General features: G+C 40.1%; 50 protein-coding genes (2 of these 50 only partly in view). 34 read left to right on the forward strand and 16 right to left on the reverse strand.

Annotation, left to right across the window (positions count from 1 at the left end; all coding sequences use genetic code 11):
- Nucleotides 1-152, forward strand: the 3' end of a protein-coding gene (locus tag PTET_RS03245; RefSeq protein ID WP_028834352.1) for a Crp/Fnr family transcriptional regulator. 415 nt of this gene lie to the left of the window's left edge; the window shows 152 of its 567 coding nt (coding positions 416-567); the start codon falls outside the window, past its left edge; the stop codon is at nucleotides 150-152.
- 62 nt (nucleotides 153-214) lie between these two features.
- Nucleotides 215-721 carry a YgjV family protein gene (locus tag PTET_RS03250; RefSeq protein WP_024601536.1) on the forward strand — a complete coding sequence of 169 codons (507 nt, stop codon included), beginning with the start codon at nucleotides 215-217 and terminating at the stop codon, nucleotides 719-721.
- Nucleotides 722-749: 28 nt separating this feature from the next.
- Here PTET_RS03250 and PTET_RS03255 read toward each other — a convergent pair whose 3' ends face one another.
- Nucleotides 750-1,265, reverse strand: a complete 516-nt coding sequence (locus PTET_RS03255) for an NUDIX hydrolase (protein WP_024601537.1) — start codon at nucleotides 1,263-1,265, stop codon at nucleotides 750-752.
- Between the two features lie 227 nt (nucleotides 1,266-1,492).
- Between PTET_RS03255 and PTET_RS03260 the strand changes: the two genes are divergently transcribed.
- Genes PTET_RS03260 through PTET_RS03280 form a run of 5 tightly spaced genes read left to right on the forward strand, consistent with a single transcriptional unit; the run spans nucleotide 1,493 to nucleotide 7,013 of the window.
- Nucleotides 1,493-2,833 (forward strand): sigma-54-dependent transcriptional regulator, encoded by a 1,341-nt coding sequence (locus tag PTET_RS03260; protein ID WP_096038183.1) that lies wholly within the window; start codon nucleotides 1,493-1,495, stop codon nucleotides 2,831-2,833.
- Between the two features lie 17 nt (nucleotides 2,834-2,850).
- Nucleotides 2,851-3,060 (forward strand): hypothetical protein, encoded by a 210-nt coding sequence (locus tag PTET_RS03265; RefSeq protein ID WP_028834349.1) that lies wholly within the window; start codon nucleotides 2,851-2,853, stop codon nucleotides 3,058-3,060.
- Nucleotides 3,061-3,078: 18 nt separating this feature from the next.
- Nucleotides 3,079-4,563 carry a sensor histidine kinase gene (locus PTET_RS03270; protein ID WP_096038184.1) on the forward strand — a complete coding sequence of 495 codons (1,485 nt, stop codon included), beginning with the start codon at nucleotides 3,079-3,081 and terminating at the stop codon, nucleotides 4,561-4,563.
- A gap of 1 nt (nucleotide 4,564) precedes the next feature.
- On the forward strand, nucleotides 4,565-5,026 hold the full coding sequence (locus PTET_RS03275; protein WP_028834347.1) for a response regulator: 462 nt from the start codon (nucleotides 4,565-4,567) through the stop codon (nucleotides 5,024-5,026).
- A gap of 25 nt (nucleotides 5,027-5,051) precedes the next feature.
- Entirely contained in the window at nucleotides 5,052-7,013 is a 1,962-nt protein-coding gene (locus PTET_RS03280; protein WP_096038185.1) for a response regulator, read from the forward strand.
- 32 nt (nucleotides 7,014-7,045) lie between these two features.
- Here the strand turns inward: PTET_RS03280 and PTET_RS03285 are convergent, their stop codons facing one another.
- The 3 genes from PTET_RS03285 to PTET_RS03295 are packed head-to-tail and all read right to left on the reverse strand — an operon-like array spanning nucleotide 7,046 to nucleotide 10,737.
- On the reverse strand, nucleotides 7,046-8,047 hold the full coding sequence (locus PTET_RS03285) for a LacI family DNA-binding transcriptional regulator (RefSeq protein WP_096038186.1): 1,002 nt from the start codon (nucleotides 8,045-8,047) through the stop codon (nucleotides 7,046-7,048).
- A gap of 11 nt (nucleotides 8,048-8,058) precedes the next feature.
- Nucleotides 8,059-9,387, reverse strand: coding sequence for a glycoside-pentoside-hexuronide (GPH):cation symporter (locus PTET_RS03290; RefSeq protein WP_096038187.1), 1,329 nt, complete (start codon nucleotides 9,385-9,387; stop codon nucleotides 8,059-8,061).
- A 15-nt stretch (nucleotides 9,388-9,402) separates the two neighbouring features.
- Nucleotides 9,403-10,737: a GH1 family beta-glucosidase gene (locus PTET_RS03295; protein WP_096038188.1), complete on the reverse strand. Its 1,335-nt coding sequence runs from the start codon at nucleotides 10,735-10,737 to the stop codon at nucleotides 9,403-9,405.
- Between the two features lie 251 nt (nucleotides 10,738-10,988).
- On the opposite strand from PTET_RS03295, the gene PTET_RS03300 reads away from it, so the two are divergent.
- The 3 genes from PTET_RS03300 to PTET_RS03310 all read left to right on the forward strand — a co-directional run bounded on the left by PTET_RS03300 (nucleotide 10,989) and on the right by PTET_RS03310 (nucleotide 15,650).
- A complete protein-coding gene (locus tag PTET_RS03300; protein WP_028834342.1) occupies nucleotides 10,989-12,254 on the forward strand; it encodes a sugar MFS transporter in 1,266 nt (421 codons plus the stop codon).
- 16 nt (nucleotides 12,255-12,270) lie between these two features.
- A complete protein-coding gene (locus PTET_RS03305) occupies nucleotides 12,271-14,787 on the forward strand; it encodes a glycoside hydrolase family 3 protein (protein WP_096038189.1) in 2,517 nt (838 codons plus the stop codon).
- A 242-nt stretch (nucleotides 14,788-15,029) separates the two neighbouring features.
- On the forward strand, nucleotides 15,030-15,650 hold the full coding sequence (locus PTET_RS03310; protein ID WP_096038190.1) for a fumarylacetoacetate hydrolase family protein: 621 nt from the start codon (nucleotides 15,030-15,032) through the stop codon (nucleotides 15,648-15,650).
- Here the strand turns inward: PTET_RS03310 and PTET_RS03315 are convergent.
- The 3 genes from PTET_RS03315 to PTET_RS03325 all read right to left on the reverse strand — a co-directional run bounded on the left by PTET_RS03315 (nucleotide 15,583) and on the right by PTET_RS03325 (nucleotide 18,135).
- Nucleotides 15,583-16,515 carry an ABC transporter substrate-binding protein gene (locus PTET_RS03315; RefSeq protein ID WP_096038191.1) on the reverse strand — a complete coding sequence of 311 codons (933 nt, stop codon included), beginning with the start codon at nucleotides 16,513-16,515 and terminating at the stop codon, nucleotides 15,583-15,585. The two genes, PTET_RS03310 and PTET_RS03315, sit on opposite strands and share 68 nt — an antisense overlap.
- 123 nt (nucleotides 16,516-16,638) lie before the next feature.
- Entirely contained in the window at nucleotides 16,639-17,691 is a 1,053-nt protein-coding gene (locus PTET_RS03320) for an aldo/keto reductase (protein ID WP_028834339.1), read from the reverse strand.
- A 12-nt stretch (nucleotides 17,692-17,703) separates the two neighbouring features.
- Nucleotides 17,704-18,135, reverse strand: coding sequence for an acyl-CoA thioesterase (locus PTET_RS03325; RefSeq protein ID WP_096038192.1), 432 nt, complete (start codon nucleotides 18,133-18,135; stop codon nucleotides 17,704-17,706).
- Nucleotides 18,136-18,451: 316 nt separating this feature from the next.
- Here PTET_RS03325 and PTET_RS19020 point away from each other — a divergent pair, with 316 nt between their 5' ends.
- From PTET_RS19020 to PTET_RS03335, 3 genes are all read left to right on the forward strand, one after another.
- Nucleotides 18,452-18,628 carry a hypothetical protein gene (locus PTET_RS19020; RefSeq protein WP_013464196.1) on the forward strand — a complete coding sequence of 59 codons (177 nt, stop codon included), beginning with the start codon at nucleotides 18,452-18,454 and terminating at the stop codon, nucleotides 18,626-18,628.
- Nucleotides 18,629-18,700: 72 nt separating this feature from the next.
- Nucleotides 18,701-19,756, forward strand: coding sequence for a DNA polymerase IV (gene dinB, locus PTET_RS03330; RefSeq protein WP_033102619.1), 1,056 nt, complete (start codon nucleotides 18,701-18,703; stop codon nucleotides 19,754-19,756).
- Between the two features lie 110 nt (nucleotides 19,757-19,866).
- A complete protein-coding gene (locus PTET_RS03335) occupies nucleotides 19,867-21,402 on the forward strand; it encodes a M17 family metallopeptidase (RefSeq protein ID WP_096038193.1) in 1,536 nt (511 codons plus the stop codon).
- Between the two features lie 80 nt (nucleotides 21,403-21,482).
- Here the strand turns inward: PTET_RS03335 and PTET_RS03340 are convergent, their stop codons facing one another.
- Nucleotides 21,483-23,120, reverse strand: coding sequence for a methyl-accepting chemotaxis protein (locus tag PTET_RS03340; RefSeq protein WP_096038904.1), 1,638 nt, complete (start codon nucleotides 23,118-23,120; stop codon nucleotides 21,483-21,485).
- A gap of 273 nt (nucleotides 23,121-23,393) precedes the next feature.
- Nucleotides 23,394-25,619 (reverse strand): S9 family peptidase, encoded by a 2,226-nt coding sequence (locus PTET_RS03345; RefSeq protein WP_096038194.1) that lies wholly within the window; start codon nucleotides 25,617-25,619, stop codon nucleotides 23,394-23,396.
- Nucleotides 25,620-25,726: 107 nt separating this feature from the next.
- Between PTET_RS03345 and PTET_RS03350 the strand changes: the two genes are divergently transcribed.
- Both PTET_RS03350 and PTET_RS03355 read left to right on the forward strand, forming a co-directional pair.
- Entirely contained in the window at nucleotides 25,727-26,125 is a 399-nt protein-coding gene (locus PTET_RS03350) for an HIT domain-containing protein (RefSeq protein ID WP_096038195.1), read from the forward strand.
- Nucleotides 26,126-26,156: 31 nt separating this feature from the next.
- Nucleotides 26,157-26,687, forward strand: coding sequence for a phosphatase domain-containing putative toxin (locus tag PTET_RS03355; protein ID WP_096038196.1), 531 nt, complete (start codon nucleotides 26,157-26,159; stop codon nucleotides 26,685-26,687).
- Between the two features lie 63 nt (nucleotides 26,688-26,750).
- On the opposite strand, the gene PTET_RS03360 is transcribed toward PTET_RS03355, so the two are convergent.
- Nucleotides 26,751-28,451 carry a dipeptidyl-peptidase 3 family protein gene (locus PTET_RS03360; RefSeq protein ID WP_090494557.1) on the reverse strand — a complete coding sequence of 567 codons (1,701 nt, stop codon included), beginning with the start codon at nucleotides 28,449-28,451 and terminating at the stop codon, nucleotides 26,751-26,753.
- 280 nt (nucleotides 28,452-28,731) lie between these two features.
- Between PTET_RS03360 and PTET_RS03365 the strand changes: the two genes are divergently transcribed.
- On the forward strand, nucleotides 28,732-29,571 hold the full coding sequence (locus PTET_RS03365; RefSeq protein WP_024601554.1) for an HDOD domain-containing protein: 840 nt from the start codon (nucleotides 28,732-28,734) through the stop codon (nucleotides 29,569-29,571).
- 232 nt (nucleotides 29,572-29,803) lie between these two features.
- Here the strand turns inward: PTET_RS03365 and rdgC are convergent, their stop codons facing one another.
- Both rdgC and PTET_RS03375 read right to left on the reverse strand, forming a co-directional pair.
- Nucleotides 29,804-30,715, reverse strand: a complete 912-nt coding sequence (gene rdgC, locus PTET_RS03370) for a recombination-associated protein RdgC (protein ID WP_008111993.1) — start codon at nucleotides 30,713-30,715, stop codon at nucleotides 29,804-29,806.
- Between the two features lie 73 nt (nucleotides 30,716-30,788).
- Nucleotides 30,789-32,555 carry an ATP-binding protein gene (locus PTET_RS03375; RefSeq protein ID WP_013464224.1) on the reverse strand — a complete coding sequence of 589 codons (1,767 nt, stop codon included), beginning with the start codon at nucleotides 32,553-32,555 and terminating at the stop codon, nucleotides 30,789-30,791.
- 376 nt (nucleotides 32,556-32,931) lie between these two features.
- Between PTET_RS03375 and PTET_RS03380 the strand changes: the two genes are divergently transcribed.
- The 14 genes from PTET_RS03380 to PTET_RS03445 all read left to right on the forward strand — a co-directional run bounded on the left by PTET_RS03380 (nucleotide 32,932) and on the right by PTET_RS03445 (nucleotide 48,865).
- Complete coding sequence (locus PTET_RS03380; protein ID WP_024601555.1) at nucleotides 32,932-33,300, forward strand: response regulator; 369 nt, start codon at nucleotides 32,932-32,934, stop codon at nucleotides 33,298-33,300.
- A 230-nt stretch (nucleotides 33,301-33,530) separates the two neighbouring features.
- Entirely contained in the window at nucleotides 33,531-35,948 is a 2,418-nt protein-coding gene (gene thrA / locus PTET_RS03385) for a bifunctional aspartate kinase/homoserine dehydrogenase I (protein ID WP_096038197.1), read from the forward strand.
- A 9-nt stretch (nucleotides 35,949-35,957) separates the two neighbouring features.
- Entirely contained in the window at nucleotides 35,958-36,893 is a 936-nt protein-coding gene (gene thrB, locus PTET_RS03390; RefSeq protein WP_096038198.1) for a homoserine kinase, read from the forward strand.
- Nucleotides 36,894-36,904: 11 nt separating this feature from the next.
- On the forward strand, nucleotides 36,905-38,188 hold the full coding sequence (gene thrC / locus PTET_RS03395; RefSeq protein ID WP_096038199.1) for a threonine synthase: 1,284 nt from the start codon (nucleotides 36,905-36,907) through the stop codon (nucleotides 38,186-38,188).
- A 268-nt stretch (nucleotides 38,189-38,456) separates the two neighbouring features.
- Nucleotides 38,457-39,713, forward strand: a complete 1,257-nt coding sequence (gene glyA, locus PTET_RS03400) for a serine hydroxymethyltransferase (protein ID WP_013464229.1) — start codon at nucleotides 38,457-38,459, stop codon at nucleotides 39,711-39,713.
- 107 nt (nucleotides 39,714-39,820) lie between these two features.
- The gene (gene nrdR, locus PTET_RS03405; protein ID WP_010390928.1) at nucleotides 39,821-40,270 is read left to right on the forward strand and encodes a transcriptional regulator NrdR; all 450 of its coding nucleotides are present in this window, start codon (nucleotides 39,821-39,823) and stop codon (nucleotides 40,268-40,270) included.
- Between the two features lie 2 nt (nucleotides 40,271-40,272).
- The gene (ribD, locus tag PTET_RS03410) at nucleotides 40,273-41,400 is read left to right on the forward strand and encodes a bifunctional diaminohydroxyphosphoribosylaminopyrimidine deaminase/5-amino-6-(5-phosphoribosylamino)uracil reductase RibD (protein ID WP_096038200.1); all 1,128 of its coding nucleotides are present in this window, start codon (nucleotides 40,273-40,275) and stop codon (nucleotides 41,398-41,400) included.
- Between the two features lie 24 nt (nucleotides 41,401-41,424).
- Nucleotides 41,425-42,078, forward strand: coding sequence for a riboflavin synthase (locus tag PTET_RS03415; protein ID WP_008110218.1), 654 nt, complete (start codon nucleotides 41,425-41,427; stop codon nucleotides 42,076-42,078).
- Nucleotides 42,079-42,106: 28 nt separating this feature from the next.
- Complete coding sequence (gene ribBA, locus PTET_RS03420) at nucleotides 42,107-43,219, forward strand: bifunctional 3,4-dihydroxy-2-butanone-4-phosphate synthase/GTP cyclohydrolase II (RefSeq protein WP_013464232.1); 1,113 nt, start codon at nucleotides 42,107-42,109, stop codon at nucleotides 43,217-43,219.
- Between the two features lie 93 nt (nucleotides 43,220-43,312).
- Nucleotides 43,313-43,777, forward strand: coding sequence for a 6,7-dimethyl-8-ribityllumazine synthase (gene ribH / locus PTET_RS03425; RefSeq protein WP_008110216.1), 465 nt, complete (start codon nucleotides 43,313-43,315; stop codon nucleotides 43,775-43,777).
- 15 nt (nucleotides 43,778-43,792) lie between these two features.
- Nucleotides 43,793-44,206 (forward strand): transcription antitermination factor NusB, encoded by a 414-nt coding sequence (nusB, locus tag PTET_RS03430; protein ID WP_008110215.1) that lies wholly within the window; start codon nucleotides 43,793-43,795, stop codon nucleotides 44,204-44,206.
- An 84-nt stretch (nucleotides 44,207-44,290) separates the two neighbouring features.
- Nucleotides 44,291-45,265 carry a thiamine-phosphate kinase gene (gene thiL, locus PTET_RS03435; RefSeq protein ID WP_008110214.1) on the forward strand — a complete coding sequence of 325 codons (975 nt, stop codon included), beginning with the start codon at nucleotides 44,291-44,293 and terminating at the stop codon, nucleotides 45,263-45,265.
- Entirely contained in the window at nucleotides 45,262-45,747 is a 486-nt protein-coding gene (locus PTET_RS03440) for a phosphatidylglycerophosphatase A family protein (protein ID WP_008110211.1), read from the forward strand. Before thiL ends, PTET_RS03440 begins: the two co-directional genes overlap by 4 nt.
- 31 nt (nucleotides 45,748-45,778) lie before the next feature.
- On the forward strand, nucleotides 45,779-48,865 hold the full coding sequence (locus PTET_RS03445) for a ligand-binding sensor domain-containing diguanylate cyclase (protein ID WP_024600857.1): 3,087 nt from the start codon (nucleotides 45,779-45,781) through the stop codon (nucleotides 48,863-48,865).
- A gap of 62 nt (nucleotides 48,866-48,927) precedes the next feature.
- Here the strand turns inward: PTET_RS03445 and dxs are convergent, their stop codons facing one another.
- The 3 genes from dxs to xseB all read right to left on the reverse strand — a co-directional run bounded on the left by dxs (nucleotide 48,928) and on the right by xseB (nucleotide 52,038).
- Nucleotides 48,928-50,790: a 1-deoxy-D-xylulose-5-phosphate synthase gene (dxs, locus tag PTET_RS03450; RefSeq protein ID WP_096038201.1), complete on the reverse strand. Its 1,863-nt coding sequence runs from the start codon at nucleotides 50,788-50,790 to the stop codon at nucleotides 48,928-48,930.
- 115 nt (nucleotides 50,791-50,905) lie between these two features.
- Nucleotides 50,906-51,793: a (2E,6E)-farnesyl diphosphate synthase gene (ispA, locus tag PTET_RS03455; protein WP_013464235.1), complete on the reverse strand. Its 888-nt coding sequence runs from the start codon at nucleotides 51,791-51,793 to the stop codon at nucleotides 50,906-50,908.
- A gap of 2 nt (nucleotides 51,794-51,795) precedes the next feature.
- Nucleotides 51,796-52,038, reverse strand: coding sequence for an exodeoxyribonuclease VII small subunit (gene xseB / locus PTET_RS03460; protein ID WP_008110204.1), 243 nt, complete (start codon nucleotides 52,036-52,038; stop codon nucleotides 51,796-51,798).
- A 303-nt stretch (nucleotides 52,039-52,341) separates the two neighbouring features.
- On the opposite strand from xseB, the gene pomA reads away from it, so the two are divergent.
- The 4 genes from pomA (at nucleotide 52,342) to PTET_RS03480 (ending at nucleotide 56,681) form a co-directional block, all read left to right on the forward strand.
- Entirely contained in the window at nucleotides 52,342-53,109 is a 768-nt protein-coding gene (gene pomA, locus PTET_RS03465; protein ID WP_016900636.1) for a flagellar motor protein PomA, read from the forward strand.
- Between the two features lie 2 nt (nucleotides 53,110-53,111).
- Nucleotides 53,112-54,032 carry a flagellar motor protein MotB gene (locus tag PTET_RS03470; RefSeq protein WP_028834921.1) on the forward strand — a complete coding sequence of 307 codons (921 nt, stop codon included), beginning with the start codon at nucleotides 53,112-53,114 and terminating at the stop codon, nucleotides 54,030-54,032.
- A gap of 147 nt (nucleotides 54,033-54,179) precedes the next feature.
- Complete coding sequence (locus tag PTET_RS03475; RefSeq protein ID WP_013464238.1) at nucleotides 54,180-54,665, forward strand: hypothetical protein; 486 nt, start codon at nucleotides 54,180-54,182, stop codon at nucleotides 54,663-54,665.
- A 75-nt stretch (nucleotides 54,666-54,740) separates the two neighbouring features.
- Entirely contained in the window at nucleotides 54,741-56,681 is a 1,941-nt protein-coding gene (locus tag PTET_RS03480) for a DNA topoisomerase III (protein ID WP_058154259.1), read from the forward strand.
- Nucleotides 56,682-56,709: 28 nt separating this feature from the next.
- On the opposite strand, the gene PTET_RS03485 is transcribed toward PTET_RS03480, so the two are convergent.
- Nucleotides 56,710-57,671, reverse strand: the 3' portion of a protein-coding gene (locus PTET_RS03485) for a M20 metallopeptidase family protein (RefSeq protein WP_096038202.1). The gene runs 349 nt beyond the window's last position; the window shows 962 of its 1,311 coding nt (coding positions 350-1,311); its start codon lies off the right edge, out of view; its stop codon occupies nucleotides 56,710-56,712.

Consider the following 57,671-nt stretch of genomic DNA (forward strand, 5'->3'; position numbering starts at 1 on the left):
TATTACTCAACAGCCCCGAGCAGCGATACTGTTACTTGCTTAAACATAAACCGCATTGGTTGGCGCAGTTAAGCTTAAGCCAAGTGGCTATGTATATAGGTATTTCGGCCATTTCGTTATCTCGAATTCGTAAGCGACTTAACTTAAGTTAAGTGCTGTTTATATAAAGCACTATACACTCCTCATTTTTACGCCTTTAGTGCCTTGGAGTGTTATGTTTTTAATTGCCCAATCATTGGTTGCCGTCGCGACTTTACTCGACTTAGCTTCATTTCAGTTTAAGTCCCGACGCATTATTTTATGTTGTTTATTTACCTCTGTGTTATTAACCTCAGTCCACTTTTTTATTTTGGGTTATAACAGTGCTGGCTGCTTAATGCTTATTGCCGCGTTACGTTATTTTTACTGCATATACTTTAAGCATACTTGGGCCATGTTTGGATTTATGGCAGTGAGTTGTTTAGCCGTTTATTTAACATGGCAAGATTGGTTTAGTGGCTTTGCGCTGGTGGCGACATTAATACAAACCATTGCTTCATTTCAAAATAGAGACTTGCACTTGAGGTTATGTATGGTGGTGGGAACCTCTTTTTGGATAACGCATAATATTTTTGCTGGCTCCCCTGTGGCAATAATTATGGAAAGCCTATTTTTAAGTAGTAACTTATTTGGTTTATATCGATTTTATATTAGTAAAAAAGTCTTGCTGAACCTCAAGTAGGAACGTAAAATGCAGCAATGTAAACTTATTAAAAGAACTGTTTGGCAATTTCTTTTAATAAAAAGGTTTCTCGAATAATCGACAATCCTTGTTTATCGCTATTAGCTAATGTGCGTTCGTTGTGAGCTATCGCCTCAAAAATATTTACCCATTTAGCTTGCATACCATTTTGTTGCTCATAGTGCTCAAGCTGTGCTTGGCCGAGTTGTTCGTTAATTTCGCATACATAACAGTATGACTTTATATGAATAATATCAAAGTCATCTTTGTACCAAGGACGATATTCTTCATAGAGGCCAAACTCACTGCAGATTTTTATATTTTGCGCGCCAGTTTCTTCATTAAGCTCTCTGATAAGTCCTTGTTCAATGCTTTCGTGTAAGTCTACGCCACCACCGGGTAAACTAAAATCGTCATAGCGCTGAGTGTACATTAATAAAATGTACTGCTGTTTAAATACAATTGCGCGAGCAGTAGGGCGAGTAAACTGACGACCATGAGTAATATTAATAGTGGGGTGAATAGTGGTTTTTAATAGGCGCATAACGACTCCAGCAATAAAGGTAAATTATATCAGTTGGTTGTATTAATTACTTCATTGTTAAAAAGTAATTAACTGAAAAGATTGTTAATTTAAGCGTTTATACATATATCTGTAGTTATAATGGCGAACTATTAAAAAATAAAATGTCATTGTTTTAGTCCTGCTCTGAATACCTTTCATTTGTTTAAAGGGGTGAGTAGAATAATAAAAAAGCATAGGGATTAATCATGTTAAATATACTTTTAGTTGATGACGACATCGAATTTAGTGATGTTATTTGTCATATTGTTGAGTTTCTTGGGCATAATATTCAAACTGCAACCAGTTTAGAAGAAGCGCATCAGTGGTTTGAGAATAATTCCTTTGATCATGTATTACTGGATTTCATGTTACCCGATGGTAGCGGCTTGCACTTATTAGACCATTTAAAAATGATTGGTCAATCTCCTAAAGTCACTCTTATTTCAGGGCACCCATCGGTTAAGGGGATTTTAGCCGATATGTGTGAGCCCAATGTAACGCATTTACTAAAGCCGCTGCAGCGAGAAGATTTAGAACTGGTTTTAAATGGTCCTAAAAAAACTGTTAAAAAAGCTAAGAAAAACGCTATCACCCATCATTTTGATACCTTAATTGGTGAATCTGAGGCAATGCAAAAGCTCTATACTATGATAGAACGTGTTGCTAAAACACAGGCTAACGTAATGTTAGTAGGTGAAAGTGGTGCCGGTAAAGAAGTGGTTGCACAAGCGATTCATAATGCCAGTCAATGCGAAGGACCTTTAGTTGCTAGCAACTGTGGCGCCCTTTCAAAAGAGCTTATTGGCAGTGAATTATTTGGTCATGAAAAAGGTGCCTTTACAGGGGCGATAGCCCGCAAAGAGGGCGTGTTTGAACAGGCAAATGATGGCACCTTATTTTTAGATGAAGTCACTGAAATGCCCATTGGCATGCAGCCTAATTTATTGCGCGTATTAGAAACAAAAAAAGTAACAAGGGTAGGTGGCAACCGAGAAATTCCAACTAACTGCCGTGTTATTTCAGCGACTAATCGCTCCCTTACCGATTTAGCGCAGAATAATATTTTACGTGAAGATATTTACTTTAGGCTTGCCGTATTTCCTATTGATATACCGCCATTACGTGAACGAAAAGACGATATTCCATTATTGGCAAAAGTCTTTTTAGAGCAGTTAAATGACGAAAATGGCACTGCTTTTAGCTGGACGAACGAGCAACTTAAAGAGCTGCAAACGTACGACTGGCCAGGTAATGTACGTGAACTTCGTCATGCAATTCATCGCGCTTTTATTATGAGCGATCCACAAACAAGCGATGTGGCACTGCCTGATAACCTAGAGTCACCTTTTTCACGAGTAAATAATCAAGCTCAGGAAAATCAGGTTTCTGCAGGACAAACCATTGAAGAAGTTGAAAAAGAGCTTATTCATGCAACACTCGATAAAGTACAAGGTAATAAAACATTGGCTGCACAAATGTTAGGTATAAGTACTAAAACGCTTTATAACCGCCTTAACGCATATGGTGGCATTGGCGAATATAAATAAAACAACATGAGGATAGTATGGCATTAACTAAACAAATAAAGCCTTTAAACGAATTAGTACATGATGCGCGGGCACCGTTAAATCGTATTTCAATGAATGCTGAGCTTATCAAGCTAGTACTTGAAAACGATATGCCCGTCGAAAAAGCACTCGAGGCACTCGATAAAATAATTGTTAATTGCCAAGCATGTAGTGACAGTTTACAGCTTATTTCAGACTCAAAATAATAAAAACCAGGACGATAAATGATTAAACGCAAACAGCAAGGCAAAGCAAATGTAGTATGGGCGTTATTTATCTCCATAATACTATGCATTATTGTAGGTAATGCATTTTTAGCGGTTAATACCATACAAGGCTTAACGCGTACTCAGCAAAGTTTAGATAACACTAATATGTTAAGCACGGCGATAGAGCAATTGCACCTTTCGGTAGTGCAAGCTGAGTCGGGGCAGCGTGGGTATTTATTAACTCAAACGGATGATTATTTAGTGCCTTACTACGATGCTATCGCACAAATAAAGTCTCAAACGAACCATGTGAGCGCCTTACATTCTGAAATTGACGGGCAGGCTGAGCGTATTGCACAGCTGTTACTCTTGGTTGAAGCTAAAATAGCTGAGCTTAAAAAAACGGTTAAATTAGCATTAAATGATAAAGAAAAACGCGCTTTAGTAATACTGAACTCACATGAAGGGCGAGACCTATATAGAGAGATCCGTCAGCGAGTTAATGATATACAAGAACGTGAATTGCTGTTTAAAGTCAGTCACTTTTCGAAATTAGCACAAATTAAGAAAGAAGCTAAAATCACTTTTGGTATTACTGCAGTGACCAGCGCATTATTGATTTTGGGTATGTTTTTATTGGCTAGACTTAATTTAAAAAATGCGGCCGAGTATCGTGCTGAGCTTGAAATGCAAAACGAAACCTTAGCCAGTAAAGTGACCGAACGTACCCAAGAACTTACGTTATATTCTGATGAGTTAAGTCGCAGTAACCGAGAGTTAGAAGAGTTTGCTTTTGTTGCCAGTCATGACTTGCAAGAGCCGCTAAGAAAAATCCAAGCATTTAGTGATCGGCTTGAAAGCATGTTTAAAGACGAGTTGGGTGAAAAGGGAACTGACTACATTGCCCGCATGAAAAATGCCGCACAGCGCATGTCTAATTTAATTAATGATTTATTAGAGTTCTCTCGAGTAACAACTCGAGGTAAAGATTTTACCGACACCAATCTAAATAGCATACTTAATGATATTTTAAGCGATTTAGAAATAGCCATTAATGAGTCTAATGCGCAAGTGATAACGGTTGATATGCCAATCATTCAGGCTGATCCGAGTCAAATGCATCAGCTGTTTTTAAACTTAATTTCAAATGCAGTGAAGTTTAGAGCGCCTAACGTAAATCCTGTTATTGATATTAGCTTTGAACGAATTAGCGAGTTTAGTGAAGACCATAATAGTAAAGTAAGTTGGCATGTTATTACTGTAAAAGATAATGGTATCGGCTTTTCAGCTGAGTATGCAGATAAAATATTTGTGCCATTTCAGCGTTTACATGGACGTTCTCAATATAAAGGAACCGGCATTGGATTATCTGTGTGTCGCAGAATTGTAGAGCGACATGGCGGAACTATTACAGCAATAAGCACCCCTAATGAAGGCGCAACCTTCATTATTAAACTACCTGTGGATGCAGAGTTATTCACATTACAAGGAGAGGCATAATATGCCATTAACAAACGTAAAACCCATTACCATTTTAATGGCAGACGATGATGAAGATGATCGTTTATTAACCCAAGATGCCCTCGCTGAAAGTCGCGTTTTAAATGAATTACACTTTGTTGAAGACGGTGTAGAGCTTTTAGAGTATTTAGAGCGTAAAGGGAAGTTTGAAGATAAAACCCTGTCACCAAGACCTGGCTTGATTTTACTCGACTTAAACATGCCGAGAATGGATGGACGTGAAGCACTTCAAGCGATCAAAGCCAACCCTAATTTAAAAGGTATTCCCGTTGTTATTTTAACTACTTCAAAGCAAGAAGAGGATATGGTTAAAGGTTACGATTTAGGTGCGGCGTCATATATTACCAAGCCAGTAACTTTTGATGGTTTAGTTGAGTTGATGAAAACGTTAGGTAAATACTGGGTTGAATTTGTAGAGCTACCAAGCACGTTTAACGATTAAGCATATAATTAAAATAGGAGACGCTATGTTAGCAAAGGCAACGAAACTGCTATTGGTTGAAGATGATGAAGATGATTACATTCTTACTCGTGACTATTTAGAGCAGCTCAGTTCCCATGTGTTTGACATAGACTGGATAAGCTCTCCTGAGCAGGCAATACATGTACTAAGTAAAAATGAGCATGATATTTGCCTGCTTGATTATCGCTTAGGTGCCTCAGATGGCTTAAGTGTTTTAAAGCAAGCGATTAAGAATGGCTTTTGTGGGCCTATTATCATGTTAACGGGGCAATCTAACGATGCGCTAGATTCGGCTGCGCTTGATGCTGGTGCGGTTGATTACTTAGTTAAAAGTGAAATGAGTGGTAGCCGGTTTGCCCGTTCTATTCGTTATGCATTAGCGCGCCGCGATGTAGAAGATGAGCGAGTTGAGCGTTTAAAAGCAGAGGCCGAAAACCGTTCAAAAGACCGCTTTTTAGCGCATTTAAGCCACGAACTGCGAACTCCCTTGTCGTCTATTTTAGGCTATACCGAACTACTTATGCTCAGTGATTTTAGCAAGCAAGCTGAAAATGAGTTGGGCGTTATTTATCGTAATGGCAAACATTTATTGAGCTTACTGAATGATGTTTTAGATTTATCTAAAATTGCAGTCGATAAGCTTGAGCTAAGCTTGGGGGATGTTAATCTTGATAGCCTAATGGCCGACGTGTTTACGCTAATGCGTGTATCAGCCCTTGATAAAGGTTTATCATTAAAATTTGAATCACTGGAGCCTTTGCCATTAGTTATTCGTGTAGATGCTACTCGGGTACGACAAATTCTCATTAACCTGATAAATAATGCGATAAAATTTACCGAGCAAGGCGAAATTATCGTTAACGCATGGACAGAGACGGTGGCTGAACGTGAAATGCTCTTTTTTAGCATTAAAGATTCAGGCTTGGGTATTGCTCCAGAAAAACAAGCACTCATCTTTAAGCCTTTTGAGCAAATTGCCGATGTAGAGTCGCGCTCAGTAGGTGGTGCGGGCTTGGGATTAGCTATTTGTTCTGAGCTACTTAGTCGTATGCAGGGTACTATTTCATTAGATTCTTATGTAGGTGAGGGCTCAACGTTTACCATTTCCTTATACCCTGGTGATATCAGACAGGTAGAGCGCAATTTATTAAAGCTTGATTTAACCCCCAACATGCAGCAAAAAGTAGCGCCATGCGAAGTAAGTGGCAAAGTGTTGGTGGTGGATGACTTACGCGATTTACGCGTGTTAGTTGGCCATTTAATTGGCTCAGCGGGTGCAGATGTAGATTATGCCGATAATGGCAAACAAGCGCTTGATAAGGTTAAAAAGCAACTCGCAGAAGGCCGCGCCGCTTACGATATTATATTTTTAGATATTCATATGCCGGTGATGGGCGGAAAAGAAGCAGCCATTGAACTTAGAAAGTTAGGGTTTAAAGGGGCGATTATTGCTTTAACCGCGGCCACCATGAAAGGTATTCATAACGAACTAACCGCGTTAGGGTTTGACGATATGATTGCTAAACCTGTGGATTCCAACTTACTTTACCAATGCTTAGAGTCAGCGCTGGGGAAAAAAACACAACGTGTTTCATCGATACAGCCAACGCCAAAACATAATACTAATATAAAGCGATTTTTATTAGTGGAAGACGATGCTGATGCCGGACAAATTACTCAGTTATTATTAGAAAGTTTGGATGTAGACACGGATATAGCAACAAGTGTCAAAGACTGTAAGGCGACGCTTGAGCATAACAGTAATTACGACAAAGTATTACTCGATATGCATTTACCCGATGGTTCAGGTTTAGAGCTTGCTGGGTTTATTAAAGAACACTATCCTGATATTCAACGAGTTATTATTAGTGGAATGGAGCCTGATGCCGTACACATTAGGCAGCTAGAAATAGAGCAAGTTTTGCTTAAACCAATAAACTTGGCGCTATTAAGTAAACTTGTTTAACGCCACTATTTGCCAATTTATATAATAATTAGCTAGGTAATATTAACGACCGATTGGCGTATGACTAATTCGGGCTGAAATAAAGTTTGAATAGGCTGTACGCTTTTTTGATATACATGGCTCAGTACCCACTGTGCAGCTACTTTTCCCATTTCATCTATTGGGTAATTAATAGTGCTTAAAGGGGGGTATACATGGCGGGTAAAGAACACGTTATCGTAGCCTATTATTGAAAGTTGTGCGGGTAGTTCAATGCCATGCTCTCTGGCACTGACCATTGCACCCGTTGCCATTTCGTCATTGGCGCACACTAAGGCGGTAATGGCGGGGTTATTTTTATAAAGAGCAGAAAATCCTTCGTAGCCGCTATCTTCTATAAAGTCACCTTCATACAAACTGTTTTCATCAAACTCAATGTCGTGTTCAGCAAGTGCTTGTTTATGTCCGTTTAAACGCTCTTGAGCGTCTTTTTTCCATAAAGGACCGCTAATGTAAGCAATGTTTTTGTGACCAGACTCAAGAATGTATTTAGTCGCTAAATAGCCCCCTTTAATATTATCAAGAATAATACAGCGATCGGCGAGCTCAGGAATATGGCGATTAAGTAAAACAAACGGCGTTTTACCTTTGCTCAGCTTTATTAAATATTCATCGCTAACCGCTTCAACATGCAAAATAAGTGCATCACAATTACGGCTAATTAAAAACTCTATGCCTTGTTGTTCTCGCTCTGCGTCACTGTGCCCTGCGGTAATAATAACGTGTTTACCTTGTTTTCTGAGGGTGTTTTCTATGCCGCTCATCATAGGGCCATAAAAAGGACCTTTTAACTCAGAAACCAATAAGCCAGCACTATTAGAGCAATTAGAGGCCAGTGATTGCGCAATAGAATTTGGGCGGTAGCCTAATTCTTCCATCGCTAAAGTCACTTTTTTTCTGGTTGCATCACTTACGTTTGCATTGTTGTTCATTACTCTTGAAACAGTGGCAAGTGATACCCCTGCAAGCTTTGACACCTCATAAATGGTGGCCATACTATTCCTTGTTACAAATTACTTTTTTGTGTTAAATCGGCGGTGATTTTTTTTATGGTTTTGTTATCTAAGTTGTATTTAGTCATTATTAAAGCCACAAGTATACTGCCAATAGCAGGGTAGAGTGTAAATGAGGTTAAAATACCGCTTTTAGTTGCTTCGCTTAATTCTACATTGGCTTGATACTGATAATACGCAAGTAACCAACCCGCTATAGCGCCGCCTAATGCGAGCCCCAATTTGATAAAAAATACCACGCTTGCATAAACCAAACCTGTGAGTCGTTGACCATTTTGCCAAACTCCGTAGTCAATAGCATCTGCCATTTTTGCCCACAATAAAGGTGTCGCCATTTGAGTGAAAAAGCACCATAAAAAATACATTAAAAAGGCGAGTAAAACTTGCTCATTAGGGACAAAAAAAGCAAAACAGCTCAATATGGCAGAAATATATTGCAGATAAATATAAGCCGTTTTTTTATCTAAGCGTTTACTTAAAGGTTGCGCACACGCACAGCCTATAATATTACCGACCATACCTAAAGTCACAAATTCGGTGATTAAATCTTCTTTTCCAAGAACATACTTTACATAGTAAATAGCTAATGTCGTGCGCAGCACCATACTGGTCAATAATATCAGTGCTGCCATACACAATATTTTAAACGGCTGATTTTGCCATAAAACGTGAAGTTGTGTTTTTAAAGATAATTTATGTGGTGGATTGATCACCCGCTCTTTGGTGTAACGAAAACAAATTAGAAATAACACTACACCTAGGCAACTCATAACCAGCATGGTGAATTGATAGCCCAACTCGTTATTACCCTCCCCAAACCACTTTACTAAAGGTAAAGTGCAGCTCGTAACCAATAACCCCCCCAGCATGCCAAACACAAATCGATATGATTGAATAGAAACCCGTTCGTTAGGATTGCTACTGAGTACGCCGCCAAGTGCCGAATAAGGAATGTTAATTGCGGTATAAACCAACATTAGCAAGGTGTAGGTAACGAACGCGTAAATAATTTTGTTGCCGTCATCCATCGCGGGGGTAGTAAAGGTAATCACGCTTATAACAGCGAAGGGGATGGCAAGCCAAAGTAGATAAGGTCGGTAGCTACCGTATTTTGTATGAGTGGCATCGGTCAGGGCGCCCATTATTGGGTCTGTAACTGCATCAATGACTCTGACGACTAAAAAAAGGGTACCAACAACAGCAGGCGAAATACCAAAAATGTCGGTGTAGAAAAAAGTTAAAAATAGCATTACGGTTTGAAAAATAATATTACTGGCCGTATCACCTAGGCCATAAGCTATTTTTTCTTTTTTACTCAGCATAAAAGCCACTCATTATTATTTTTGGCGCTGTTTAAGAAAATCACGATACGCAATTGCGCTTTGTTTTAAGGTGCGTTGTTGAGTTTGGTAATCAACATAGACTAGCCCAAAGCGTTTTTCATAGCCATAGGCCCATTCAAAATTATCCATTAAACTCCATGCAAAGTAGCCTTGCACATTAACGCCTTGCTCAACGGCATTATGAACGGCATTAAGGTGTGTATGGTAGTAATTGATACGATGTATGTCATCTACTTTTCCATCTATTAATACATCGGCCATCGCTGCACCGTTCTCAGTTATATATACTTTGGGTAGCGTGTAACGATCATTTAATGAAAGTAGGAGTTCACACAATCCCTGTGGGTATATTTCCCAGCCCATATCAGTGATGGCAATATTCTCTAAAGGAGCTTCGCTAAACCAATGATCTGGCGTATTTTTGTAATGGATACGAGTATAGTAATTAACCCCTAAAAAATCGATTTTTTGGCTAATTATTGCCATGTCGCCATTTGCAACATCAGGTTTTGCATCATTTGCAAGCTCCTTAATCACTTCAGGGTAGCGGCCTTCCAGCACTGCCTGAATATACCATTGGTTATGATAGTCATCAGCTAATTTAGCAGCGCGTTCATCGTCAGGAGTAAATGGATAGGCAGGGCTAAAATTAAGCACAATACCGGCCTCTATCTTAGGGCAGTTTTTGCGTATCACTTGCATCGCAAGTCCATGGGCTAGTAGTAAATGGTGCGCCGCTTGGCGTCCTGCTTTTTGACTTTTTATGCCTGGTGCATGTACCCCTATTTCATAGCCTAGGTAGGCACTACAAAACGGTTCGTTTAAGGTCGCATAAGAATCCACTAAGCCCTCTAGTTGCTGAGTTACTATATGAGCGTAATGAGCAAATTGGTAAGCTGTATCGCGGTTGAGCCAACCACCGTTGTCTTCTAAATGTTGTGGCAAATCCCAGTGATATAAAGTGACATAAGTTTTAATATTGCGTGCTTTAAGGGCCTGTAGTAATGACTTATAGAACGCCATGCCCTGAATGTTTAAACTTCCATCTTGGTGTAAAACGCGGGGCCAAGAAATAGAAAGTCGATAGGCATCAACGGCTAAATCGGCAATCATTTGAACGTCTTGTTGCCAATATTTTACATGCTCACAGGCGTGATTGCCGTTACTGTTATCTGCAATAGTGTTTGGTTTGCTACAAAAAGTATCCCAAATACATGGCAATCGCGTGTTGTGGCTTCCCTCTATTTGAAAAGAGGCCGTGGCAACACCAAAAATAAACGGCGATTTTAAAAGGGCTGACGTGCCTGGCAAATAAATTGTTTTAAACACAATGAGATACGTCCTTAAGCTTGCAATAATAATGCGCTTTACCGTAATTAGCTAAGCAATAGAAATTGTATAATACAGCAATGTAAGCGCTTACAATATTATTTGTAAATAAATTGATAAATTTTCTCTGTATGCTATAAATGTAAGCGCTTACATTTGGTGTTGCAACTATTATCTGCATTTTAAGTTTTACTAAACGCAATTAAATAGAGGTAACAATCTGATAATTATAAATAATTAGAGATTATACTATGGCACATATCACACAGCCACTACCGGCAGCAGAAAACAGCCAAAAACCAGGGTCTACACACACCTTTGCGTTAACATCGCTTACGACCTTGTTTTTTATGTGGGGTTTTCTTACTTGCCTGAACGATATTTTAATTCCGTATTTAAAGGGAATGTTCTCCCTTAATTACACCCAAGCAATGTTGGTACAATTTTGTTTTTTTGGTGCCTACTTTGTTATGTCAATTCCTGCAGGAAAACTCGTTAGTAAAATAGGTTACCAATTTGGTATTGTTGTTGGTTTGGTTGTTGCTTCGATAGGGTGTGCATTATTCTACCCCGCTGCAGAGGCACATGTTTACGAACTATTTTTACTTGCTTTATTTGTGCTTGCTTCAGGGATCACTATTTTACAAGTCTCTGCTAACCCTTATGTAAGCGTATTAGGGCCTGCAAAAACAGCGTCTTCGCGTTTAACTATGACCCAAGCTTTTAACTCTTTAGGAACAACGGTTGCGCCATTATTTGGTAGTTGGTTGATTTTGTCTGAAATTAGTCAAGCTACAGCCGAACAAGTTAAGTTCCCTTACTTAATGCTCAGTGCAAGTTTACTAACACTGGCTATTATTTTTGCTTTTTTGAAGTTACCTAAACTCGGTAAAGCGATTGATAGTGAAGCTGAAAATCAAGGTGACACTGAGTTTGTTGACTTAGGCAGTGTTTGGAAATATCGCCATCTTATTTTGGGCGCAATTGGTATTTTTGTTTATGTAGGTGCTGAAGTTGCGATTGGTAGCTTTTTAGTCGGCTTTTTAACCCTTGACCATATTGCAGGTTTACCTGAGCAACAAGCTGCACATTATATTAGCTATTATTTTGCAGGTGCAATGATAGGGCGATTTGCTGGCGCTGCGATTATGCAAAAATTAAATGCAGCCAAGGTGTTAGCTTGTCATGGTATTTTGGCCGGTGTGTTAGTGTTAATTGCAATGACAGGTCAAGGGTCACTCGCTATGTGGGCTATTTTATTGGTTGGTCTGTGTAACTCTATTATGTTCCCTACTATTTTTAGTTTAGCGCTTCAAGGCTTGGGTAAATACACCTCACAGGGGTCGGGTATTTTATGCTTAGCGATTGTAGGTGGAGCTATTATTCCATTACTACAAGGTATGCTGGCTGACAATATCGGTGTGCAGTTAGCGCTTATACTGCCTATTGGCTGCTATTTATATATTACTTACTTCGCGCTGTTTGGTGCAAAAAAAACAACGTCAACTCGTCTTTAAGTTTTAGGTGAATGCTATGATTATTAAACGAACTTTTTCAGTCACTGCTCTGATGCTAGCAGCAATAACCAGCAGCGGTTGTTCGCAACCCTCTAACAGTGCTAGCGATGCGACAAATCAAAAAGAAATTTGGCCAACAATAGAAACCGGTATTAAAAGCGATGCTCAAATGGAGCAAAAAATCGCAGATATGTTAAAGAGCATGACGCTAGAGCAAAAAATAGCGCAAATGATCCAACCTGAAATTCGTCACATTACGGTTGAAGATATGCGTAAATATGGCTTTGGCTCCTATTTAAACGGCGGTGGCTCGTTTCCAAATAACAATAAACATGCAACCCCCGAAGACTGGGTTGATTTAGCTGAAAAGATGTATCAAGCGTCTATTGATGATTCCCTCGATGGCAGCACGATCCCTACAATGTGGGGCACTGATGCGGTACATGGACACAACAATGTGATTGGTGCGACTTTATTTCCGCATAATATTGGTTTAGGGGCGGCGAACAACCCTGAACTTATTGAAAAAATTGCCGCAGCAACGGCGCGTGAAGTTATGGTTACCGGTATTGACTGGGTATTTGCACCTACGGTTGCCGTAGTGCGAGATGATCGTTGGGGTCGTACTTACGAGGGGTATTCTGAAGACCCTGAAATAGTAAAAGCATATTCAGCCTCAATTGTTAAAGGCTTACAAGGCGCTGTTGATGAAGACTTTTTATCAGATACGCGGGTAGTCAGTACGGTTAAGCATTTTTTAGGTGATGGCGGTACTGTGAATGGCGATGATCAAGGTAATAATATCGCCTCTGAAGAAGAATTATTTGCGCTTCATGCTCAAGGTTATGTTGGTGGTTTGGGTGCAGGTGCACAAACGGTAATGGCCTCGTTTAATAGCTGGCATGGTGAAAAAATTCACGGCAGTAAATATTTACTGACCGATGTGCTTAAAGATAAAATGGGTTTTGATGGCTTTGTTGTCGGTGACTGGAATGGCCACGGGCAGGTTAAAGGTTGTTCTAATAGTAACTGTGCTCAAGCGGCTAATGCGGGCTTAGACGTATACATGGCACCGGATGAGTGGAAACCATTATTTAGCAACTTGGTTAACCAAGCTAATAGCGGTGAAATCCCACTCAGTAGAATTAATGATGCAGTAACGCGTATTTTACGCGTTAAAATGCGTGCAGGGTTATTTGATAAACCAAGCCCTGCGAAGCGTCCCCTGTCTGGAAAAACTGAAATTATTGGTAGTAGCGATCACCGTGCAGTGGCTAAACAGGCTGTACGCGAGTCTTTAGTATTACTTAAAAATAAGCAGCAGTTACTGCCATTATCACCTAAAACCAACGTATTAGTCGCAGGCATAGGGGCTGATAACATAGGTATGCAGTCGGGTGGTTGGAGTGTTACGTGGCAAGGTACAGATAATAAAAACAGTGATTTTCCTGGTGGCAGCTCTATTTATGCAGGTATTAAAGATACTGTAGAGCAAGCTGGTGGCAGTGCAGCGCTGAGCGTTGAAGGGGAATATACAGCACGCCCTGATGTCGCCATTGTTGTATTTGGCGAGCAGCCATATGCAGAGGGTAATGGTGATGTTGATAACCTTGAATACCAGCGCGGTAATAAAAGCGACTTAGCGCTACTGCGTAAGTTTAAAGATGCGGGAATTCCTGTTGTTTCATTATTCATAAGTGGTCGCCCTATGTGGGTTAATGCTGAGCTTAACGCCAGTGATGCGTTCGTTGCTATTTGGCTTCCAGGTAGTGAAGGCGATGCAATTAGCGATGTATTGTTTAAAAATGCAGACGGCTCTACTAATCATGACTTTAAAGGCAAGCTATCTTTTTCATGGCCGAATAACCCAATCGATAATGAAAACAGTAACGACGAAGCTTACAGCCCATTACTTCCTTATGGTTTTGGTTTAACTTACAACGATAGTAATGTCTTAAAAGATAACTTGGTGGAGCAAACTCAACAGGCTGAAAAACTGGATGATTTAGTATTGTTTGAGCGTGCAATTAAAGCTCCGTGGTCACTGGTTTTAAAAAGTGGTGAGCAACAAAAAACGGTGGCGAGCAGTCGCGAGTCATTAGGTGCGGTGAGCATCCAAACATTTGATAAAGAGGTGCAAGAAGATGCACGCGCTATTCGTTTTAATGGCCAAGCACTGGCTGGCGTTAATTTAGCCGCTGCGTTTCCATCTGACTTACGTTCATACGTTGAAAACAATGGTCAGCTGCAAATACAAATTAAACTAGATAAAGCCGCGGCTAGTCCGTTATGGGTTGGTATGGGGTGTGGTGAGAGTTGTCAGGGTAAGTTTGATATTACTGATAACCTTGAGCAATCAGGTCAATGGCAAACATTAAACATCAACTTAAGTTGTTTTGCAGAGCAAGGTGTTGACTTAGCACAAGTGTTCACCCCTTGGCAGTTAAGCACGCAAGGTGATTGGCATGTATCTATTGCTAAGCTGGCTATTACAGCAAATGCTGTCGAGCAAAGTAGTGTTACTTGTAAGTAGTCAATAATCTATTAATAAGCATCAATAAGCAGGTACTAAATGTACCTGCTTATTGCTTTAAAACCGCGTATACAAAAACCTGCCAAATTAGTCCCTTCTTACTTTCATTCCATTCTATGTGATTGATTATATTCAGCTCAATAGTTATCATAAAAACATAATAAAACTGCATTCGCTTTTGCGTTAATTATTTGAGAGTATGCCGAAATATTAAACGCGTTATGTAATTAACAGGTGAGAAAATGAATCAAATAAAGCTGGCTTCGCAGAACATACAGCCTTCAAAAATAGTCTGTGTGGGGCGCAATTACAGTGCGCATATTGCTGAATTAAACAACGAACACCCTGAGCAAATGGTAATTTTTAATAAGCCTAATAGCGCGATCACTAATACCTTACTCTCTTCCCATAACGGTGATACGTTGCATTATGAAACTGAATTATGCTTTGTGGTTAAAAATAAACAACTTGTGGGCGTAGCGATTGGACTTGATTTGACTAAGCGAGCTTTGCAAAGCAGTTTAAAAGAAAAGGGCTTGCCGTGGGAACGTGCTAAAGCATTCGATGGCTCAGCATTATTTAGTGATTTTATTGAGTTAACGCCAGAAATGACATCGTTTATATTTGAATTACATATTGATGGCAAGCCGGTTCAACATGGTGATAGCCAACTTATGTTGCACCAACCTGCACAAATATTGGCTGAGGTTAGTCAGTTTATGAGCCTCGAAGAAGGCGACATTATTATGACTGGCACGCCTGCTGGCGTAGGGATGGTTAGTACTGGACGAGAGTTCAACGTTGCTCTTTATTCTGGTCAGCAGTGTTTATTGGAGCATCATTGGTCTGTGAGTCAAAGTTAATTATGTGTTGATAATATTGTTTATCAAAATTATCGATATGTTCACTTAGCCAGTGTCGCTGGCTTAGTTGATGAGCCGCTGATTCTAGTATGGCACTTTCTAATGCCGCATTAATTTTCTTAATTGCCTGATTAGCAAAATCATTAGGCGCATTAGTCGCACAGCCTACAGCTCCTTTGATTAATGAGCGCGTATTTTGAGCTATGGGTATACTAACGATTTTTATAGGGTGTTGTTGCTGGTTAAAGTAACTGGCCATAAAAGGGTAATCGAGCGAGTAGTCTAAAAAGCCATGCCTCAACCTATCGATCACAACGCCACTCTCATTATCACTACTTAAGCTCAAGGACACGTTATGATGGCTCAAAGAGTTTTCAATAATCATATTTATGTGTGGTGAAAAACGTCGTGCTGCGGCTTGTCCATAGGTAAAGCGTTCATCGCTAAGTAAACTAATTAAATTTATAGGATTACCATGTGCTTTAGTAAGTGTTTCTGCTTTTTGGTTAGTTGTAATAATACTAAACTCAGGGTAGATAGAGGTAGGACGTGAGTATGTATAGACTTCGTTGGTGCTCTTTTTATGGATTACGCATGGAAAGCAGACATTTTTGCCTTCTTTGATATATTTATTAATTCGTTTTTGTGGAACAAATAATCGAGTATGTTTTACATCCTTTATACTACTGATTAGTTGCTTAGTTAAATTATCACACAAGCCCATTTGAGTATTCTCTGAGTCTAAGTGAAAAGGTGGTGTGTTGCTTTGTAGCCATAAAATTTCAGTGAGCTGATTTTTAGATTGGCTAATACTGTTACTCGAGAATATTAAAAATAGCAGGCAGAAATAACGAGCTGTATCCATAAAAAGCTGATAATTCTTTATTAAATGACTGTATTTAATTATACCTTAGCGCTTAAAAAATAAACATAAAGAATAGCAAAGAATCAACATTATTGAATAACATTTACCCTTTGCTTGATTTCATTAGTAAGGCATTGGATTATTTCTAAATATAATATCAATCGCTGATAACACGTCATCGCTCAGTGTTAGGTCAAACGCATCAATGTCTTCCTTTAATTGCGCCATAGTAGTGGCACCAATAATAGATGATGTCACTCCATCAACTTGATTACTCCAAGCCAGCGCTAATTGAGCTGGGGTGATAGCGTGTGCATGGGCAAGTTCAACATACTCTTTGGTCGCCTGTTGTGATTGTGGCGTATCACGAAAAATACCGTTACGCTGCATAAATGTCCAGCGGGAGCCTTCAGGGCGTGCTCCATTTAGGTATTTACCGGTTAATAGCCCTGCGGCCAATGGTGACCAAGGTAAATAAGCAATATCTTCATGTACACATTGTTCTATTAAATAAGGCCAATCTTTGGCATGTACTAGGCTAAACTCGTTTTGGATAGACACCATTTTTGGCAAGTTATGCTCTTTTGATAAATTTAAAAATTGGCTAATTCCCCAAGGCGTATCATCAGAAAGCCCACAATGCTTAATTTTTCCTGCTTTAACACACGCATCTAACCCCTCTAAAATATCAAGCATATCAGCGGTGTGTTGTTTTGCATCGACATCAGTAAATTTAAGCATGCCAGGCCATTGCCTTGCAAAATGAGGAGTGCGACGATTTGGCCAATGTAATTGGTATAAGTCAATATAATCTGTTTGTAAGCGCTTTAGAGACTGATCAACGGCATCAATAACAGCTTGGCGAGTAATATCACCGCCATCACGGATCCATGAAAGCCCATTACCGGCAATTTTAGTTGCAATAACAATGTCTTTTCGTTTTTGTGAATTACGTGCTATCCAATTGCCTATAATTTCTTCTGTTTTACCGTAGGTATCGGGAGAGGGAGGAACAGCATACATTTCTGCTGTATCAATAAAGTTCACACCCTGCTCAAGCGCATAGGCTATCTGTTGGTCGGCATCATGCTGAGTGTTTTGTACTCCCCAGGTCATGCTACCTAAACACACTCTTGAAACGCTAACACCACTACTGCCTAATTGACTATATTGCATTGCTAATCCTAATTATTCGGTTTGAGAGTTTGCTTTTAAAGCCGATAACAATGGCTCAGTGATCGTGGCTTTTTGGCCTGTTTTAAAGTCAAACATCACCACTTTTGACATGCCGGTGGTTGTTATCGCGTTTTGTGCATGACTAAACACACTGTAGTTCATTACAAAGCGGTCAGATTTAATATCACTAATGGTAATACCTACGCTCAATGTGTCGGGAAAGGTAACTGGACGCTTATAGCGAATATTATTTTCACTGATCACAGGCCCCGTGGCTTTAGCATTAATAGTATCAAATAAATTTAATTTATTTAAAAAATCGATTCTGGCTATTTCAAAATAACGCAGGTAAACACAGTTATTAACATGCTGTAGGGCATCCATATCGCCCCATGCCACAGTGATATCGGTATGAATAGGGTATTGTTGTTTAAACGTTTCCATGTATTTATTGCTCTTAGTTTTAAAGCATTTAGATTAGCAATATGGTCGGATGAGCTCAAGGGAATTATAACTAGGGGTGGAGCTATTCTGTATTGCCCTCATGGATGTAAATAAGGGACGTAAGCAGGACATGGAAGCTTTGCGCCTTTTTTATTTAAACAATTAGGCTATAAACCTCGCGCCGTGAGTAAACTGCCTCAGATTGAACAAACCTTAACCTTAAAAGAACAACAGTGCTAAATAAAAACCCTTGAGTAAAAATTGTACCTCTTTAAATTCATGGCTATAGTAACTATTAACACACAAGGAGATAACTATGCAGAATATAATTAATTGGTTATTGGCATGCACCGTTTTTATAGCGTCGTTTACTTGTTACGCTATGGGTAATGAGGCTGGGGCAATTGTTTTGATTTTATTAGGCTTTTCTTTAGAAATTTTATTTTGGATGTATTGTTTTAATAAGCCAAAGAAAAGTAAACGCTCTTTTTAAGCAATAACATGCTTGCTAATTAAAAGTGATTCCACAATAATGGCTGTATAAATAAACAGTTGTTATTGTGTGATGAAAAAGTTTATTCATATAGATATGGACTGCTTTTATGCGGCCGTAGAAATGCGCGACAATCCTAAGCTTGCAAGCGTACCGCTGGCAATTGGCGGAAATAGTCGCCGTGGAGTGCTCTCTACCGCTAACTATATTGCTAGAGAGTATGGGGTGCGCTCTGCTATGTCTAACTATCATGCCAAACAGCTTTGCCCTGACTTAGTTATTGTGCCTGGCAGAATGGCTGTTTATAAACAAGTATCAACACAGATCCGCGCCATTTTTAACCGCTATACTGACCTTGTAGAACCTCTTTCGCTTGATGAAGCATATTTAGATGTGAGCCATAGTACTGCTTTTAAAGGTAGTGCAACGTTAATTGCTGAGCAAATTCGTACCGATATTTTTAATACCACAGGACTGACTGCATCTGCAGGGATTGCCCCAATTAAATTTATAGCCAAAATTGCTAGTGATGAAAATAAGCCCAATGGCCAATTTGTAGTATTGCCTGAGCAGGTTGACTCGTTTTTAGCCCAATTGCCATTAGGTAAAATTCCAGGGGTGGGTAAAGTAACTCTAGAAAAGCTTAATTTAAAAGGGTTATACACGGGGCAAGATGTGCGCGAAAAAGGGGCTAATTGGATGCAACAGCATGTGGGTAATTTTGGTGTGTCGTTATATCAAAAGTGCATGGGTGAGCATATAGGGCGCGTTTCCACCGAGCGGGTACGTAAGTCATTGAGTGTGGAACATACTTATGAATACAACAAAAACAGCCTAGATGAATGCCTTGAACAATTACCGCAACTGTTAGATGAACTCGTGGTTCGATTAAATAAACAGCAACTACAACATAAAATTAATAAATTAAGTGTTAAAGTTAAATTTGCTAATTTTGTAGTGACCTCAGCAGATCAAGCTGCGCATCAATTAAACACGGCTATTTTTAAAGAGTTACTCGCCAAAGCCTATCAACGTGGATTACAACAACCGGTGCGCTTATTAGGAATTGGCGTGGGTATTAAAAATCAACCAGAGCATAATTTACAGCTCAGTATTTTAGATGTGTAAAACGTGTAACTCCAAGTTGCCAGTAAATATGCAGGTTATCGCAGTTCACTGGTTATAAATTGCTAAATAAATAATAATAGGGACTACGTTTTCTAACAGGATCCTTTTTTATGGCATATCCAAAAGCAGTACTGGCTAAGCCGGTAAGTGCAAGCCTAGATTGTACATCGCATGATGCACTTATTATTATCAGCAACGACTTTTCTCATTTACCAAATACGCCACTGCGTGATGCAATTTTAGACCAAGCCCAAGTAGACTCTCGCATAGGCAATCAAGTCACCTTGTTAGTGATTGCCGGTAAACGTGTCGTGTTAGCGCCAACAGGCCCTTTAAACAGAGATTATGACGACGTTCGTCGTTATTTTGATGCAGCCAAATTAGCCATTAATGAGGCAAAAGCATCAGGTAGTGTTAACCCTGCTATTTATTTACCCGCTTTAAATACGGATAGCCGTTATCAACATGCTCTTGAAGTGGCTTACTTGGGCGCATGCCAAGCATTATGGCAACCCCTAGAAGCGCGTGAGTTTCATGGTCAAGGTATTGAACCTATTACTCAAATAGGCTTAATTGATGCCAATGAGCAAACAATCAAAGCAGTCAATGCGTTAGCTGCGGGGCAATATGCCGCACGTGATTTATGTGGCACCGAGCCTGAACGCATGGCCCCCCCACGTTTTGCTGATTATTGTACTGAGTTATTTGAAAACAGTGCGGTGAGCGTTGATGTGATTGATGATTTAGCTGCCATTGATAAGCATTACCCCATGCTAAGTACCGTTGCTCGCGCATCATATGCGGTAGAGCGTCATCATCCACGCGTTGTTAAACTTGAATACGTGCCTGAGGGCGAAGTAACCCGAACACTGATGTTTGTTGGTAAAGGTTTAGTCTATGACACGGGCGGTGCAGATTTAAAAGTCGGTGGTTTTATGGCGGGCATGAGCCGCGATAAAGGCGGTGCGGCCTCGGTTGCTGGATTTATGAAAGCAGTAGCCGATTATCAGCCTAAAGGGGTTAAAGTGATTGCCTTTTTAGCGGTTGTACGCAACTCTATTGGTTCAGATTGTTTTGTCCCTGATGAAATAATTACTAGCCGTGAAGGTGTGCGAGTACGTATTGGTAATACCGATGCCGAAGGGCGTTTAGCTATGGGGGATTTACTTAGTGAAATGAAAGATTTAGCTAAAAATGAAATAAATCCAACGTTGTTTACAGTGGCAACCTTAACAGGGCACGCTGCGCGCGCGATGGGGCCTTATGGCGCATATGTTGAGAATGGCCCCGCGCGTAGTGCTAATATTTCACGCCAATTGGCCGATTGTGGTGATTTATGGGCTGACGGTGCTGAAGTGTCACGTTCACGCCGTGAAGATTATGATTTTATAAAACCACGCACTTTAGCTGACGATGTGCTTTCTAGTAATAATGCAGCTTCTGCTGTCACAGCGCGCGGCCATCAATTCCCTATGGCATTTTTAGCTGTGGTAGGTGGATTAGATAAGCATGGCAGTGAATCTACTTTACCACTTCCTTATGTACATATGGATATTGCTGGTAGTGGCGTTGAAGGCGGTGACTGGCAACATGGTAAACCAACTGCAGCGTCAGTAAGCAGTTTATTTGCCCGCTATTGTTTATAACTCCCTATAAATAATCCTAAAAAGCCCTGAAAATCAGGGCTTTTTAATTGGTGGAAGATATTTATTATCCGGAGTTAAGGTTAACTAAGCTTAAAGCGCGATACCACGCTTGATAACTCAACACTGCTTTGTTTGAGTTTGTCGCTAGCGCGAGTTAAATCTTTGGTGTTACCCAATGATTGCTCTGTAGATTGTGATAAATCGTTAATTCTTAAATTCACCTCGTCTGCGGCTGATGTTTGCTGCTCTGTGGCGCGAGCAATTTGGCCGTTCATATCGGTGATCACCGATACCAGCCTGTCTATTTCATCAAGTGATGCATTAGCTGAAGAGGCTTGTTCAACCGTAGAAATAGAAATCTCTTGGCTAGATTTTACCGCTTCAACTGCAGCTTTAGCCCCTTCTTGCAGCTTAGCTATCATAGCTTGAATCTCATCAGTGCTTTTACCTGTCCGGCTGGCAAGTGTTCTTACTTCGTCGGCTACAACTGCAAAGCCTCTTCCATGTTCACCTGCTCTTGCAGCTTCAATAGCTGCGTTTAGCGCTAACAGATTGGTTTGTTCAGCAATGCTTCTAATAACATCAAGTACCGAGCCAATATTATTACTCTCTTGAGCAAGGTCGGCGGTCACTTTGCTCACGGTTTCTATATTACTAGAGAGGGTTTCAATGGCGGTAATGGTTTTCGACACTACATTTTTACCCGTTGATGCATTACTAGCAGCATCATTTGCGGCTTGCTCAGCAGCTTCGGCATTACGGCTAACATCATGAATTTGATGAGTCATTTGCTCCATTGCCGCGGCTACTTGGGTTGAGCTGTCGTTTTGAAGTTCAATGAATGATTGGCTGGTTTTGCTAGAATCATCGACTGCATGGGCATGCTCGTTTACATCGTTTGCGCTTTTGGCAACCAGCACCAAAGACTCCCTAATTTTAGAGACAAACAAGTTAAATGACCGCGACAGCTGAGATATTTCATCATTGCCATTTTCGTTGAGAGTACGGGTTAAATCCCCCTCACCTTGAGATATATCTTTCATCATTTCAGCTGCTAAACGAGTCGGCGTTAAAATACTGCGACCAATAAAGTAGCTAAAAAGTACGACAACGACGATCATAATCATTACATTGATAACGATAATAGTACGTTGCTGCGAAAAGGTGTTGTCTATGGTATCAAGGTAAACGCCCGAGCCGATGATCCATTGCCATTGATTAAAGCCTTTTACATACGCAATTTTATCTACGGGTTTGTCGCTGCCGGGTTTTGGCCACTTGTAAGGCACATAGCCTTCGCCGGATTTTTTAACAACATCAACCATTTCAACAAACAAAGGGGTGCCATCAGGGTCTTTATTATTCGTTAAATCTTTCCCTTCAAGGGCTGGTTTAATTGGGTGCATTACCATGGCTGGCTGATAATTGTTGATCCAAAAATAGTTAGTATCATCGTAACGCAATGAGCGTATTGAGGCCATCGCTTGAGATTGTGCTTGTGCACGAGTGAGTGTTTGACTTTGTTCAAGCGCTGCGTAGTGTGTAATGATGCTATAAGCAGTTTCCACCACATTTTTAGTTTTTAGATATTGCTCATTTTTAAGCGATTTATATTGATTACTTAAACTCGAAATACTCAATACAATTAAACCAAAAATTACAATCCCTACTAAAATGGCTAAACGTTGAAATATAGTAAAACGACGGAGGTTTGGCATATGCATGTTCCCGTATTAGAGCATTACTTCTCTTAAATAAGCATAGTTAAAATATAGGCTAATACGGTTTTATTTTCCTTATATTGTATTTTTAATACTCTCTTTATTAACTAGTTTGCGTAAATACAATAAAAAGGATAGGCCGAACTTTTACTTAACGGGTGCTTATAATGAATTTAATTATTGTTTGTTGACGTTTCAATATAGCTTATCTGCATAAAAAAAGGCTGATACTTATATCAGCCTTTAGTCGAATAATTAACCCAGTTTTAGTTACTTTATATTAAAATTACGGTTAAAGAAGTTTGTAATAGTTTGATGTAAATGAGTTTGAACTTGTTTACCGCGAAGGCTATGTTTTGAGCCCGGGTAAGTCATCATTTCAAACTGTTGATTGTTATCTTGCAGCTGTTTAAACAATTTAGTGGCATGGGTAAATAATACGTTGTCATCGGCCATGCCATGGTAAATCATTAATGGGCCTTTTAAGCCTTCAGCGTATGGGAACACAGCACTGTCGATATAGCCTTGGGCATTAGTATCTGGGTGACCCAAATAGCGCTCGGTGTAATGGGTGTCGTATAGAGCCCAGTCGGTAACCGGAGCACCAGATACACCCGCGCTAAAGTAATCGCCTGCTTTAAACATAGTCATCAGCGCCATATAACCACCGTAGCTGTGGCCATAAATACCAATGCGAGCAGGGTCTACGTAATCAAGGGTACGTAAAAACTCAACGCCTTTGATTTGATCCGCCACTTCTACAACGCCTAAGTGCTTATAAATTGCATCTTCAAACTTTTTACCGCGATTGTAAGAGCCTCGGTTATCAAGTTGAAAAATTACATAACCTTGTTGCGCCATGTATTGAAAATATAAATTTTTACTGCGCCAGCTATTGGTTACTCGCTGAGCATGAGGACCACCGTAAACGTTGACAATAACCGGATGCTTTTTACCCTTTGCCATATTTGCTGGTTTAAATAAACGGTAATGCATAATTTGGCCGTCTTCAGCGGTAATTGTTCCGTATTCGGGCTGGGCTAAATCAGTTAGATACGGGGTAAGTGGGTGAGAGTCATCAAGCTTATTCTCTTCAAGCCACGTAATAAACTCACCATTAATTTTGCGCAGTGCAGCTGAATTTGGCTTATTAACCGATGAGCTATTATCAATGAAAGTTTTATTATCTTTAGCTAGAACGACATTATGGTATTGGCCTTTTTCAGTAATGCGCTTCATACCCCCTTTTTTAAATAAAGGCGCACTGTATAAATGGCTCTCTAGCGGGGTATCTTTACGTGCAGCAAAGTAAACAACGCCATTTTTTTCATCTATCCCTTTTAGGCTATCTACGATCCAATCACCTGCGGTAATCTGGCGGATAAGTTGGCCGTTATTACGATATAAATAAAGGTGCTTAAATCCATCGCGCTCTGAGGCCCATACAAAATGCTTTTTATCTTTTAAAAATTCAAGGTCAAAATGCAAGTTGATCCAGGTATCACTTTTTTCAGTTAAAGCAACGGTTTGCTGTTTTGTTTTAGTGTTGTAAAAACGTAGTTCTAAGTTATGTTGCGAGCGGTTTTGCCATTGATAAGAGAGCGTATTGCTGTCGTTTCGCCACTTAGCGCGGGCAATATAAATATCTTTATCGTCGCCTAAGTCAATCCAGTCAACTGCTTGATCATTAAGCTTTACCACCCCAAGTTGAATGTCAACATTATTGGTGCCAGTAAATGGATAACGCTGGTTAAATAGTTTTACTTCATCAGCATAAATTTCGTTACGAATCGCTTCTTGAACAGGGCTTTCATCAACGCGAGTAAAGGCGATTTTAGATTCATCATTTGCCCACCAATAACCGGTCATACGGCTCATTTCTTCTTGCGCCACAAATTCTGCCATGCCGTTTTTAATTACGCCACCGCCATCTTTACTTAACTGAATTTCTTTACCTGAAGCCAGCTCTAGTGCATATAGGTTTTGCTCTCGGATAAAGGATACGAAATTTCCTTTTGGAGAAAAACGCGCATCGGTTTCAAATGCGTCTGTGTTAGTCAGCTTTTTACTATTTTTAGCATCTAAGTCATAGTAATAAAGATCGCCATTAAGAGGGAATAACAGTGCTTTCCCATCTTTTGACCATTTATATTCAAGGATACCTTTTCCAAAAATACGTTGGCGTTCGCGGCGTGCTTTTTCTTCATCGGAGAGATTTTCTGGGCCTGAAAATAACTGCGCCGAATCAACTAACAACCGGTTGGTATTATCTTTTAAATTATATTCCCATAAATCGTAGCGGTTATAGTCATCGGTTTTACCTTGTAAGTAGGTAACCCGGCTACCATCAGGCGAAAACTTAAGTTGTACCGGAGATTTGCCTGCTAAGCTCGGATCATCAAATATACGCTCAAGCGTTAGCGGCTCAGCTTCTGCGCTTAATGCGCCCGCGAGTAGGGGAATTGCCAGTGAGAGGTGTTTTAGTTTTTTTAACACAGGATTGCCTTTACTTACATAAAATTATCTCGATGGTAAAGCACAAGCGTGTGCAACTGCAACTAAATGCTATAAAGTGTGCGGTAAAATAATCTAAGGACTTTAACATGAGCAAAACATCATTTACCTTAGCACCTGAACTGAAAAGAGATTGTATTGAACTGACTGATTGGCCACTTTGTAAGGTGTTGCTATTAAACGACAGCCAATATCCTTGGTTTGTATTGGTCCCCAGAATAGCGGGTTTAAAAGAGATTATTGATTTAACCGAGCAGCAACAAATTACTTATTTACACGAGTCAGCGAAACTCAGTCATTTGTTAATGGAGGTGTTTAATCCTGATAAGTTAAATGTAGCCGCATTGGGTAATATGGTGCCACAACTACATATTCATCATATCGCGCGTTTTAAAACAGATATTGCGTGGCCTGCGCCGGTATGGGGCAAGTTTCCGAGTGTGCCTTATACTCATGAGCAGATAGAGCAATTAAAAGCGCATTTTTAAAAATCAAAATGAGTTACTTTGAGGGGATAGTATGAAATTAATCAAACAACTCTGTACAAGTGTATTTATTGCAGCCATTGCAGTGTCAGCAGTGATAGCGGGCGAGCAGCCAGTAGCTATAGATGTGGTAAATAACGCTAATATTAAAAACTTTGCAGCACATAACAACTTAGTTTTTTCAGCAGCGCAACCGACTGATGAGCAGTTTAAGCAACTGTCACAAGCTAATGTTAAGCATGTTATTAATTTACGTGCAGCAGATGAGCAAGACTGGGATGAAGGCGCGTTAGTCAATTCTTTAGGAATGAATTACCACGCAATTGAGATTGCAGGTGCACAAGATGTAAACATCGACAATACAAAACGATTAGCTAGCCTTTTAGAAGAACTTAAAGGTGAGTCAGTGGTTGTTCATTGTGCGAGCAGTAATCGTGTTGGTGCGCTAATGGCTATTTCAGCTCATCAACAAGGTGCAGATATAGAGTCTGCGATTGAAACCGGAAAGCAGTGGGGAATGGCAAGCCTTGAGCCGGTTGTTCGTAAAGTGATGAGTGATAAATAATTCAAATAATAAAAAAAGCGTTACAGTGTAACGCTTTTTTTATGAGAGCTAATTTAGCGCATATTAATTAAGGCCAAGTACATCTTTACCTTGTTTGAAGGTTACATCTACAGGGATGTTCGCTTTGCTTAACTTTTCTAAATCTTTAGCTAGTTCCGCTTTAATATCGCCATGAGTTGCAATCAGTTGATCAACTTTTTCGTAATCACCGTCACCTTGCAGGGTTAAAATAAGGCGCGATAATTTAGCCATAGCGTCGCCCATTTTATCCATGTTGATGCTATACAAGCCGTCTTCATTTTTAGAGAAGGCACCTTCTTGAGCAAAAAAGTTAAAGCGGATCATGTTTGCTTTACCATGTGCACTTGATGCACCGAAACGCACAGAGCGGAAAATACCCGCCATAAAGGTGGTGTAGTAATCTTCTAACGTCCCTTCAGTGATTTCCCCTTTTTTAAGTAACTGTTCAACCATGTACAGACCAAGAATATCTGCTTTACCTTCTTCCAAGGCGCTAGCATGCTCTTGTAGAGATTGGCGAACGGTACCTTTGCCGGTAATAGTATTTTTAATACCTAAACCGTGAGCTACTTCATGGAACATAGTGTTAGCAAAAAATGCATCAAAGGTAATGTGTTTACGTTGCTCTGGCACAATTAACTGCTCTGCGATAGGGACTAAAATTTTATCAAACTTCGCTCGCATTGCATTTTTAAGCTGTAAGCGACGTGTGCCTTTTTCTAGCTGTACTTGCTCATCATTTGGTAAGTTAATTGCAATGGTTTTACTGCCGGCATTTGAGTGCCCAGCATAATAAACAACATCGTAGGCATTTAAGTCAGCATCTGAGCCAGGTACTTCTTGCTTGTACTTGCTATCAACAGGTAAGCCTTTTTGCAGCTCAGGTAAAAAGGCAGCAAATTTAGCCAGGCGTTCGCTCCATTTTAAATCTTTAATTAGTACATACGATTCATAGGCAGCACGGTAACCAAATAATTGGTCTTCGTAGTTTTCAATTGGGCCAATAACAACATCGATAGGATTATTTTTCATATCCATCCAAGCAAAGTCAGAGGCTTGGAAATCATCGCTTTGTATTGCGTCAGCTCGTAAGTTTAGGTAGTTGGCAAATTCTTTGTCGTCAGCTAATTTGCTAGCGTCTCTAAGTAACTTAGCTGTTTGGGCAAGTTCTACGGCATATTCTTCTGAATAAGGCGTGCTGTATAAATTACCTAGTTCATCGCGTTTAATAAGTGAGTAAAGCCCTGTTTTATCTTTTACATCAGCGTTATTAAGCTCTTCTTTGGTGATGTCGGCCGGATAAAAACCTGCCCCAAGCGGCTTTTCTTTGTAGCCAGATAAAAATACTTCATCGCCATTTAAGCGATCCCATGGGCCGTAGTTTATATCTGCAAACTGACGTACTTTTTCATCATCTAATTGTGCTAAAAAGCTTTGTTTATCTTCACCAAATGCTTGTTTCCAAAATAAATCGTCCATAATTTTTGAAGCATCAATAAGCTTGGCAACCATGGCTTTTTGGTTCTCAGATAAGTGTGACAAATCGCTTTGTAAGCTAAAGTCTGTGTATATGTCTAAGCGTTGACGGTCAATATTAACGAGTGTTGGCCCAGAAGGCGCTTGAGAAGCCGTTGGCGCTGAGCTTTGCGGCGTATTGTTTGAAGACGGTGCTTGCTCAGAACAGGCACTAAGAAAAACGATGCCAGAGAGCAGTATTGCTTGGCTAATTTTATTTAAGATCATTATATTGCCTTTAAAAAGTCTATTTTATAACTTGTATACTGTAAGTTAAGGTACTGAATGAGTATTAGTGTGCCTTAGCATGCTTGCATTAAAGCAAAACATACTAGCAAATAGCAAGTATTAGACGTTAGAGTGCACTAATGAGGGGTCGCTGGTAAATAATCAATAATTATCTACAATTCTTTCTATTTTAGGTATATGTTTAATACTACTAAGCTTTGAAATAATTAATAATATAAGACTTGCTGTAAAGTGTAGGTCATTAAGCAAAGGGATATTTATGTCTACAGAAAATGCCTTACTCACTATTTTAGTTGACAGAATTAACAACGACACACTGGTGTTACCTACGTTACCTGAGGTAGCGATTAAGGTTCGCCAAGCCGCAGATAACCCCGATGTTAATTTGATGCAAATGTCAGATGTGATAGCACATGATCCTGCATTGTCGGCGCGGATGATCAAAGTCGCAAATAGTGCAATTATGGGCCGAGCTGTAAAGGTGTCTAACTTGCACCAAGCCGTTACACGTATTGGGCTTAGGCAAATAAAAAATATTGCCACAGCCATGGCGATGGAGCAGTTATTTGTATCTAACAACGAGTTAATAAAAGGCTACATGGGAAAGGCGTGGCATAAAACGCTGCATGTGGCCTCGCACTCTATTTCATTAATGGAGTTTTACTTAAAAAGAAATACCCATACATCGCTAAATCGCGATGCCATTACATTAGCTTCATTAGTTTATAATATTGGGGTGTTACCCATTTTAACTGAAGCAGAGCGTCACCCTGAAGTGTTTGCAAGCCCCAGCTTTTTAGCCCATGCGATTCAACGTTTAAGTGGTAAAATTGGTGGTTCAATCATGAAAGCGTGGGAATTTCCTGATGTGTTTGTTGAGGTCGCGCAGCACTGGGCAGATGTGAATCATCGTACTGCTGAGGTGAGTTATATCGACTTCATTCGTGTTGGTGCAATCCTTGAGGGAACCTTACAAGTATCTGATAAGTCAGCAGCGCTGCAAACGTATATTGATAAAGGCATATTTTCTTCATTAGAAATGTTAGAGAGTGAAGAGTATTTGCATATGGTTGAAGACGTAAAAGAAATGTTTAGTTAATACCAATTTTATTAAAAACATGATTATTCTAGCGTATTAAATAATCCGCTACCTGCGTTAAAAATTATTTATATAGAACAACTATGTATCATAATTTTTGCCTTGTTATCGACTTATTTCTTTGTCGCTATAATAGATCACTAATTTAATGCAATTGGTATAACTTGTTTTTGAACAATAAAAAGCACGATTAATACCGTGCTTTTATTTTTAATACTATTTAATAAAGCTTTTACGCTAAATCGTCAGCATCACCTAAGCCCTGTGTAAGCTCTTCTAGCAATTGCTTAATTTCTTCAGATGCAAGAATAAAATCAGCATCTAGTTTAACCGCCATATCTTCTTTAGGAATATCGGCATTTTCTTCTTTAAGTGTTTCTGAATAGCTTAAACGTTTAATTGAGCCATCGTTTTGTAGCATAAATTTAACGCGCTCTTGCCAATCAAGGGCAAGCTTAGTAACGCGCTTACCACTTTCAAGGTGCGACTTCACTTCGTCACACGATAGGTCATGGCCTTTGAGTTTTACCTGAGCACCACTGTCATCAGCTTCTTCAAGTTCAGCGTCTGATCCAATTGCAAAGCCCTCTGGAGTACTAAAGTTAGTAAGCCAGTCAGTTAAAAATACGTCTAAATCATAATTAGCAAACGCAGGAACAACGGGTAATGTCCCTAATGATTTACGTAATAGAGCAAGTAGTTCCTCTGCTTTATTAAAGCTTGCACTATTAACTACCACCCACCCATTTTCTTGGTCTATAAAAGCAAACTGCAAGCTCGATTTTTTAAATGCTTGTGGCAATAAGGTGTGTAAGATGTTTTCTTTTAATTCATCTTTTTCTTTTTTCTTTACTGGGCGATTTTCTTCGGCTTCAATCTGATCAACTTTTTCTGCTACCAGCTCATTTATTACCGAGGCTGGTAATACTTTTTCTTCACGTTTAGCGCACACTAAAATACTTTTTTGTGAGAAATGAGACAGAGTTTCACCATGTTTACCAAATGCTTTTGTCCAACCAAATGTTGCCAACTCTTGGCCAGTACAAGGACGAAATAGATCTTGCTCTAATGCCTTATCAAAGTCTTCTTGTGTGTATGAAACGTCTTGTTTAAAGCGATAGCATATAAGGTTACTAAACCACATAGGGGAATGATCCATTTAAAAAATTTGTGCAATCATAGCAATAAAAGCCGCTTCTAGAAACGGCTGATTTAGCTTAATCGAGTTTAAAAAGTGGCAGGGGAGATGACATGTTTTTAGGGAACGAAATACGGTAGTGTAACCCTTGCCCAGGCTCACTACTTACTTCAATTTTACCATTGAGCGTTTGTTTTACTAGATTAAAAATAATATGAGCACCTAAGCCGCTGCCACCCTCATCACGCTTGGTGGTAAAAAATGGGTCAAATAAACGCTTTAGTTGAGCCGGTTTTAAACCTAAACCGTTATCTTGATAATTAATGATGAGGTCGTTTTCATCAGTATTCACATCTATGGTGATTTGGCCGCTGTTTATATTTTCAAAACCATGCACTAATGAGTTCATAATTAGGTTCGTAAATATTTGGCTAATGACTCCCGCAGGTAAGTTAATAATTAAATCATCTGGGCAATGTAGGCGAATGCTGTGAGATGTTTTTTTAATTTGTGGGTGCAAAGAGCGTATAACTTCGTTGATGTAGTCTTTAAAGTTAATTGTTCTTAGAGCTTCACTGGCCTGATCTACCGCAATTTGTTTAAAGCTGGTTATTAAATCTGAGGCACGTTCTAAGTTGTGAGAGAGCAGTTGAGCGCTTTGCGCTGCATCATTAATAAAGCCTTCTAAAGCCGCAGACGATAATGATTTATTTTTATACGCAGTTTCTATTTCGGTTAATCGCTCTTGTAAAAAAGAGGTGGCAGTAACGCCAATACCAATAGGGGTATTAATTTCATGAGTGATCCCCGCCACTAAGCCGCCTAATACCGCCATTTTTTCTGAGCCAACCAGTTGCTCTTGCGCAAAGCTTAATTCATCGAGCGAGCTTTGCAGCTGAGTTTGTTTGCTTAACAGTTCTTGTTCGGTTTGCTTTCGTAAATCGACTTCCTCTGTTAAAACTGCTTTTTGTCGCTCTAGTTCATATTTTTGTTGCTGTAGATCGATCATTGCTTGGCTTAAATTTGATGTTTTACGCGCAACATCCTGTTCAAGTTGTAAGTTTTGTTGATCCAGTTTTTGATTGCTTTCAATTAGGTCATGCTGAGTTTGTTTTAACTCTTTTTTATACTCAACAACCTTCGAAATCAGATTGTTAAAAGAGCGTTCCATTACTTTAAGCTCGTTATTTTCATCGGTGACTATTTTAACCTGTTGACCATCAAGCTCTTCTAACTCAAGGTATTCAATTTGCTCGGTTAATTGAGTAAGGGGCTCGGTGAGTAACTTTCTAAATGCAATTAAAAATAAGATGATTAAAAAAGTTGTTTTAATCATGGCATTACCAATCAAAAAGTAGATAGAGAGCATAATGCGACTAAAAATTACATCGCGACTAGAAAATAAAGTAACATCGCCTACTTGCGTTGCTCGTCCTGAAAACTCAAAAATAAGTGGAAATGTATAGCCAAATAAACCGGCTTTGGTGTCCTCTACCATAACATCTTCTTGCACAAGTTGCTGACTGTAAAGATTGTGAATATTTAGTGCGCGGCCTAATTGAGAAATAATAGCGCCATTATCGTCACGAATAATAACCCCCTCAACCATAGGTATATCGAGTAACCCCTCTGCGGTTGTGGTGGTTTGCTTTATATTTAGCTCCCAAATTGCTCTGGTTAAACTTCTACCAAAGGTCTTTTGTAATGTGCCAAGTTCATCGCGTATGTAATCTTTAGTATTGACGTACTCTGCGAAAATTTGCCCGCAGGTCACCACAAAGGTCAGTATAAAATAAACTGATAAAACCCGAGTGAGTAACTTTGTTGAAAGACTTTTTTGCGGCATGGGAGGCTTATATTTCCTTAAATTATTCAACTGTTAATGTACGCTTATAAACATTAGTTAATAAATGATTAAAAATAAACATATATTTTATAATATTGCTATTTAGCGTTGTTAAATAAGCAATCATTCTGTTCTATATGTATTGGGTTTCTATTTGAGAACCGTTGGTTTGGATAGGCTGTTTTTTACTTGGAAATAGTTAATTTACTAATTTGTATTGTGCAATTAAGCATTTTATTGATAACGTTAATAAAAGTTACAATAAATAATCTGCTCGTTGCTAATTTGGTTATAATTTTGACTGTTGCGGATTGGGCAACCAACTAATTTTACAGTGGGTTTAGGTGTTTTGTATGAGTTTAATTAATGAGTCATTATGATGCGTTTTTCTATTTTAGTCTGTGATGATTCCACCGTTGCTCGCAAACAGGTAATGCGCTGTTTAAAAGAATGTATTGATGCCGATATTCAGCAAGCAACTAACGGTAAAGAGGCGTTGGAGCAATTGCGTCAAAGGCATTTCGATCTCCTGTGTCTTGATTTAACCATGCCTGAAGTTGATGGTATTGAAGTACTTGAGCAAATCAAAATTTCTAAAATAGAGTCTTATGTATTAGTGATCTCTGCTGATATCCAACAAAAAATGCAAGCACGTGTCGCGCAACTAGGCGCAATCGATTTTATTCATAAGCCAATTAATAAAACGCAACTGAGTACAGTTTTGCATAAGTTTGGCATTTATTAATAAAATTCATGATGAAAAAGACTGTTTTATCTGCTAATTTAGGGTTGACAGAATAGCCTGTGTTAAGGCAGTCTTAAGCTTATGAAAACATTTAGTCTTGTAACGACCATTATTATTACAACCACCATTCTTACTGGATAGTGGCATAGGTCGGTGCAACAAATTTAAAGGCCTGTGTTCACTTAGAACACAGGCCTTTTTTCGTTTTATGGAATGAGGAAACATAAAAAATGCGCGTATTAAAATTTGGCGGCTCATCGCTCGCTGATTTTGCCTGTTTAGAGCAAGTTGCTGCACTCGCTAAGGCACAATTAAAAGATGAAATGTTACTGGTACTGTCAGCCCCAGGTGGCATGACTGACTCGTTAGTTAATTTAGCTAGTACTGCAGAGCAGGGGCATGACTTTAGTGAACAATGGCATTCACTGACTAGCCGATGCAACACGCTTAAAGCGGCGGTAGAGGAAAAGCAAGGAGCAGTTAAAAACTGGCCTGACTTTAACGAACTTAAAAATAAGCTTGATGGTATTGCACTGATAAAGTGCTGCCCTGATAAGGTCAGAGCATTCATTATTAGCTTTGGTGAGCGTGTTAGCGTATCGCTAATGCAAAGCCTATTAGCCGATCATAACGCGCATTATTTACAAGCAACAGATTGTATTGTTTCAACCGGCGGATACATAGACGCAGAAGCGGATTTAGTGGCCAGTAAAGCACGTTTTCAAGCCGTGTTAAAAGAATCCCCTGCGACGGTTTATATTATGCCGGGCTTTACCGCAAGTAATGATGAAGGGGAGCTTACAACGCTTGGTCGTAATGGGTCTGACTACTCGGCGGCGATTGCTGCGGCGTGTTTAGAGGCGCAAGTGTGTCAAATTTGGACTGACGTTGATGGTGTATACAGCGCCGATCCGCGTTATATCAAAAAAGCCACTAAGGTTGATTTCCTGTCTTATAAAGAAGCGATGGAACTTTCTTATTTTGGCGCTAAAGTATTGCACCCTAAAACTATCCTACCGTGTGCAAAAGCAGGGGTGCCATGCGAAATTAAAAACACTCATAACCCAGATGCGCAAGGCTCACTAATTAGTAACGATACGGTATCTGATGAACCAGTAAAAGCACTCTCAAGCCTACAAAATTTAGCTATGCTGACAGTTTCAGGCCCAGGCATGAAAGGTAAAGTAGGCATGGCATCTAAAGTATTTAATGCATTGGCGCATGATAACGTGTCAATTGTACTCATTACCCAGTCATCATGTGAATTTAGCATTAGCTTTTGTGTACATGAAAGCGATTTAAATCTAGCGTTAAGTGCGTTGCAAGTAGCCTTTGACTTAGAGTCAAAAGCGGGGCTCATTGAGCCGGTAAATGTGCAACGTAATTTAGCAATAGTAACGTTAGTGGGCGATAACATGCGTGCCCATAAGGGGTTAGCGGCTAAGTTTTTTGCATCGCTTGCACAAGCGCAAGTAAACATTGTTGCCATAGCGCAAGATTCAACAGAAAGTGCTATTTCAGCCGTTATTGACGGTGAATTATGTAATGACGCGGTTAAAATTTGCCATGAAAACTTCTTTACTCATGTTCCTTCAATTGATGTGTTTTTATTGGGCTGTGGCTTAGTCGGCCAAGAGCTAATTAACCAACTTGAGCGTCAACAAGCATGGCTTGAAAAGCGTAATATTAAATTAAACCTATATGGTGTTGCCAACTCTCGTCAATTACACCTTGATGGTGAGGGGATTGCGTTTGATGATTGGCAGCAAAAACTGGCGCAGTCAGAGCAAGCGTTTGATTTAAAACTGGTCGAGCAATTTGTTAAGCAAAATCATTTAGTTAATCCAGTGCTAGTTGACTGTACTTCATCAGATGCCTTAGCTGCACAATATGTAGATTTTTTAAATGCAGGTTTTCATGTTGTGGCTGCCAATAAAAAAGCCACCACGAGTTCATATACGTATTACCAAGATTTAATTGCAGCAACACATAAAAATAATCGTAAGTTTTTATACGAAACTAACGTAGGTGCAGGTTTACCTGTAATCGATAACTTGCAATCGTTGTTTGGTGCAGGTGATGAGTTACTTGAGTTTAGTGGTATTTTATCAGGCTCGCTTTCATACATGTTTGGAGCACTAGAAGATGGTTTATCACTTTCTGAAGCAACAATTAAAGCCAAAGAAAGCGGGTTTACAGAGCCCGATCCGCGCGATGACTTATCGGGAACTGACGTAGCACGTAAATTACTGATCATTGCACGCGAAGCCGGTATGAAATTAGAGCTTAGCGATATTGAAGTGGAGTCGGTTTTACCGCCAGGTTTTGCCCAAGGTGACAATGTGGAGCAGTTTATGGCGAAATTACCTAGCTTAGATGCTGATTTTAACGACCGTGTTCAAAGTGCAGCAAGTGAAGGTAAAGTACTTCGATATGTAGGCACAATTAAAAATGGTCACTGTAAGGTCGGAATCGAAGCGGTGGATTCATCACATGCATTGAATGTTATTCGTGATGGTGAAAATGCGCTGGCTATTTTAAGCCAATACTACCAACCGCGTCCGTTTGTAATTCGTGGTTATGGGGCTGGCTCTGCAGTAACGGCTGCGGGTGTATTTGCAGACATATTAAAAACATTATCTCGCTAGGAGTCAGTCATGATTGAAGTATATGCTCCGGCGTCTATTGGTAATTTTGCCGTTGGCTTTGATGCGCTGGGCGCCGCACTTGCGCCCATTGATGGCGGTTTATTAGGTGATGTGGCGGTTGTTAGTGCCGCATCGAGTGATGAATTTATTTGTACTGGCGACTACGCACATAAGTTACCTAGTGATGCGCAAGAAAATTTAGCATATCAGTGTTTAGTGCACTTTAGAGCGCATGTTGCGCCTGATATGCCTGCGGTAAAGCTCGAACTTAGGAAAAATTTGCCGATTGGTTCGGGATTAGGCTCAAGTGCCTGCTCTGTGGTGGCGACATTTGCAGCACTGGATAAATTTGCCAAAACTAATTTAAGCCAAGTAGAGCTCATTGAGCTTATGGCAGATTTTGAAGCCGTTGTAAGTGGGGGGCGCCATTACGATAACATCACACCGTGTTATTTAGGCGGCTTACAGCTAACCGGTGATTTAATTCCTGATAAATCTATTGCTTTACCTGTTGATGAAAACTGGTATTACGTCGCCGCATTTCCGGGCTTTTCGCTCAATACCGCAAAAGCGCGCTCTGTTTTACCAAAAGAGCTAAGTATGCATGCCGGGGTTGAGTTTGCTCAGCGTTTATCGGCGTTTAGTAGCTTACTGTTAACAGGGCGTTTTGATGATGCATTAAGCATTATGAAAGACGAAATAGCAGAGCCATACCGTGCGCCACTTATAAGCGGCTTTAGTGATGCCAAAGCAAGCTTACCAGCACTGGGTGCTGAAGTTGTGAGTATTTCAGGCGCAGGGCCGACCTTGTTTAGTGTATGTAAAACGCTTGAAGCGGCAGAGCAATGCGCGCAGTGGCTAGAGGAAAATTACATCAACGAACAAGGCTTTTGCCATATTTGTAAATTAGATAACGACGGCACGCGTCAATTAAATGTTTTATAGGATAAAGAGTCATGCAATTACATAATTTAAAAGAATATTCACAAAAAGTGTCGTTTGTTGAAGCTGTAAAAACAGGACTAGGGCGTAATCAAGGTGTGTTTTTTCCAGAGTCGTTAGCGCCATTAAGTGATGTTGATGCATTACTAGATATGGACTTTGTTACTCGCAGCGGCAAAATTTTATCGCACCTTATTGGTGACGAGCTGCCAAGTGATACTGTTGCCCAGATGGTTAAGAATGCGTTTAACTTTCCGGTTAAGCTGGTGGAAGTTGAAGATAATACCTATTGCTTAGAGTTATTTCACGGCCCAACACTGGCATTTAAAGATTTTGGTGGCCGTTTTATGGCCGAGTGCTTGGCGCAATTTAATCAAGGTGAAAAAGTCACTATTTTAACTGCAACATCGGGTGATACCGGGGCTGCCGTAGCGCATGCTTTTTATAACAAACCAAATATTGATGTCGTTATTTTATACCCTAAAGGTAAAATTTCATTAGCGCAGCAAAAGTTATTTACAACGCTTGGTGACAACATTCACTGTTATGCGATTGAGGGTAGTTTTGATGATTGCCAAGAGTTGGTTAAAAAATCATTTTTAGATGAAGAGCTAAAATCGAAGTTAGGTTTAAACTCAGCAAATTCAATTAACATTAGCCGTTTAGTCGCGCAGGTATGTTATTACTTTGAAGCCATTGCACAGCTGCCAAAAGAAAAGCGTGCTACAGCGCATATTTCAGTACCGAGTGGTAACTTTGGTAATGTGTGTGCGGCTATGATTGGCGCGGTTATTGGTATGCCTGTAGGTAAACTAAGCGCGACTACAAACCAAAACGACACAGTACCGCGCTTTATGCTTGATAAAAATTGGACGCCTAATGCGACAATTGAATCGCTTTCAAATGCAATGGATGTGAGTAAACCTAATAACTGGCCACGTGTGCAATCAATGTTAGATAATAACTGGTTTAGTTATGATAACTTTTATTCGGTGAGTGTTGATGAACAGCAAACACAAACAGTGATGAAAAAAATTAAACAGCTTGGCTATATTGCAGAGCCTCACACCGCAATTGCTTACCAAGGTCTTGTAGAAAATAAGGCGGCAGATGCTGTGGGGATTTTTTTAGCGACTGCGCATCCGGCCAAATTTAAAGACAGCGTTGAGGATATCCTTAATGTTGAATTAGATATGCCAAAGCCGTTAGCTGATGCATTAGCAAAACCGTGTTTAGCCACTGATATGCACAACGATTATGATATTTTGCGTACAGAGTTGTTTAAAAAGCTTGCCTAAAAAAGGCAGATAATAAAAGCGGCTTAGGCCGCTTTTTTTGTTTGTTTATGCATCGCTTTAGACATAACGCATAAGCTATATAAATGTAGTAAATAAAATTCATTTAAAATTGTTATTAGTTTATAAAAAAATATCATCATCAAAATGCTGTGAAATAGTTTCAATCCCTGTTTAAATATCCTCAACTTAAGAGCGTAGGCAAAACGTCGTTTTAAGCGTACAATAAAGCCTCTAAAAAATACCCATACACGTTGCCCAGGAGACCCCAATGTTAGAACGTAGCATGAATATTTCGGACTTTGATCCAGAGTTATTTGACGCGATGAGCAAAGAAACATCACGTCAGGAAGAGCATATTGAGTTAATTGCATCTGAAAACTACTGTAGCCCACGCGTACTTGAAGCGCAGGGTTCTCAGCTGACTAACAAATACGCTGAAGGTTACCCGGGCAAACGTTACTACGGTGGCTGTGAGCACGTAGACGTGGTTGAGCAACTTGCTATTGACCGCGCAAATGAATTATTTGGTACAGATTACGCAAACGTACAGCCTCATGCCGGTTCACAAGCGAATGCTGCTGTTTTCCAAGCTCTTTTAAGCCCACTTGATACTGTATTAGGCATGAGCCTAGCGCACGGTGGTCATTTAACGCACGGCTCACACGTTAACTTCTCTGGTAAAACATACAACGCAATTCAGTATGGTCTTAACGAAGAAACTGGCGAAATTGATTACGCACAAGTTGAAGCGTTAGCACTTGAGCACAAACCAAAAATGATCATTGCTGGTTTTTCTGCATACTCAGGTATTGTTGATTGGGCTAAGTTCCGTGAAATTGCAGACAAAGTAGGTGCTTACTTATTTGTTGATATGGCGCACGTTGCAGGTTTAATTGCTGCGGGTGTTTACCCAAGCCCAGTGCCATTTGCTCACGTTGTAACAACCACAACACACAAAACATTAGCGGGTCCTCGCGGTGGTTTAATCATCTCTGCGTGTGGCGATGAAGAAATTTACAAAAAGCTAAACAGCGCTGTTTTCCCAGGTGGCCAAGGTGGTCCTTTATGTCATGTTATTGCTGCTAAAGCGGTCGCATTTAAAGAAGCACTTCAACCTGAGTTTAAAACATACCAAGCACAAGTTGTTAAAAATGCACAAGCAATGGTTGCGGTATTACAAGAGCGCGGCTACAAAGTAGTATCGGGTAAAACTGACAACCACTTATTCTTACTTGATTTAATCGACAAAGATATCACAGGTAAAGATGCAGATGCTGCCCTAGGTAATGCGAATATCACGGTTAACAAAAACTCAGTACCGAACGATCCACGTTCACCATTTGTTACCTCTGGTCTGCGTATTGGTTCACCAGCAATCACTCGTCGTGGCTTTAAAGAAGCTGAATCAAAAGAGTTAGCGGGCTGGATCTGTGATGTACTAGACAACATCGAAGATGAGTCAGTACAAGCGCAAGTAAAAGAAAAAGTGAAAGCAATTTGTGCAAAATTACCTGTTTACGCTTAATACAAGAGTAAAATAGTAATTTAGATCACAACTGCACACATTTTTGTTATGATAATGGCCGCTATGATAGCGGCCATTTTTTGTTTTTAAAACGGAAACACACAGTTATGCATTGCCCTTTTTGCACCGCCAAAGATACTAAAGTTATTGATTCTCGCCTTGTTGGTGGGGGACACCAAGTACGTAGACGTCGTGAATGTAATGAATGCCACGAACGATTTACCACCTTTGAAGGGGCTGAATTAGTGATGCCACGGGTCATCAAGCAAGATGGCAGCCGCGAACCGTTTAATGAAGATAAGTTACTAAATGGTTTAACTCGCGCCCTCGAAAAACGCCCCGTAAGCACTGAGCAAGTTGATGAAGTGGTTAATATTATTAAGTCGCAGTTACGTGCCACTGGCGAACGCGAGGTGTCTAGCCATTTGGTGGGTGAGTGCATTATGGAAGCGCTTAAAAAGTTAGATAAAGTGGCCTATGTAAGATTTGCCTCTGTGTATCGCTCGTTTGAAGATATACGCGAATTTGGTGAAGAAATAGCCCGCTTAGGGGAATAGTAATGACCAAGCAAAGTTCGTTTTCAGAGGATGATAAACGCTACATGGCCCGCGCTATTGAACTGGCAAAAAAAGGGCGCTTTACCACCACTCCTAATCCTAATGTTGGCTGCGTACTCGTAAAAAATAATAAAATAATAGGTGAAGGATTTCATCGGTTAGCGGGCCAAGGTCATGCAGAGGTAAACGCACTGGCTATGGCTGGCGAAAATGCAAAAGGCGCAACCGCTTATGTAACACTTGAGCCTTGCAGTCATTATGGTCGAACACCGCCATGTGCTGAAGGGCTAAAAGTAGCCGGTGTTAAAAAAGTGATTGCCGCAATGGTTGACAGCAACCCGCAAGTTGCAGGCAAAGGTCTGAAAATTTTAGCGGATGCTGGTATAGAAGTTGCTCACGGATTACTTGAAGCGCAAGCTCGCGCATTAAACCTTGGGTTTTTTAAGCGCATGGAGCAGGGGTTACCCTTTGTGACTTGCAAAATGGCCGCCAGTATTGATGGTAAAACGGCGCTTAAAAACGGCCAAAGTAAATGGATAACAGGCCCCGCTGCGCGCCAAGATGTGCAACTATACCGAGCACAAAGCTGTGCAATTTTAACCGGTGCCGATACGGTATTAATGGATGATGCAAAATTAAATGTGCGCCCAGAAGAGTTACCGTATTCTTTACCAACTGATTTACCACTGCGCCAACCGGTTCGCGTTGTTATTGACTCACAAAACAGACTTACCCCTGATCTTGCCTTATTTTCAATTCAAAGTGAGGTGATAATATTTACCACCAAGGTTGATAAATCGCATCAGTGGCCTCATTTTGTTAAACAGATTGAAGTACCTGAAAATAATAATAAAGTAGATTTACTGGCCGTGTTACACACGCTTGCCCAATTGCAGTTTAATAATGTGTGGCTAGAGGCCGGAGCGACACTGGCCGGTAAAATGACAGAACTTGATTTAATTGATGAGTTTGTTTTTTACATTGCTCCTAAATTAATGGGCAGCGATGCTAAAAGTTTACTAAATTTCCCAGAGTTAATGAGTATGCAAAATACCATTAATTTAACTTTTAATGAGTGTGTGCCAATTGGTGATGATTTACGTATCACAGCACTAAAAAAAGCTCATTAATCATTTTATATAAAGAGTAGCACTATGTTTACTGGAATAGTTGAAGCGACAGGTAAAATTGCGTTATTACAAAAAAAACAAGGTGATTTAGCTATTCGTATCCAAAGTAAAAACCTTGATATGAGTGATGTTAAGTTAGGTGACAGTATTGCAACCAATGGTGTATGCCTGACGGTTGTTGATAAGCATATTGATGGCTTTAGTGCAGACTTATCAAATGAAACGATTAGCTTAACAGGGTTTGCACATTACGCATTAGGGCAAACCGTTAATCTAGAAAAGGCGATGCAACCTGTTTCGCGCCTCGGTGGTCATTTAGTGTCTGGCCATGTAGATGGCATTGCCACTATCACAGCAATTAATGCCAATGCGCGAGCAACAGAATATTGGTTAGCCACCGATGAAAATTTAATGAAATACATTCCTTACAAAGGGTCGGTTTGTATTGATGGTATTAGCCTGACGGTTAATGCAGTTGAAGGTAATAAATTTAAACTGACGATTGTGCCCCACACCAGCGGGCAAACGACCATAGCTGATTTTCAAGTCGGTACCAAAGTGAATTTAGAGGTCGACCAAATAGCACGTTATTTAGAGCGCCTAGTCAGAGGGGCTGAGCAGCCTACGGGTTCAGATATTTCGATGAGCTTACTCGCTAAAGCGGGCTTTATAAAATAACGACATTGACAACTTATACGAGCAACTTATGAATTTAAACAGCGCACAAGAAATAATTGATGACATTAAAGCCGGTAAAATGGTTATTTTAATGGATGATGAAGACAGAGAAAATGAAGGCGATTTAATTATTGCTGCTGAACACATTAGTGCAGAAGCCATTAACTTTATGGCGACTCATGGCCGTGGACTAATTTGTTTAACGATGACTCAAGAGCGTTGCTCGCAGCTTGATTTACCATTAATGGTAAAAAATAATGGTGCCGCATTCTCAACTAATTTCACTATGTCGATTGAAGCATCAAAAGGGGTTACCACAGGTATTTCTGCAGCGGATCGTGCCCGCACTGTTCAAGCTGCCATCGCGAAAGGCGCTGTGCCAAGCGATATTGTACAACCAGGTCATATTTTTCCTATTATGGCGCAACCAGGCGGCGTGTTAACACGTGCAGGGCATACAGAAGCAGGGTGTGACTTAGCGCGTTTAGCAGGGCTTGAGCCATCATCAGTGATTGTAGAAATCCTAAATGAAGATGGCACCATGGCGCGTCGTCCTGATTTAGAAGTATTTGCTAAGCAACATGATATTAAAATTGGCACCATTGCTGATTTAATCGAGTACCGTAACCTAAACGAAACCACAATTGAGCAAGTTGCAAAATGTAAATTGCCAACTGAACATGGTGAGTTTGACTTAGTGACTTACAAAGACACTATTGATGGGCAGTTACACTATGCATTGCTTAAAGGTGAAATAAAACAACAAGAACCGACCTTAGTACGTGTGCATTTACAAAGTACCTTTAACGATATTTTACTCTCTGATCGCAATGCTGACCGTAGTTGGGGTTTATCGCAAGCAATGGCTTATATTGCTGAGCATAATGGCGCCTTAGTTATTTTAGGTAAGCAAGAAAGCACTGAAGAGTTAGAAGCCACAGTAAAAGCGTTTGCCGCAGCTGATGCGGGTGAAAATGTGACGCCACGTAAATTTCAAGGTACTTCGCGCACCGTAGGTGTGGGTTCGCAAATTCTGGCTGATTTAGGTATTCAAAAAATGCGTTTGATGAGTTTACCTAAAAAATACCATGCATTATCAGGGTTCCATTTAGAAGTGGTTGACTACGTAGAGCCACAATAATTACGCGCTAGGTTATTATTTTATTTATGTGGTATAATGCGCATCAATTTTTGCGCAACCGAAATCGCTTAAACTTATTTTTAGGGTTATCAAATGAAAATTATTGAAGGTAATAAATACGCTCCAGGCAAAAAGTTTGCCATTGTCATTTCTCGTTTTAATGACTTTATTGGTAGTAGCTTGCTTGCAGGTGCTGTTGATGAGCTAAAACGTACTGGTGGAGTATCAGAAGACGATATTACCGTGATTTACGTACCCGGTGCGGTTGAATTACCTTTAGCAGCGAAACGCGTTGCAGCAAAAAAAGAATATGATGCAATTATCGCCTTAGGTGTAGTGATCAGAGGGGGCACGCCTCACTTTGATCTCGTCGCTGGCGAGTCAAATAAAGGGCTTGCACAAGTATCGCTTGAGTATGATATCCCGGTTGCATTTGGCGTATTAACCACTGAAAGCATTGAGCAAGCAATTGAGCGCGCAGGTACCAAAATGGGTAACAAAGGCGGCGAAGCTGCTTTAGGTGCGCTTGAAATGGTTAATGTGTTAGATAAAATTTAAGTTTAAGGAATTTTTGTGAAACCAGCAGCAAGACGTAAAGCACGTATCTTAGCACTTCAAGCCGTGTATTCATGGCAATTAAGCGGCAATGCAATTGCCGATATCGAACAACAAATGTTGATCGAAAACGATGTGACTAAAATTGATGTTGAATATTTTAAAGATTTAGCGCGTGGAGTTGCCGTAAATCATAAGCAACTAGACGAAGCTGTATCGCCTCATTTAACTCGTCCATTTGATGAATTAGACGAAGTTGAACGTGCAATCTTACGTTTAAGCAGCTACGAGCTTAAATTTCGTGAAGATGTTCCTTACAAAGTGGCTATCAATGAAAGCATTGAATTAGCGAAAATGTTTGGCGCTGAAGATAGCCATAAATTTGTAAACGGTGTACTTGATAAAGCTGTAAAACAGTTACGCAAGTCATAACAACTTAAGCTGCATATTAATTTCAGTGAGTTGTTATAAATAACCGTTAAAAAGGAGAGCCGGCATAGGTCGGCTTTTTTGTGTATGAAGGAATTTGAATTAATTAATCACTACTTTAAAGGTCGCGGTATCACTCGTCGCGATGTTAATTTAGGGATTGGAGACGACTGTGCGCTTGTCACAGTACCAGCAAACTGTCAGCTTGCTGTAACAACAGATACCTTAGTTGCTGGGGTGCATTTTTTTCATGATATCTCTCCTCGCGCATTAGGGCATCGAGCTCTGGCAGTAAATTTAAGTGATTTAGCTGCCATGGGTGCAGAGCCTACATGGGTATCGGTTGCACTCACGTTGCCAAGTATCGATCCACAATGGATTGCAGAGCTGACTGACGGCATGCATGAAATTGCTGAGTACTTTAATGTACAAATTATTGGTGGCGATACGACTCAAGGCCCACTCAGTATTACTATTTGTGCAAAAGGCACGGTTCCTGAAGGTAAAGCACTGCGTCGAAGTGGCGCAAAAGTGGGCGACTGGATTTTTGTAACCGGACCGCTAGGTGATGCTGGTTTGGCAATTGAGTCAAAAAAACAAGGTTTGCCAGTTGCACCTGAACATTTAAAGCATATTAATAAATGTTTAAACTTTCCAACGCCACGCGTGGCCGCCGGACAAGCTTTGCGTGGCTTAGCGTCATCAGCTATTGATATTTCAGACGGTTTACTTGCTGATTTAGGTCACATTTTGGATTTGTCACAGGTCAGTGCAACAATCAATATTGAAAATGTACCTACTTCTGATGCGATGCAAGCGAGTCTTGATTTTGAGCAACAGCTTCCTTTTATACTCAACTATGGCGATGACTATGAACTACTTTACACTGTCCCAGACAGTAATAAGAGTATGCTCGATATTAAGTTGCGCCAATACGGTGTAGAAGCAACCTGTATCGGCCAAATCAAAAGTGGTGACGGGAATATAGAATTATTACACCAAGGTGAAAAGTTTGTTTTTGAGCACAAAGGCTTTGAGCACTTTTCCAAGGAGCAGGTTTGAATAAAAACCGATTATTTAATTTAAAACGCCCACATCAATTTTTTGGTTTGGGTTTTGGTACAGGGCTTGCGCCTAAAGCCCCTGGTACATTTGGTACTTTAGCGGCGTTACCATTTATTTTTATTACCATGCATTTTCCGTTATGGTTACAAATTGTATTTGCGGTGGTGATCAGTATATTTGGTATTTGGGCATGTGGAAAAACAGCTGATGACCTTCAAGTTCATGATCATCCAGCTATTGTTTGGGATGAAGTCGCTGGTTACTATATAACGATGATTGGTGCAGCACTGAATTGGCAAACATTATTAGTGGGCTTTTTACTATTTCGCTTTTTTGATATAGCAAAGCCAGGGCCGATTCGTATACTTGATAAACGTGCTCATGGTGGGTTTGGTATTATGGCCGATGATGTACTTGCAGGTATTTTTTCGCTTATTTGTTTGCAAGCATTGATAAAAGTAGGTTTACTACCCTTTTAATTTATTATTTGTTTAACTAGGTGGCAGCACTATGATGCGATTTTTATTGGTTTGTGTACTCTTGATGTGTGCCATGCCAAGTACGGCTTCAATTACTGATTACGTAGTTAAACAATGGAACATTAAAGACGGACTTCCCTCACAATCCCTCAAAAGTGTGGTGCAAGATAACCAAGGCTACATGTGGCTTGGTACGCAATTCGGATTAAGCCGATTTGATGGTAACACTTTTACTAATTACAACACTCAAAATAGTCTGTTTTTACCCAGCAATGGCATCAATAAATTACTGATTGATGGCCAAGGACTATTATGGATAGGCACGAAAAACGGCCTCGTTGTTATAGACCCAGAAAAGCTAACCGCACAAGAGTTTAATATTAAAGGCCCTGTTAGAGATATTCTTGAAGACTCTAAAGGCAGTATTTGGATAGCAGCTAATGGGCTTTATTACATAGACAGAGGCCAGATAGAGCTGCGCGACCAGCTAAACAATCCGAGCCCTATCGTAAATGCCACTGCGATCACCCAAATAGTAGGGTCAGTCAGTAAAATGGCGCTCTCACCAGAGGGAATTTGGCTGGTTAACGATCGTAATTTATTGCGCTTGACGCAAAGCGCGTCTGATTTTTCTAAATTGCGCTTAGAGCTTACCGCTAAAGTGGCCTTGCCTGATCGTTTAGCACAAACAATTGTTCACGACTTATCCTTTTTAAATGGCAATTTATATCTTGCTTCTGAGCTAGGCGCTTACTTTTTAGATTTAGATGATGAGCTACGCCCATTTCCGCTGCCTAACGCTAACAACTCAGCCGTTTATAAGTTTATGAGTGATGGCAATGGTGGCTTGTGGGTATCGACTTATGGGCGCTTATTGTTCAGAGGGAAGTCGGATGATTGGCAATGGGTTGAGCCCAGTCAATTAGATCAAAGTATTTGGTTTGCCGATATATTTAGAGATGATGAAAATAATATATGGTTAGCGAGTTTTAGTGAGGGACTTTGGCTTGCTCACGAAGGGCGAATAGAGCGCCATTCAGCCATTTCTAAAATGACCGAAGCGGTTATGGCCATTAGTAAATCACCAGATGGTAAGTTATGGATTGCCAACAAAAGCGGCGTAGGCTATTTCGATGCCGATAAAACGTTTATCAATGTCATCAACAGTGCCAAGTATGGTAATGCCTCAGTACATGACTTACAGTTTGACGGCAATCGTCTTTATGTTGCCACTGGTAGAGGTTTGTTTTTCTACGAGTCGAATACCTTATATAGTTTCCCTGCCCGTGCGCTAAGTGATAATCCTGTATTTGCTATTAGTACGTCGACTAAAGGCGGCTTTTGGGTGGGCACTGGGCGAGGCTTATATCGTTTAAATTACAACGGGTTAAACCCTTTTGCGTACAATGCTTTTTTAGGCAGTAAGTTTGTAACCTATGTTTTAGATAAACCAAATTTTGGGGTGATTGGTACCAGTAAAGGGGCGTATTACTTTACTGAACGCGGGATAGAAAAAATAGGCGACCAAACCACTTTGGAAAGTGCGTACGTTACTAGCATTTTACACATTAAAGGCGTGGGGATTTTAATTGGCTCGCTTAACGATGGTTTGTTTTATCGCAGTGGACAAGGGCAGTGGCAGCAATTAGATGCCGCCAATGGGCTGCCATATGGTTCTATATTTAGTCTTGAGTACGATGATACTACAAAACGCATTTGGGTAAGCACCATGAAAGGGGTTTATCGCATGCCAGTTGAGCAATTCAAAGCCAACATTGAAAGCCTAAAAGTGGAGGAAGTGATCTCTTCATTTGATCGACAGCTCGATGGTAAAGCAAGTCAATGCTGTAATGGTTTAGGCCATGATGCGGTGGTTGATATGGATAATTCAATTTGGTATCCCAGCTTGCAAGGCGTTGTAGAAATTCCTAAAGACGTAGAATTATTTGGGCTGCGTTCACTTAAACCAACTATAGAAACTTTAACCACGCCATCACGAAAACTTGCTGCGGCTGCGTTAGGTAAAAAGCCAGTACTTAAAACTGACGAGCGTGATGTAACGCTTACCTATACCGCTATCGATTATTATGCACCTGCAAGTATAGAGTTTAGGTATAAACTCAATGGACTTGATAATGATTGGCGCTATGCAAATACCCGCCGAGAAGCAATTTACACTAACTTACCAGCAGGTATGTTTTTATTTGAATTAGAGACAAAACGTCAAGGTGAAGATTGGGGCAAAGCGCAATCGGCCGAATACGCTTTTGTGGTGCCTGAACGATTTGGTGAAACTATATATTTTAGATTACTGATCACCAGTGGTTTTGTGTTGCTCTTTTATTTGGTGTTTTGGGTATTTAAAGTTCAAGAGCGACGTAAGCAGCAGGTTCTTGAGGGGCTTATTACTGAGCGAACCCTTGAGCTTCGCCAAGCAAACGATAAATTAAACCAAGTAAACTCTCAGCTTAAACTTGTTAGTCACTCTGATGAGCTAACAGGGCTGAGAAGTCGCCGTTTTTTGTTTGATCAACTACCAAAAGATATTGAGCATTTTCAGCGTAACTCGCAGTCATTGCAGGCTCAAGGTAAATCGTTGGTGTTGTTAATTATTAATTTAGATAACTTTAGCCGCATTAACGATGCCTATGGTCCTATTGCTGGAGATAGCTGTTTACAACAAGTAGCGGCATTACTTAACTCGCGTACTCAAGGTTCTGATTATGTTGCCCGTTGGAGTGGTGATGAGTTCTTACTGTTATTGCGCGATTTTAAATGTAATTTAATCGACAGCTATGTATCTGAATTATGCCAAGCAATTGCAGATTATTCGTTTCAGCTTCCTAACGGTGAAACAACCAATATAACAGCGTCAGTCGGGTGGTCGTTCTATCCGTTACCTCTCTTAGGTGGGCAAGTTATTAGCTGGGAAACATCAATTAATCTAGCTGACATAGCATTACATCAAGTTAAAAAACGCGGCGGCGATGGCGTCGCTAATATTACCTTTGACGAGCAATTAGATGCATTTGAGTTTGAGCAAAACCCCAATGTTGAACAGCAAATTGGTTTGTTACAAAGCAATGGTCTAGCCGATATTAAGGTATGGATGCGCTAGAGGTTATAGATGAGCAATAAAAAAGGAGCCAATGGCTCCTTTTTTATTAAACACGATAAGTGTTAGCTCATAAATGATTTAATTGAAGTTAAAATACCGCGTTCACCTAACCCCATTTCATCGTGCATTTGCTGTTGTGTGCCATGTTTAATGAATTCATCAGGAATACCTAAGTTAAGCACTTTTACATCGGCTTTAATGCTCGTTAAATATTCATTAACTGCAGAGCCTGCACCGCCCGCAATCGCGTTATCTTCAAGGGTTACAATAATATCGTGATCATTAATCAGCTCATTAATTAATGCCGTATCAAGTGGCTTAATAAATCGCATGTTTACTAGAGTGGCATTGAGCTCATCAGTGGCAAGTTGTGCGTTTTCAAGCAAGGTACCAAATGACAATATAGCCACTTTAGTACCTTTTTTAATTACATTCGCTTTACCCATTTCAAGTTGTTGCATAGTGCTTTGAATGTCTGCTGAGCCTGCACTACCACGCGGGTAACGAACAGCAACAGGACAATTAGCTTGATAGCCTGTATAAAGCATATGACGGCATTCGTTAGTATCACTTGGGGCCATAATGACCATATTAGGTATACAGCGCATAAAGCTTAAGTCGTAGGCGCCTTGATGGGTTTCACCATCGGCTCCAACAATACCGGCGCGGTCTATAGCAAATAATACCGGTAGGTTTTGCAGTGCAACGTCGTGAATTAGTTGATCGTACGCGCGTTGTAAAAAGCTAGAATAGATAGCCACAACGGGCTTTAAGCCCTCACAAGCAAAACCTGCAGCAAGAGTAACAGCGTGTTGTTCTGCTATTGCTACGTCAAAGTATTGTTCTGGATACTCTTTAGAAAAACGTACCATGCCTGAACCTTCACGCATAGCTGGCGTGATTGCCATGAGCTTACTGTCTTGCTCGGCCATGTCACAAAGCCAATCACCAAACACATTTGAGAAAGTCGCCGCACCTGGCTTAGATTTTGGTAAGCTTGATGTTGCAGGATCAAATTTTGGTACGCCATGATAACCAATCGGATCGGCTTCGGCAGGCTTGTAACCTTTGCCTTTCTGGGTTTTTATATGTAAAAGCTGTGGGCCTTTTAAATTACGCATATTGCGCAGCGTATCAACCAACATATTCACATCATGTCCATCAATTGGGCCAATGTAATTTAGACCTAATTCTTCAAAAAAAGTACCCGGGATCATCATCCCTTTAATGTGTTCTTCCATACGGCTGGCAAGCTCTTTTACCGGCGGTACACCAGAGAGCAGCTTTTTACTGCCTTCGCGGATGTTGGTATAAAAGCTACCTGATAAAATACGCGCAAAATGATTGGTTAAGGCACCGACATTTTCAGATATCGACATTTCGTTATCGTTCAAAATGATCAGCATGTCTGATTTAACATCGCCAAGGTGGTTCATTGCTTCAAAGGCCATACCAGCAGTAATTGCGCCATCGCCTATTACCGCGACTGTTTTACGCCCTTTGCCTTCTTTTTGTGCAGCAATAGACATACCTAACGCCGCAGAAATTGACGTACTTGAATGGCCAACACTAAAGGTGTCGTATTCACTTTCATCTCTAAAAGGGAAAGGATGCAATCCGTCTTTTTGGCGAATGGTATGCATTTGATCACGACGGCCAGTCAGTATTTTATGCGGATAAGCTTGATGACCCACATCCCAGACCAAGCGGTCATCGGGTGTGTTGTATACATAATGTAGTGCAACGGTAAGTTCTACGGTTCCTAAACCAGACGCTAAATGGCCGCTACTTTGCGATACCGAATTGAGTAAATAGTCACGCAATTCATGGCTAAATGCAGGAAGCTTATCTTGTGCTAAGTCTCGCAAGTGGGCTGGTTCGTTCACCAAATCAAGTAATGGATACTTGCTGCTATCAAGTGTCATGGTTTTTTATATATCCTTCGCTAATATTAACCCTCCTCAAAACAAACGAGGTTTAAAAGGCGACTTAATATTCAGTAATAATTTTATACTAAGAGTTAATACGTTTTAGCTGTATTTAATGGTCACGTTCAATTAAATAGTTAGCCAATGCCGCTAAATCTGTTGTGTCTGCGTCAATGTTAGCTAATGCCTCATGGGCTTGTTGTATTAAATTTTGTGCTTTTTGCTTAGCGCCTAGCATACCTAATAAAGCGGGGTATGTCGCTTTATTCGCTGCAATATCTGACCCTTGTGGCTTGCCTAAAGTAAGCGTATCGCCCTCAACATCTAAAATATCGTCATGAACTTGAAATGCAAGCCCTATAGCGTATCCAAAAGTTGATAAGTTATCTAAAGTTTGTTGGCTTGTATTAGGAGCGCACAGTGCGCCAAGAGTGATCGCACAATTTATTAGCGCACCGGTTTTAAGTTTATGAATGCGTTCTAACTCATCAACAGTAATAACCTTATCGGTTGCTGCAATATCGCGGCCTTGTCCGGCAACCATACCTTGTAATCCCGATGCATGCGCTAGTGCTGCGATCATTTTTAATTGTGCTTCAGTCGAACATTTAAATGTGTGCTTAGCAATAAGTTCAAATGCTAAAGTTTGCAGTGCATCTCCAGCTAAAATCGCTTGTGCTTCACCGTATACAATATGACATGTAGGGCGACCACGGCGTAAATCATCATCATCCATAGCAGGTAAGTCGTCATGCACTAATGAATAACTATGAATACATTCAATGGCTGCGGCAAGTACATCTAAATCACGCTTGTCAGCACCGAGTATTTTACCTGTGGTGTACACTAAAAACGGGCGCAGTCTTTTACCACCATTCATTACACTGTAATGTGTGGCTTCTTTTATAGTATTGTCGCTTTCAAGAGGTTGTTCAAAATAAAGGTTGAGCGTATTAGCTACATCATCTTGAGCGAGTTTTATTTGTTCTTTTATGCTCACGATTATTCCATATCGTTATCAAACTGAGTAAGCGGTGCTTTTTCGTCATTACCCATTAATATCGACACCTTTTGCTCAGCTTGTTGAAGTTTGCCTGAAGATGCGCTCGCAAGTGCAATACCGCGCTCAAATTGCTTTAAAGACTGTTCAAGCGATAAATCACCTTGTTCCATTTCACTGACAATTGTTGTTAACTCTTCTAGTGCTTGTTCGAAACTTAAATTTTCAGGTTTTTTAGTCGCCATCTTTATTTTCAACTTACATAATAAATTTAGACGCCAATTTTAGGGGGAATGCTAAACTAGGTCAAAGAATGATATTGTTTTTTGATAGATAAATGCTGTTGATTGGGTTTTATTGCGTTTCAACGTTATTTTTTAAAATTATTAATTTTGATTAATTAGATTGATTACCTATGTTGATCTAAAATATAACTAATCTTAATTTTACCGTTTATCATAAAAATCACTTAAGTATTTCAGTATCTTGCCGATAAACAATTAATAACAACGCTTGCGAAGAAAAAATATAAAACCTTTGGAGGGAATGTGGATTTAGCAACCATTATTGGGATCCTTGGCGCAATTGGCTTAATTGTCATGTCCATGTTTATGAGTAGTAGCGGTGAAGTCGCTATGTTTTACAATACCCCTTCTGTGGTTATTGTATTTGGTGGTTCCCTTTTTATCGTTTTATCTAATTTTACCATGTCGCAATTTCTTGGCATTGGTAAAGTATGTGCAAAAGCGTTTATGTTTAAAATTGAGCCTCCTGAAGCATTAATCGAAAAAGCGGTAGAATTAGCTGACTCTGCTCGAAAAGGCGGGTTTTTAGCCTTAGAAGAAGCCGAAATCCCAAATCCTTTTATGCGCAAAGGCGTTGATATGCTAGTAGATGGACATGATGCTGATGTGGTACGTGCAACATTACAAAAAGATATTTCGTTAACCACCACTCGCCATGAAATGGGGGCAACCTTATTTAAATCATTAGGTGATATTGCACCTGCAATGGGGATGATCGGTACGTTGATAGGCTTAGTGGCTATGCTTTCGAACATGGATGACCCCAAAGCTATCGGACCGGCAATGGCGGTTGCGTTGTTAACCACATTATACGGTGCATTTTTAGCAAACGTTGTAGCCATTCCTATTCAGGTAAAACTTGAACTGCGTAAAGACGAAGAGGCCATGAATCAGCGCTTAATTTTAGATGCAGTATTAGGTATTCAAGACGGGCAAAATCCTAAAGTAATTGAAGGGATCTTGAAAAATTATCTAGCTGAATCAAAACGCGCAGTCAATACTGAGGAATAATTATGTCAGATGAAGAGTGCAAATGCCCACCTCCAGGACTTCCTGCGTGGATGGGAACGTTTGCCGATTTAATGTCATTATTAATGTGCTTTTTCGTACTTTTACTCGCATTTTCTGAAATGGATGTACTTAAATTTAAACAAATTGCAGGCTCAATGAAGTTTGCTTTTGGTGTACAAAATAAAATAGAAGTAAAAGACATTCCAAAAGGGACATCTGTTATTGCTATGGAGTTTACGCCGGGTAAACCTGAGCCAACTCCTATAGAAACCATTCAGCAACAAACGGTTGAAATGACCCAACAAATGCTTGAGTTTCAGGCGGGAGATGAAAGCTCCGCAGGTGGACGTCAAGAGCAACGTGGTGAAAAGCGAGGTGGTGAATCAAGTAGTACCTCAGAGGAAGTTGCTGCAGCTACGGCAGTGTCTGCTGCTGATCAAGAGCAAATAAATGACTTAGTTAAAAAAATTGCGCAACAGCTTGAAAAGCAAATTATTGATGGGGCTATTGAGCTTGAATCTTTAGGGCAGCAAATCATAATTCGTATTAGAGAAAATGGCTCGTTTCCATCGGGGAGTGCATTTTTACAACCACAATTTAAACCTATCATTCAAGATATTGGCCGATTACTTAAAGATGTACCCGGTGAAATTACGGTGTCTGGTCATACGGATGATTTTCAGGTTTCCAACGAGCTTTACATTAATAACTGGGATTTATCATCTAAACGCGCAGTTGCGGTAGCGAGTGAATTACAAAAAGTTCCAGGTTTTGATAAAACCAGAATGATGGTGGTAGGGCGTGCAGAAACTAGGCCCTTAGTGCCGAACGATTCCCGCGAAGATCGAAGACGTAACCGCCGTGTAGAAATATCAATTTTACAAGGCAAGGCAAAAGAGTCAGCGCCAATTGATGTAAGATAGAATGACTTGGCTATGTACCTTTTTTAGCATAGAATGCAACATTCTTAACAAATGTAATGGGGCGAATATGTTGACTAAGTATTGTAGTATGCCTGGTAACGGCGATGGAACTGATGAAGATACAAAAGTTAAGTAAGGTTATTTAGTTTGCCTGAATGGTTTTTGTATTTTGTAAGTATATTAAGCAAAAGCTGGGTTCTTATTTTGAGTCCGGCTATTTTTATATTCTTTATCCTCAAAGATTATTTAGCTCTTAGGTTCGTTGTTATTACTGCCGCTTTTTTCTTATTTGGCACTGTGACCTACTCAAGTTTAATGGCGTTTGATGATGGTATTTATATATACCGTTACCTTGTATGGGCATTAACAGATATTACTTGGATGGCACTTATTGCTTATTGGGGTCTTAAAGATAAAGTGCATTTGTGGCAATGTGTACTTGGGCAGCTTATTGTTATTGGTGCACCCATTCTTCAATTATTTCGCTTAGTTGACCGACACCTTTGGGATTTATCTTATAGCACTGTGATGTATCAAACATTTATGCCTTTAATAAATATTGCCACTGTTGTTGTCTGCTACCTGCCTCTTTTATATCTTTTTGTTAATAAGCGAAATAAAGCTTTAAGTTAGAAACTATAAAAATATCCCCAGTTTTAAACTGATATGCTAAACTACTGTTTATATGAACAGTGTTAGGGTGTGGTTATGAAACTTTATATTGCTGAAAAACCTTCATTAGGACGCGCTATTGCAGATGCGCTTCCAAAACCTCATAAAAAACACGATGGTTATATTGAAGTGGCGAATGGTGATTGTGTGTCTTGGTGCATAGGCCATTTGCTCGAGCAAGCAGAACCTGATGACTATGACGAACGTTTTAAAAAATGGCAATTTGAGCATTTACCTATTGTGCCTGAACACTGGCAATTAAAAGCTAAAACAAAAACCCGTAAGCAGCTTACCATTTTAAAAAAATTAATTAAGCAGGCAACAACACTCGTACATGCTGGCGATCCTGATCGTGAGGGTCAGCTACTGGTTGATGAAGTAATCGAGCAAGCAAAAATTAGTCAAACTAAAAAGCAAAGTATTCAACGCTTATTGATTAGTGATTTAAACTTAACTGCGGTAAAAAAATCACTCAACTCTATGCGGGCTAACCGTGATTTTATCCCTTTAAGTGTATCTGCTTTAGCGCGGTCTCGTGCTGATTGGTTGTTTGGTATGAATTTAACGCGAGCTTATACGCTAGCTGGGCAAAAAGCGGGCTTTGGTAATGTGTTGTCGGTTGGGCGAGTACAAACACCTATTTTAGGTTTAGTTGTAAATCGTGATAATGAAATCGCAAATTTTGTATCCAAACCATTTTATGAAGTACTTGCTCATCTTGTTACACCTGAGCAGCAATCATTTACTGCTAAGTGGATACCGAGTAAAGCGTGCGAACCATATCAAGATGAAGAGGGCAGAGTACTTAATAAAGCCTTAGCCGAAAATGTGACTTCACGCATTGCTAATCAGCCCGCAAATGTAACAGCGCTTGAGCAAAAGCAAAAAAAACAAACCGCGCCTCTTCCTTATAACTTATCTGCTTTACAAATAGATGCTGCTAAAGCTTTTGGGATGCCAGCACAAAAAGTACTCGATATTTGCCAAGTTTTATATGAACGTCATAAATTAATTACCTACCCACGCTCAGATAACCGTTACTTACCGAGAGAGCATCACCAAGATGCACCTGCTATTTTAAAAGCGATAGCCGTAAATGGTGGGCAGTCAGTAGAGCTGGTAAATGAGGCAAATGCAAAACAACGTAGTAAATGTTTTAATGATGCAAAAGTGGCCGCTCATCACGCCATTGTGCCGACAGCTAAACAGTTAAAAAGTGTGAGTTTAGCCAATGATGAAGCAAAAATTTATCAGTTAATAAGTCGACACTATTTAATTCAGTTTTATCCCGACTACATTTACAACGAAAGCAAAGTAGAGGTAACCATAGCCGGTGGTTTATTTAAAGCAAGTGCAAAGCAAGATGTAAGCTTAGGTTTTAAATTGCTCATGGGTAAGTCGGAACTTAAAGAAGAAGCTACATTACCTTATTTAGAAAAAGGCATGGCACTTACTTGTACTAAAGGTGAAGTGGTGCAAAAGCATACATCTCCTCCGGCTCATTTTACCGATGCAACCTTACTTGCTGCTATGACGGGAATTAGCCGTTATGTAAAAGACCTGCAAATCAAAAAAATATTAAAAGAAACAGATGGCCTCGGTACAGAAGCAACGCGTGCAGGCATTATTGAGCTGTTATTTAAACGTCGCTTTTTAAAACGTGAGGGAAAAGCAATTAAAGCAACTGAAACAGGTCTGGCATTAATTAGTGTATTACCAGAGGGATTATCAAGCCCCGACTTAACTGCAAAATGGGAGTCGAGTTTAGGTGATATTGCACAGCAAGCAATGAGTTATCAGCAGTTTATACAACCTTTATTAGCCGATTTAACTAATTTTGTAAGCCAAGCGGCGAACTGCAATAGTCAGGCATTTGCACTGTTACCTAAAACGTCACCTAAAAAGCGCTTTGCTAAACGTACAAAAAAAGCGCCGTATAAAAAGTCGAGTTATAAAAAAAGCCCTGCGGTAAATTAATCGCAGGGCTTACATATAGCGTTGAAGGTTACTGATTGAATAGTGCCACAGCGGCGTTACTCATTGCCTTTATTCCTGTAGGCAGTGCTACTTTATAATCAGGCGCAAATTTACTTGAATGTAACGAGGGCAGTGTTTCGTTATTTTTTATTGCCTTGGCGTACTGCTGTTGGTTAACGCCACCTAGCCAAAATAAGGTGATAGGAATATTTTCGTCGGTGCGCCCGTATAATCCAAAGTCTTCACCGGCCATTACCGCTTCTGTTTCGAGCACGTTTGCATCACCTATCGCACTTTTTATAGCGTTTCGAACAAGGTTAGTTTGTACTGGGTTATTGTAAGTTGATGGAATTGATTCATCTTCATGAACTTTCACTACAGGGTAGAGAGATTCCTCAAGGCCTGCACTTTGTGCTATACCTGCAGTAATACGTTTAATTGCCGCTATTTGTGCGTTACGTATATCTGGATTGTAGCTGCGTAGCGTAAGTTGTAACTTAACTTCATCAGAAATAACATTGTGTTTAGAGCCACCATGAATGGAACCCACCGTTATCACTGAAGGCTCAAGTGGAGAAAGCTCACGACTAGTAATTGTTTGTAGTGCAAGTATCGTTCGAGCTGCGATGATCACAGGGTCGATAGTTGTATGCGGGTAAGCACCATGGCCACCTTTGCCTTTTATACTAATATCAACAGAATCAACACTGGCCATAGTGTATTCATTTTTCATTGCCACTTTACCCGCAGCAACGCTAGCGCTTACATGCAAAGCAATAATATGATCTGGTTTAGCGTATTTGTTAAATAATCCTTCCTTGAGCATTGCTTTTGCACCACCGCCTACTTCTTCAGCGGGTTGAGCAACCATCATTAAAGTACCTTGCCACTTATTTTTATGCGTAATTAATTGCTCAGCAGTACCAATAAAAGAGCTCATATGAATATCATGACCACAGCCATGCATAACGCCAACTTCACTACCTTGAT

It is taken from the genome of Pseudoalteromonas tetraodonis, from assembly GCF_002310835.1.
Classification (GTDB): domain Bacteria; phylum Pseudomonadota; class Gammaproteobacteria; order Enterobacterales; family Alteromonadaceae; genus Pseudoalteromonas; species Pseudoalteromonas tetraodonis.

What these genes read in the sequence shown, in the direction of transcription:
- PTET_RS03250 (WP_024601536.1), top strand. Translation starts at nt 215, where the DNA reads ATGTTTTTAATTGCCCAATCATTGGTTGCCGTCGCGACTTTACTCGAC.
- PTET_RS03255 (WP_024601537.1), bottom strand. Translation starts at nt 1,265, where the DNA reads ATGCGCCTATTAAAAACCACTATTCACCCCACTATTAATATTACTCAT.
- PTET_RS03260 (WP_096038183.1), top strand. Translation starts at nt 1,493, where the DNA reads ATGTTAAATATACTTTTAGTTGATGACGACATCGAATTTAGTGATGTT.
- PTET_RS03265 (WP_028834349.1), top strand. Translation starts at nt 2,851, where the DNA reads ATGGCATTAACTAAACAAATAAAGCCTTTAAACGAATTAGTACATGAT.
- PTET_RS03270 (WP_096038184.1), top strand. Translation starts at nt 3,079, where the DNA reads ATGATTAAACGCAAACAGCAAGGCAAAGCAAATGTAGTATGGGCGTTA.
- PTET_RS03275 (WP_028834347.1), top strand. Translation starts at nt 4,565, where the DNA reads ATGCCATTAACAAACGTAAAACCCATTACCATTTTAATGGCAGACGAT.
- PTET_RS03280 (WP_096038185.1), top strand. Translation starts at nt 5,052, where the DNA reads ATGTTAGCAAAGGCAACGAAACTGCTATTGGTTGAAGATGATGAAGAT.
- PTET_RS03285 (WP_096038186.1), bottom strand. Translation starts at nt 8,047, where the DNA reads ATGGCCACCATTTATGAGGTGTCAAAGCTTGCAGGGGTATCACTTGCC.
- PTET_RS03290 (WP_096038187.1), bottom strand. Translation starts at nt 9,387, where the DNA reads ATGCTGAGTAAAAAAGAAAAAATAGCTTATGGCCTAGGTGATACGGCC.
- PTET_RS03300 (WP_028834342.1), top strand. Translation starts at nt 10,989, where the DNA reads ATGGCACATATCACACAGCCACTACCGGCAGCAGAAAACAGCCAAAAA.
- PTET_RS03305 (WP_096038189.1), top strand. Translation starts at nt 12,271, where the DNA reads ATGATTATTAAACGAACTTTTTCAGTCACTGCTCTGATGCTAGCAGCA.
- PTET_RS03310 (WP_096038190.1), top strand. Translation starts at nt 15,030, where the DNA reads ATGAATCAAATAAAGCTGGCTTCGCAGAACATACAGCCTTCAAAAATA.
- PTET_RS03315 (WP_096038191.1), bottom strand. Translation starts at nt 16,515, where the DNA reads ATGGATACAGCTCGTTATTTCTGCCTGCTATTTTTAATATTCTCGAGT.
- PTET_RS03320 (WP_028834339.1), bottom strand. Translation starts at nt 17,691, where the DNA reads ATGCAATATAGTCAATTAGGCAGTAGTGGTGTTAGCGTTTCAAGAGTG.
- PTET_RS03325 (WP_096038192.1), bottom strand. Translation starts at nt 18,135, where the DNA reads ATGGAAACGTTTAAACAACAATACCCTATTCATACCGATATCACTGTG.
- PTET_RS19020 (WP_013464196.1), top strand. Translation starts at nt 18,452, where the DNA reads ATGCAGAATATAATTAATTGGTTATTGGCATGCACCGTTTTTATAGCG.
- dinB (WP_033102619.1), top strand. Translation starts at nt 18,701, where the DNA reads ATGAAAAAGTTTATTCATATAGATATGGACTGCTTTTATGCGGCCGTA.
- PTET_RS03335 (WP_096038193.1), top strand. Translation starts at nt 19,867, where the DNA reads ATGGCATATCCAAAAGCAGTACTGGCTAAGCCGGTAAGTGCAAGCCTA.
- PTET_RS03340 (WP_096038904.1), bottom strand. Translation starts at nt 23,120, where the DNA reads ATGCCAAACCTCCGTCGTTTTACTATATTTCAACGTTTAGCCATTTTA.
- PTET_RS03350 (WP_096038195.1), top strand. Translation starts at nt 25,727, where the DNA reads ATGAGCAAAACATCATTTACCTTAGCACCTGAACTGAAAAGAGATTGT.
- PTET_RS03355 (WP_096038196.1), top strand. Translation starts at nt 26,157, where the DNA reads ATGAAATTAATCAAACAACTCTGTACAAGTGTATTTATTGCAGCCATT.
- PTET_RS03360 (WP_090494557.1), bottom strand. Translation starts at nt 28,451, where the DNA reads ATGATCTTAAATAAAATTAGCCAAGCAATACTGCTCTCTGGCATCGTT.
- PTET_RS03365 (WP_024601554.1), top strand. Translation starts at nt 28,732, where the DNA reads ATGTCTACAGAAAATGCCTTACTCACTATTTTAGTTGACAGAATTAAC.
- rdgC (WP_008111993.1), bottom strand. Translation starts at nt 30,715, where the DNA reads ATGTGGTTTAGTAACCTTATATGCTATCGCTTTAAACAAGACGTTTCA.
- PTET_RS03375 (WP_013464224.1), bottom strand. Translation starts at nt 32,555, where the DNA reads ATGCCGCAAAAAAGTCTTTCAACAAAGTTACTCACTCGGGTTTTATCA.
- PTET_RS03380 (WP_024601555.1), top strand. Translation starts at nt 32,932, where the DNA reads ATGATGCGTTTTTCTATTTTAGTCTGTGATGATTCCACCGTTGCTCGC.
- thrA (WP_096038197.1), top strand. Translation starts at nt 33,531, where the DNA reads ATGCGCGTATTAAAATTTGGCGGCTCATCGCTCGCTGATTTTGCCTGT.
- thrB (WP_096038198.1), top strand. Translation starts at nt 35,958, where the DNA reads ATGATTGAAGTATATGCTCCGGCGTCTATTGGTAATTTTGCCGTTGGC.
- thrC (WP_096038199.1), top strand. Translation starts at nt 36,905, where the DNA reads ATGCAATTACATAATTTAAAAGAATATTCACAAAAAGTGTCGTTTGTT.
- glyA (WP_013464229.1), top strand. Translation starts at nt 38,457, where the DNA reads ATGTTAGAACGTAGCATGAATATTTCGGACTTTGATCCAGAGTTATTT.
- nrdR (WP_010390928.1), top strand. Translation starts at nt 39,821, where the DNA reads ATGCATTGCCCTTTTTGCACCGCCAAAGATACTAAAGTTATTGATTCT.
- ribD (WP_096038200.1), top strand. Translation starts at nt 40,273, where the DNA reads ATGACCAAGCAAAGTTCGTTTTCAGAGGATGATAAACGCTACATGGCC.
- PTET_RS03415 (WP_008110218.1), top strand. Translation starts at nt 41,425, where the DNA reads ATGTTTACTGGAATAGTTGAAGCGACAGGTAAAATTGCGTTATTACAA.
- ribBA (WP_013464232.1), top strand. Translation starts at nt 42,107, where the DNA reads ATGAATTTAAACAGCGCACAAGAAATAATTGATGACATTAAAGCCGGT.
- ribH (WP_008110216.1), top strand. Translation starts at nt 43,313, where the DNA reads ATGAAAATTATTGAAGGTAATAAATACGCTCCAGGCAAAAAGTTTGCC.
- thiL (WP_008110214.1), top strand. Translation starts at nt 44,291, where the DNA reads ATGAAGGAATTTGAATTAATTAATCACTACTTTAAAGGTCGCGGTATC.
- PTET_RS03445 (WP_024600857.1), top strand. Translation starts at nt 45,779, where the DNA reads ATGATGCGATTTTTATTGGTTTGTGTACTCTTGATGTGTGCCATGCCA.
- dxs (WP_096038201.1), bottom strand. Translation starts at nt 50,790, where the DNA reads ATGACACTTGATAGCAGCAAGTATCCATTACTTGATTTGGTGAACGAA.
- xseB (WP_008110204.1), bottom strand. Translation starts at nt 52,038, where the DNA reads ATGGCGACTAAAAAACCTGAAAATTTAAGTTTCGAACAAGCACTAGAA.
- PTET_RS03470 (WP_028834921.1), top strand. Translation starts at nt 53,112, where the DNA reads ATGTCAGATGAAGAGTGCAAATGCCCACCTCCAGGACTTCCTGCGTGG.
- PTET_RS03480 (WP_058154259.1), top strand. Translation starts at nt 54,741, where the DNA reads ATGAAACTTTATATTGCTGAAAAACCTTCATTAGGACGCGCTATTGCA.